The sequence below is a fragment of the Gilliamella sp. B2838 genome (assembly GCF_026536185.1).
Taxonomy (GTDB): domain Bacteria; phylum Pseudomonadota; class Gammaproteobacteria; order Enterobacterales; family Orbaceae; genus Gilliamella.
Genome location: NZ_JAFNOO010000001.1, coordinates 230,687 through 288,357, shown reverse-complemented (window position 1 = coordinate 288,357; position 57,671 = coordinate 230,687). Strand labels below are relative to the sequence as shown.

59 protein-coding genes (2 of these 59 running past the window's edge) are annotated in these 57,671 nt (G+C 32.0%); 46 read left to right on the top strand and 13 right to left on the bottom strand.

The features are described from left to right. The 11 genes from J3U63_RS01330 to ggt form a co-directional block, all read left to right on the top strand. A protein-coding gene (locus J3U63_RS01330) for a TetR/AcrR family transcriptional regulator (RefSeq protein WP_267343767.1) crosses the window boundary here: on the top strand, positions 1-408 show its 3' portion. It extends 198 nt beyond the left edge of the window; only the last 408 of its 606 coding nucleotides appear in the window; its start codon lies beyond the left edge, outside the window; its stop codon occupies positions 406-408. 301 nt (positions 409-709) lie between these two features. Next, the gene (locus J3U63_RS01325; RefSeq protein WP_267370253.1) at positions 710-1,705 is read left to right on the top strand and encodes an MDR family oxidoreductase; all 996 of its coding nucleotides are present in this window, start codon (positions 710-712) and stop codon (positions 1,703-1,705) included. A gap of 209 nt (positions 1,706-1,914) precedes the next feature. After that, positions 1,915-2,145, top strand: coding sequence for a ChaB family protein (locus J3U63_RS01320; protein WP_267343769.1), 231 nt, complete (start codon positions 1,915-1,917; stop codon positions 2,143-2,145). A 123-nt stretch (positions 2,146-2,268) separates the two neighbouring features. Further along, entirely contained in the window at positions 2,269-2,559 is a 291-nt protein-coding gene (locus J3U63_RS01315) for a YciI family protein (RefSeq protein WP_267370251.1), read from the top strand. A gap of 620 nt (positions 2,560-3,179) precedes the next feature. Then, entirely contained in the window at positions 3,180-4,610 is a 1,431-nt protein-coding gene (locus J3U63_RS01310) for a 6-phospho-beta-glucosidase (protein ID WP_267370249.1), read from the top strand. Positions 4,611-4,633: 23 nt separating this feature from the next. Beyond that, positions 4,634-4,951, top strand: coding sequence for a PTS cellobiose transporter subunit IIB (locus J3U63_RS01305; RefSeq protein ID WP_267333184.1), 318 nt, complete (start codon positions 4,634-4,636; stop codon positions 4,949-4,951). Positions 4,952-5,098: 147 nt separating this feature from the next. Next, positions 5,099-7,114, top strand: a complete 2,016-nt coding sequence (locus J3U63_RS01300) for a BglG family transcription antiterminator (RefSeq protein WP_267370248.1) — start codon at positions 5,099-5,101, stop codon at positions 7,112-7,114. A gap of 4 nt (positions 7,115-7,118) precedes the next feature. Further along, positions 7,119-7,457, top strand: coding sequence for a PTS cellobiose transporter subunit IIA (locus J3U63_RS01295; protein ID WP_416379563.1), 339 nt, complete (start codon positions 7,119-7,121; stop codon positions 7,455-7,457). An 8-nt stretch (positions 7,458-7,465) separates the two neighbouring features. Continuing rightward, positions 7,466-7,951, top strand: a complete 486-nt coding sequence (locus J3U63_RS01290; protein ID WP_267333181.1) for a hypothetical protein — start codon at positions 7,466-7,468, stop codon at positions 7,949-7,951. 14 nt (positions 7,952-7,965) lie between these two features. Next, positions 7,966-9,300: a PTS cellobiose transporter subunit IIC gene (gene celB / locus J3U63_RS01285; protein ID WP_267333180.1), complete on the top strand. Its 1,335-nt coding sequence runs from the start codon at positions 7,966-7,968 to the stop codon at positions 9,298-9,300. Between the two features lie 339 nt (positions 9,301-9,639). Then, the gene (ggt, locus tag J3U63_RS01280; RefSeq protein ID WP_416381276.1) at positions 9,640-11,289 is read left to right on the top strand and encodes a gamma-glutamyltransferase; all 1,650 of its coding nucleotides are present in this window, start codon (positions 9,640-9,642) and stop codon (positions 11,287-11,289) included. 113 nt (positions 11,290-11,402) lie between these two features. Here the strand turns inward: ggt and rplI are convergent, their stop codons facing one another. From rplI to rpsF, 4 genes are read right to left on the bottom strand one after another with little or no spacing between them, the layout of a single operon-like run. Next, positions 11,403-11,852, bottom strand: a complete 450-nt coding sequence (rplI, locus tag J3U63_RS01275) for a 50S ribosomal protein L9 (protein WP_267348019.1) — start codon at positions 11,850-11,852, stop codon at positions 11,403-11,405. A gap of 21 nt (positions 11,853-11,873) precedes the next feature. Further along, positions 11,874-12,101, bottom strand: a complete 228-nt coding sequence (gene rpsR / locus J3U63_RS01270; protein WP_025314965.1) for a 30S ribosomal protein S18 — start codon at positions 12,099-12,101, stop codon at positions 11,874-11,876. Between the two features lie 4 nt (positions 12,102-12,105). After that, on the bottom strand, positions 12,106-12,414 hold the full coding sequence (gene priB, locus J3U63_RS01265; RefSeq protein WP_416379561.1) for a primosomal replication protein N: 309 nt from the start codon (positions 12,412-12,414) through the stop codon (positions 12,106-12,108). After that, a complete protein-coding gene (gene rpsF, locus J3U63_RS01260) occupies positions 12,401-12,784 on the bottom strand; it encodes a 30S ribosomal protein S6 (RefSeq protein WP_065634401.1) in 384 nt (127 codons plus the stop codon). Before rpsF ends, priB begins: the two co-directional genes overlap by 14 nt. A gap of 303 nt (positions 12,785-13,087) precedes the next feature. Here rpsF and hinT point away from each other — a divergent pair, with 303 nt between their 5' ends. The 15 genes from hinT to rfbD all read left to right on the top strand — a co-directional run bounded on the left by hinT (position 13,088) and on the right by rfbD (position 26,691). Beyond that, on the top strand, positions 13,088-13,435 hold the full coding sequence (gene hinT, locus J3U63_RS01255) for a purine nucleoside phosphoramidase (protein ID WP_065634402.1): 348 nt from the start codon (positions 13,088-13,090) through the stop codon (positions 13,433-13,435). Between the two features lie 7 nt (positions 13,436-13,442). Next, positions 13,443-14,078, top strand: a complete 636-nt coding sequence (locus J3U63_RS01250) for a hypothetical protein (RefSeq protein WP_267333178.1) — start codon at positions 13,443-13,445, stop codon at positions 14,076-14,078. After that, complete coding sequence (gene nagZ / locus J3U63_RS01245; RefSeq protein WP_267343775.1) at positions 14,078-15,121, top strand: beta-N-acetylhexosaminidase; 1,044 nt, start codon at positions 14,078-14,080, stop codon at positions 15,119-15,121. The genes J3U63_RS01250 and nagZ overlap by 1 nt, the downstream gene beginning before the upstream one ends. After that, positions 15,102-16,343 (top strand): sigma 54-interacting transcriptional regulator, encoded by a 1,242-nt coding sequence (locus J3U63_RS01240; protein WP_267370245.1) that lies wholly within the window; start codon positions 15,102-15,104, stop codon positions 16,341-16,343. The genes nagZ and J3U63_RS01240 overlap by 20 nt, the downstream gene beginning before the upstream one ends. 178 nt (positions 16,344-16,521) lie before the next feature. After that, a complete protein-coding gene (locus J3U63_RS01235) occupies positions 16,522-16,920 on the top strand; it encodes a sugar 3,4-ketoisomerase (RefSeq protein ID WP_267370244.1) in 399 nt (132 codons plus the stop codon). After that, positions 16,920-18,521, top strand: a complete 1,602-nt coding sequence (locus J3U63_RS01230) for an HAD-IIIC family phosphatase (RefSeq protein WP_267370243.1) — start codon at positions 16,920-16,922, stop codon at positions 18,519-18,521. The genes J3U63_RS01235 and J3U63_RS01230 overlap by 1 nt, the downstream gene beginning before the upstream one ends. 1 nt (position 18,522) lies before the next feature. Next, positions 18,523-18,750: an acyl carrier protein gene (locus J3U63_RS01225; RefSeq protein ID WP_267370241.1), complete on the top strand. Its 228-nt coding sequence runs from the start codon at positions 18,523-18,525 to the stop codon at positions 18,748-18,750. Beyond that, complete coding sequence (locus J3U63_RS01220) at positions 18,747-19,724, top strand: GNAT family N-acetyltransferase (RefSeq protein WP_267370240.1); 978 nt, start codon at positions 18,747-18,749, stop codon at positions 19,722-19,724. The genes J3U63_RS01225 and J3U63_RS01220 overlap by 4 nt, the downstream gene beginning before the upstream one ends. Positions 19,725-19,726: 2 nt before the next feature. Beyond that, on the top strand, positions 19,727-21,121 hold the full coding sequence (locus tag J3U63_RS01215) for a hypothetical protein (protein WP_267370239.1): 1,395 nt from the start codon (positions 19,727-19,729) through the stop codon (positions 21,119-21,121). Between the two features lies 1 nt (position 21,122). Next, positions 21,123-22,211: a DegT/DnrJ/EryC1/StrS family aminotransferase gene (locus J3U63_RS01210; RefSeq protein WP_267370238.1), complete on the top strand. Its 1,089-nt coding sequence runs from the start codon at positions 21,123-21,125 to the stop codon at positions 22,209-22,211. Beyond that, positions 22,198-23,169 carry a glycosyltransferase gene (locus tag J3U63_RS01205; protein WP_267370237.1) on the top strand — a complete coding sequence of 324 codons (972 nt, stop codon included), beginning with the start codon at positions 22,198-22,200 and terminating at the stop codon, positions 23,167-23,169. Before J3U63_RS01210 ends, J3U63_RS01205 begins: the two co-directional genes overlap by 14 nt. A gap of 169 nt (positions 23,170-23,338) precedes the next feature. Continuing rightward, positions 23,339-24,400 (top strand): dTDP-glucose 4,6-dehydratase, encoded by a 1,062-nt coding sequence (gene rfbB, locus J3U63_RS01200; protein ID WP_267370236.1) that lies wholly within the window; start codon positions 23,339-23,341, stop codon positions 24,398-24,400. Between the two features lie 15 nt (positions 24,401-24,415). Then, positions 24,416-25,285, top strand: a complete 870-nt coding sequence (gene rfbA, locus J3U63_RS01195; RefSeq protein WP_267370235.1) for a glucose-1-phosphate thymidylyltransferase RfbA — start codon at positions 24,416-24,418, stop codon at positions 25,283-25,285. A 2-nt stretch (positions 25,286-25,287) separates the two neighbouring features. After that, positions 25,288-25,821: a dTDP-4-dehydrorhamnose 3,5-epimerase gene (rfbC, locus tag J3U63_RS01190; RefSeq protein WP_267370234.1), complete on the top strand. Its 534-nt coding sequence runs from the start codon at positions 25,288-25,290 to the stop codon at positions 25,819-25,821. 3 nt (positions 25,822-25,824) lie between these two features. After that, the gene (gene rfbD, locus J3U63_RS01185; RefSeq protein ID WP_267370233.1) at positions 25,825-26,691 is read left to right on the top strand and encodes a dTDP-4-dehydrorhamnose reductase; all 867 of its coding nucleotides are present in this window, start codon (positions 25,825-25,827) and stop codon (positions 26,689-26,691) included. Here the strand turns inward: rfbD and J3U63_RS01180 are convergent. Then, a complete protein-coding gene (locus J3U63_RS01180) occupies positions 26,686-27,579 on the bottom strand; it encodes a glycosyltransferase (RefSeq protein WP_267370232.1) in 894 nt (297 codons plus the stop codon). The genes rfbD and J3U63_RS01180 overlap by 6 nt on opposite strands. Positions 27,580-27,830: 251 nt before the next feature. Between J3U63_RS01180 and msbA (J3U63_RS01175) the strand changes: the two genes are divergently transcribed. Both msbA (J3U63_RS01175) and msbA (J3U63_RS01170) read left to right on the top strand, forming a co-directional pair. Further along, positions 27,831-29,567 carry a lipid A export permease/ATP-binding protein MsbA gene (gene msbA, locus J3U63_RS01175; protein WP_267370231.1) on the top strand — a complete coding sequence of 579 codons (1,737 nt, stop codon included), beginning with the start codon at positions 27,831-27,833 and terminating at the stop codon, positions 29,565-29,567. A gap of 24 nt (positions 29,568-29,591) precedes the next feature. Beyond that, a complete protein-coding gene (msbA, locus tag J3U63_RS01170; protein ID WP_267370230.1) occupies positions 29,592-31,352 on the top strand; it encodes a lipid A ABC transporter ATP-binding protein/permease MsbA in 1,761 nt (586 codons plus the stop codon). 46 nt (positions 31,353-31,398) lie between these two features. On the opposite strand, the gene J3U63_RS01165 is transcribed toward msbA (J3U63_RS01170), so the two are convergent. Both J3U63_RS01165 and J3U63_RS01160 read right to left on the bottom strand, forming a co-directional pair. Beyond that, the gene (locus J3U63_RS01165) at positions 31,399-32,463 is read right to left on the bottom strand and encodes a glycosyltransferase family 2 protein (protein WP_267370228.1); all 1,065 of its coding nucleotides are present in this window, start codon (positions 32,461-32,463) and stop codon (positions 31,399-31,401) included. Positions 32,464-32,480: 17 nt separating this feature from the next. After that, a complete protein-coding gene (locus J3U63_RS01160; protein ID WP_267370227.1) occupies positions 32,481-33,458 on the bottom strand; it encodes a glycosyltransferase family 8 protein in 978 nt (325 codons plus the stop codon). A 194-nt stretch (positions 33,459-33,652) separates the two neighbouring features. Between J3U63_RS01160 and J3U63_RS01155 the strand changes: the two genes are divergently transcribed. Next, positions 33,653-34,621 carry a glycosyltransferase family 8 protein gene (locus tag J3U63_RS01155; RefSeq protein ID WP_267370226.1) on the top strand — a complete coding sequence of 323 codons (969 nt, stop codon included), beginning with the start codon at positions 33,653-33,655 and terminating at the stop codon, positions 34,619-34,621. Positions 34,622-34,693: 72 nt separating this feature from the next. Here J3U63_RS01155 and J3U63_RS01150 read toward each other — a convergent pair whose 3' ends face one another. Both J3U63_RS01150 and J3U63_RS01145 read right to left on the bottom strand, forming a co-directional pair. After that, positions 34,694-36,292: a phosphoethanolamine transferase gene (locus tag J3U63_RS01150; protein WP_267370224.1), complete on the bottom strand. Its 1,599-nt coding sequence runs from the start codon at positions 36,290-36,292 to the stop codon at positions 34,694-34,696. Positions 36,293-36,321: 29 nt separating this feature from the next. Next, positions 36,322-37,263, bottom strand: a complete 942-nt coding sequence (locus J3U63_RS01145; protein ID WP_267370223.1) for a glycosyltransferase family 8 protein — start codon at positions 37,261-37,263, stop codon at positions 36,322-36,324. 132 nt (positions 37,264-37,395) lie between these two features. Between J3U63_RS01145 and J3U63_RS01140 the strand changes: the two genes are divergently transcribed. The 4 genes from J3U63_RS01140 (at position 37,396) to tsaB (ending at position 42,301) form a co-directional block, all read left to right on the top strand. After that, the gene (locus tag J3U63_RS01140; RefSeq protein WP_267370221.1) at positions 37,396-38,373 is read left to right on the top strand and encodes a glycosyltransferase family 8 protein; all 978 of its coding nucleotides are present in this window, start codon (positions 37,396-37,398) and stop codon (positions 38,371-38,373) included. Positions 38,374-38,384: 11 nt separating this feature from the next. Next, the gene (locus J3U63_RS01135; RefSeq protein WP_267370220.1) at positions 38,385-39,362 is read left to right on the top strand and encodes a glycosyltransferase family 8 protein; all 978 of its coding nucleotides are present in this window, start codon (positions 38,385-38,387) and stop codon (positions 39,360-39,362) included. Positions 39,363-39,694: 332 nt separating this feature from the next. Then, a complete protein-coding gene (locus J3U63_RS01130; protein WP_267370218.1) occupies positions 39,695-41,605 on the top strand; it encodes an ATP-dependent DNA helicase in 1,911 nt (636 codons plus the stop codon). Between the two features lie 15 nt (positions 41,606-41,620). Then, positions 41,621-42,301: a tRNA (adenosine(37)-N6)-threonylcarbamoyltransferase complex dimerization subunit type 1 TsaB gene (tsaB, locus tag J3U63_RS01125; protein WP_267370216.1), complete on the top strand. Its 681-nt coding sequence runs from the start codon at positions 41,621-41,623 to the stop codon at positions 42,299-42,301. Between the two features lie 44 nt (positions 42,302-42,345). Here tsaB and J3U63_RS01120 read toward each other — a convergent pair whose 3' ends face one another. Next, on the bottom strand, positions 42,346-42,612 hold the full coding sequence (locus tag J3U63_RS01120) for a GrxA family glutaredoxin (protein ID WP_065634979.1): 267 nt from the start codon (positions 42,610-42,612) through the stop codon (positions 42,346-42,348). A gap of 485 nt (positions 42,613-43,097) precedes the next feature. On the opposite strand from J3U63_RS01120, the gene J3U63_RS01115 reads away from it, so the two are divergent. The 4 genes from J3U63_RS01115 to J3U63_RS01100 all read left to right on the top strand — a co-directional run bounded on the left by J3U63_RS01115 (position 43,098) and on the right by J3U63_RS01100 (position 46,011). Further along, the gene (locus J3U63_RS01115) at positions 43,098-43,775 is read left to right on the top strand and encodes a DUF2884 family protein (protein WP_267333158.1); all 678 of its coding nucleotides are present in this window, start codon (positions 43,098-43,100) and stop codon (positions 43,773-43,775) included. A gap of 80 nt (positions 43,776-43,855) precedes the next feature. Beyond that, positions 43,856-44,707, top strand: a complete 852-nt coding sequence (gene folD, locus J3U63_RS01110) for a bifunctional methylenetetrahydrofolate dehydrogenase/methenyltetrahydrofolate cyclohydrolase FolD (RefSeq protein WP_267333157.1) — start codon at positions 43,856-43,858, stop codon at positions 44,705-44,707. A gap of 67 nt (positions 44,708-44,774) precedes the next feature. Continuing rightward, complete coding sequence (gene ppiB / locus J3U63_RS01105; protein WP_065634976.1) at positions 44,775-45,266, top strand: peptidylprolyl isomerase B; 492 nt, start codon at positions 44,775-44,777, stop codon at positions 45,264-45,266. Continuing rightward, positions 45,259-46,011, top strand: coding sequence for a UDP-2,3-diacylglucosamine diphosphatase (locus J3U63_RS01100; RefSeq protein WP_267343796.1), 753 nt, complete (start codon positions 45,259-45,261; stop codon positions 46,009-46,011). Before ppiB ends, J3U63_RS01100 begins: the two co-directional genes overlap by 8 nt. Here the strand turns inward: J3U63_RS01100 and modC are convergent. Genes modC through modA form a run of 3 tightly spaced genes read right to left on the bottom strand, consistent with a single transcriptional unit; the run spans position 45,990 to position 48,130 of the window. Next, on the bottom strand, positions 45,990-46,670 hold the full coding sequence (modC, locus tag J3U63_RS01095; protein WP_267370215.1) for a molybdenum ABC transporter ATP-binding protein: 681 nt from the start codon (positions 46,668-46,670) through the stop codon (positions 45,990-45,992). The two genes, J3U63_RS01100 and modC, sit on opposite strands and share 22 nt — an antisense overlap. Positions 46,671-46,676: 6 nt before the next feature. Further along, positions 46,677-47,366 carry a molybdate ABC transporter permease subunit gene (gene modB, locus J3U63_RS01090; protein ID WP_267370214.1) on the bottom strand — a complete coding sequence of 230 codons (690 nt, stop codon included), beginning with the start codon at positions 47,364-47,366 and terminating at the stop codon, positions 46,677-46,679. Between the two features lie 8 nt (positions 47,367-47,374). Continuing rightward, on the bottom strand, positions 47,375-48,130 hold the full coding sequence (modA, locus tag J3U63_RS01085; RefSeq protein WP_416381275.1) for a molybdate ABC transporter substrate-binding protein: 756 nt from the start codon (positions 48,128-48,130) through the stop codon (positions 47,375-47,377). 380 nt (positions 48,131-48,510) lie between these two features. Here modA and J3U63_RS01080 point away from each other — a divergent pair, with 380 nt between their 5' ends. From J3U63_RS01080 to amtB, 9 genes are all read left to right on the top strand, one after another. Continuing rightward, positions 48,511-49,290, top strand: coding sequence for a TOBE domain-containing protein (locus tag J3U63_RS01080; RefSeq protein WP_267370212.1), 780 nt, complete (start codon positions 48,511-48,513; stop codon positions 49,288-49,290). A 12-nt stretch (positions 49,291-49,302) separates the two neighbouring features. Further along, a complete protein-coding gene (gene modF / locus J3U63_RS01075) occupies positions 49,303-50,763 on the top strand; it encodes a molybdate ABC transporter ATP-binding protein ModF (RefSeq protein WP_267370211.1) in 1,461 nt (486 codons plus the stop codon). A 394-nt stretch (positions 50,764-51,157) separates the two neighbouring features. Further along, positions 51,158-53,161: an excinuclease ABC subunit UvrB gene (gene uvrB, locus J3U63_RS01070; RefSeq protein ID WP_267333150.1), complete on the top strand. Its 2,004-nt coding sequence runs from the start codon at positions 51,158-51,160 to the stop codon at positions 53,159-53,161. 26 nt (positions 53,162-53,187) lie between these two features. Continuing rightward, positions 53,188-53,538: a RidA family protein gene (locus tag J3U63_RS01065; protein WP_267343801.1), complete on the top strand. Its 351-nt coding sequence runs from the start codon at positions 53,188-53,190 to the stop codon at positions 53,536-53,538. A 214-nt stretch (positions 53,539-53,752) separates the two neighbouring features. Then, positions 53,753-54,253, top strand: coding sequence for a 5-(carboxyamino)imidazole ribonucleotide mutase (purE, locus tag J3U63_RS01060; protein WP_267333148.1), 501 nt, complete (start codon positions 53,753-53,755; stop codon positions 54,251-54,253). Between the two features lies 1 nt (position 54,254). After that, on the top strand, positions 54,255-55,331 hold the full coding sequence (gene purK, locus J3U63_RS01055) for a 5-(carboxyamino)imidazole ribonucleotide synthase (RefSeq protein WP_267370210.1): 1,077 nt from the start codon (positions 54,255-54,257) through the stop codon (positions 55,329-55,331). A gap of 29 nt (positions 55,332-55,360) precedes the next feature. Then, the gene (gene dgt, locus J3U63_RS01050) at positions 55,361-56,848 is read left to right on the top strand and encodes a dGTPase (protein WP_267343803.1); all 1,488 of its coding nucleotides are present in this window, start codon (positions 55,361-55,363) and stop codon (positions 56,846-56,848) included. A 418-nt stretch (positions 56,849-57,266) separates the two neighbouring features. Continuing rightward, entirely contained in the window at positions 57,267-57,605 is a 339-nt protein-coding gene (gene glnK / locus J3U63_RS01045) for a P-II family nitrogen regulator (RefSeq protein WP_065634965.1), read from the top strand. An 18-nt stretch (positions 57,606-57,623) separates the two neighbouring features. Beyond that, positions 57,624-57,671, top strand: the beginning of a protein-coding gene (gene amtB, locus J3U63_RS01040) for an ammonium transporter AmtB (protein WP_065798592.1). The gene runs 1,233 nt beyond the window's last position; the window shows 48 of its 1,281 coding nt (coding positions 1-48); it begins with the start codon at positions 57,624-57,626; the stop codon falls past the right edge of the window.

Here is a 57,671-nt window from a genome sequence, read left to right as displayed (position 1 = left end):
TACAACAATTTTTTTATGTATAAATTAGATAAACATCTAACTAATAATGCAATTTCATCACCTTTAGCCAGAATACAAGCGTTTTATGAAGATGCGAAGCGAGGTATGGCAAAGTATGATTACAATCGAGGCTGTTTAATTGGTGAATTAATTCAAGAAGAATCGTTACTGCCAAAGGGGTATGCAACAGTTCTTGAACAAATTTTGCTAAATTGGCAAGCTAAACTTGAAAAATGTCTACTTCTTGCACAGCAATGTGGTGAACTAAAATCAAATAGTGACTGCAAGGCATTAGCTGAATTTTTCTGGATTGGTTGGGAAGGCGCGGTTACACGTAGCAAGTTAATTAAACGATCTGATCCGTTAGATTGTTTTATTCAACTGTTTCTCGATAAAATTGTCCACTAATACCGGCAAGATTATTTATAATAAGACAATAACAATTTGTAGACTATATTTATTTAGAAAATGATAGTATGACTAAATATTCCCCTTTTTTGAATCATCAAACATAATAAACCCGCTAAAACAAAAGCTATATGTAGAATAAAAGTATCTGATTGTCATCAGTTGCAATTAACTAGACGATCGGTCTATAATATTTAGACTATTTGTCTACAAACAGTAATTCAATAAGTTAACTTTATTACTAAGCTTTATTGTAGTGAATTACCCAATCCGATTTACAAAAATTTGATAAGGAATATGTATGTCATTTAACGCCATTATTTTAGAAAAAGATGAGATTAATGGGTTTTCACATTCATTAAAAACCATCACTAAACAACAGTTGTTGCAACAACAGGGTGATACTCTAGTTCAAATTCACTATTCAAGTATCAATTATAAAGATGCATTAGCGTTAACTCATAAAAGTCCTGTTGTTAGGCAATGGCCTATGGTGCCGGGTATTGATGGTGTGGGTACAGTTATTGAATCTAACAGTGATCGATATCATGCTGGTGATACTGTTATTTTAAATGGTTGGGGATGTGGTGAAACCCATTGGGGGTGTCTGGCGCAATATGCTTACTTAAAATCAGATTGGTTAATTCCATTACCCCAAAATATCACACCCTATCAATCGATGATTATTGGTACCGCTGGATATACCGCTGCATTGTGTGTAAAACGTATTGTTGATTTTGGGATAAAACCGCAAAGCGGAACTATACTTGTGACAGGTGCGAGTGGCGGAGTTGGCTCGGTTGCGGTAGCTTTATTAAGCAAATTGGGTTATCAAGTTACTGCATCAACAGGTAAATTAAATGACACAGAATATTTAAACAAACTTGGTGCAAGCAATATTATTGATAGTAAACAGTTGAAAGAGGCAGGTAAACCTCTACAAAAAGAACAGTGGTCAGCCGTTGTCGATGTGGTTGGTTCTTATACCTTAGCTAATGTATGCGCCCAAACTCAGTATGGTGGCATTGTAGCCTGTTGTGGTCTCGCTCAAGGCATGGATTTACCCGCAACGGTTGCTCCGTTTATTTTACGAGGCGTCACACTAGCAGGTGTAGATAGTGTGATGGCAAGCTATGATAAACGAATTGCTGCTTGGCAATTAATAGCAGAAAACATGGATGAAAAGCTGTATTCTCATATAGCTCAGACTATTACATTAAATGAATGCTTTGAAGTGGCAAATAAGATGATCGCAAGTAAAATTAAAGGTCGCTTTGTAGTTGATGTAAATAACTAAATCGATATTTAATAAAGTGGTGTAATTTTACACTGCTTTATTAATCCTGAAATTGATTTAGATAAAAATTAACCCAATTCATTGATTAATAATTCTTGTATTTCCTATAAAATCAGACTAAATTTAATCTTAACTGTTTTGAAAGTAGAGTTCGCAACAACCGTTTAGAATTATCCATATTGTATGATTAATTTATAGGGGAATGTGATATGCCTTATCAAACACGAGACGACCTACCTGAGTCTGTTCGACATGTTTTACCAGCACATGCTCAAGATATTTTTAAAGAAGCATTTAATAGTGCCATAAAAGAGTATCAAGATCCTAAAAAAAGACGAGATAATAGTTCACCTGAGCAAGTTGCTTTCCGTGTTGCCTGGTCGGCGGTTGAAAAGCTTTACCATAAAGATGAAAACGGCAAATGGGTCGCTAAATCGTAACGTTAATGCTGTACACTTGTTTTAACAAACCATAATGCTATATGATTGATGCTCAATTAAAAATAGTATAATCCAAGCCAACATGTATGGTTGGCTTATTTATATTCAAATTAAGAGATTAAAATGTTCATTTTTTCAATTACCTACCTCAAGCCGATTAGTGAAGTAGAAAAATACTTACCACAACATATCGATTATTTAGAACGTCATTATCAATCAGGACATTTTATTGCTTCAGGCCGAAAAGTGCCACGTATTGGGGATGTGATACTTTGTCGTGCTGAGAATAAAGAACAAGCGCTAACTATAATGCAAAAAGATCCATTTTATATTTATCAAATTGCGCAATATGAACTCATAGAATTTATACCTACAAAGTTTGCGAAGGAATTTGAAGTGTTTATCTCATTATAGTCAAAAAATTTTAATGAATATTAATAAAATTTTATTAAAAAAATAGTTAGTCTAAGTCTCATTATAAAATGAACCGATTATCAATCCATTCATCTTTTAATATCACTATTTCAAAAAAGTGATAAAAACGTTGAGCTTTTTTGTTTTTTTCAAGTCCTATATAAGTCTGTTATTTGTTAAATAAAATTATTTAAATTCATTTAAGTCTATTTATTATGGATTGATTAATTATTAATGAAAAAATAGAGAATAACTAATCAAATCAGTATGTCAGGGTGATCAATAATCACTTAATAAATTAGGATCGATCTGTCGAACGGGTATTAAATTAGTCGTTATACAACCTAATCATTAACTTATCATTAGCTTAATCTTTTTAAAAAAATGCGAGTTATTTAGTAAAAGATTATCTCACAAATTTGTACAAACACATTTTTTTATTAGGTAAATTTTTATTGTAGTTGCTCAATGTCTTCGCTTTATCTAAAGGTTAGATAAATTTTCCTTATCATGTTCTCATTTTTTATTTTTCCTGATCAATACGGAAAAAGTTGGTTAGTAATTCGACTTTTTTCCTTTTATACTGAATTCAATCTCTCATTTAATACAGGTATTTGATCATGAATAACAAAGGTTTACCAAAAGGTTTTTTATGGGGTGGTGCTGTTGCTGCACATCAATTAGAAGGCGCATGGCAAGCTGGTGGTAAGGGGCCTAGTGTTGCGGATGTGATGACAGTTGGATCGACTAAAAGTTATCGTAAAATCACCGAAGGTATAATTCCCGGTGAGTATTATCCTAATCATGAAGCTATCGACTTTTATCATCATTATAAAGATGATATTAAACTCTTCGCTGAAATGGGGTTTAAATGTTTTCGAACTTCGATTGCATGGACTCGCATTTTTCCTAAAGGTGATGAACTGGCACCCAATGAAGAAGGCCTAAAATTTTATGATGACCTATTTGATGAATGTTTAAAATACAATATTGAACCAGTTGTTACCCTCTCACATTTTGAATTACCTTATTATTTAGTTACTGAATATGGTGGTTTTCGTAATCGTAAATTAATTGATTTCTTTGTGCGCTTTGCAGAGGTCTGCTTTGATCGTTACAAAAATAAAGTCAAATATTGGATGACCTTTAATGAGATCAATAACCAAGCCAATTTTAATGAAGATTTTGCGCCTTTTACAAATTCAGGTATCTACTATAAAGCTGGCGATGATCGCGAACAAATTATGTATCAAGCGGCACACTATGAGTTGGTTGCTAGTGCAAAAGCGGTTCAAATTGGTCATGCTATCAATCCTGATTTCCAAATCGGTTGTATGATTGCATTCGTACCAATCTATCCGGAAACCTGTAAACCTGGTGATATCTTAATGGCGCAAAAAGTCATGGAACGTAAGTATTTCTTTACCGATGTTCATGTTCATGGTCAATATCCTAACCATATTATCAAATACTGGCAACGCAAAGGCTTTAAATTAGACGTGACAAGTCAAGATCTCGAAGTGTTAGTAAACGGCACTGTTGATTACATTGGTTTTAGTTATTACATGTCTAATGCGATTAGAAAAAAATCAGATAACTATGAATATAACGAAAAAACCGATTTAATTGGTAATCAATACGTTAAAAAATCTGATTGGGGTTGGCAGATCGATCCGGAAGGTTTGCGCTACACATTAAATTGGTTAACTGATATGTATCACTTACCGCTTTTCATCGTAGAAAATGGATTTGGTGCATATGATAAAGTTGAAGCTGATGGTAGTATTCATGACAGCTATCGTATTGAATATCTTCGAGAACATATTAAACAAATGAAGTTAGCGGTTGAAGAAGATGGCGTTAATTTGATGGGATATACCCCTTGGGGCTGTATTGATTTAGTGTCAGCGGGAACAGGTGAAATGGAAAAACGTTACGGCTTTATCTATGTCGATAAAGACAATAAAGGTAAAGGCACTTTAAAACGAAGTCGAAAAGAGTCATTTGCTTGGTATAAAAAAGTCATTGAGTCAAATGGTGAAAATTTATAACGGATAAGTTTATAGGAGACACTATGAAAAAAGCATTAATTATTTGTGCTGCTGGTATGTCATCATCGTTAATGGCAAAAAAAGTCACGGAATTTTTTGCAAAAGAAGATAAAGCTATTACCGTTGATGCAGTTTCAGCCACTGAAGGCACTAACATGATCAAAAACAGTGACTTCGGACTTTTTTTAATTAGTCCACAAACCATGATGATGTTCGATAAATTCAAAAAATTAGGTGATGAAGTAGGTAAACCCGTGGTTAGTATCCCTTTTCAAGCCTATATCCCTATCCAATCAGGGATTGAACAATTAGCAAAGTTGATTGAGGATAATATTAACTAAGTTGAATTTGTATATACAGGTTGGCGCTGTCTTTGCTATGCCTTAAATAACAGCGCCTTATTACCTTGGTCGGTGAGTTTTTCGCGTAGATAAATTTAACCACGATATTTTGTATAGCGGTTTTAGTTGCCACAGGTAAGAATGATAATGATAAAAAACAAACAACGTGACCTTATTGCTTTAATGGTCTGTTCTAAAAATATATTCAAAAGTAGTGCCATGCTCGCAAAAGCATTGTCGTTATCCGATAGAACGGTACGTACTTATCTTCATGATCTCAAATCACTCATTGAAGAAAATGGTGCCATTATTGTGAGTAAGCAAGGTTATGGGTACCAACTACAAGTAAAAGATAGAACCGTATTTAATCAATTTTTAATTAAACATCATTTATTGGATCCCAATCAAGAACAAGTTAATTGTCGAGAACTTTGCCAAAGAAAACATCATATCCTAAATCTTTTATTACTTGAAAGCCAAACAATAGATATAGAAACATTATCAGAACAGTTATTTATTAGTACATCGCAATTATGCAAAGACATGCAAGATATCAAGCTTCAACTGCAACCTTTTGAGCTCACTTTAAAAAAAAATCGCAGCTTGTTTTATGTTGATGGTGCAGAAAAAGCAAAGCGACATTTCATTATGAGCTATTTTTTTCATGAAGAAACACTCAATTTTTTACACCGTTTAAGTTATCTCAATAAATTTAGTGATGTAATAAGTTTTGATACTTTAACCATTATTATTTTAGATGAATGTCGTGAAGCAAAAATTAAACTATCTGATGTAATGATGCAAAATATTGTGTTGCATTTGGCGTTAAGTATAAAACGTTTACAATCAGGATTATTAATTCAAAATCTTGATTTGCCCAGCTCAGCTAATCACGCTTTGGAGTACCAAGTTGCTCAAAAAATTATTAATCGAATTGAAGTTGTAATTGGATTTTCTTTCCCTAAAGAAGAGCAGATGTACTTAACTTTACATTTGATGAGTAAATCCAATGTTATTGAGCAGAATTTAGATAGCCAATTAAGCTTAATGTTGAACAATTTGCTAGTCAAAATTCAACATGAAACAGGTTACCAATTTTTGAACGATGAGCAGTTAAAAAATGGATTAGTACAGCATTTAAAACCGATGTTAGTACGCTTAGAACAAAATATAACTTTAGAAAATCCATTACTTAAAGAAATCAAAACCTGTTCGACTGAACTGTTTGAATTGGTTAAACATTATTTTAGCCAACTTCCAAACTTAAAAAACTATTCTATTCAAGATGATGAGTGGGGTTATTTAGCCCTCCACTTTTTAGCATCAATCGAAAAACTAAAAAATGAACAAAAAGCGAAAGTTTTAATTATTTGTGCTACAGGCTTAGGCAGTGCTCAACTATTAAAAAATCGGGTTGAACGTGAATTTCAAGAACGAATTAAAATTGTCGACACACGAGGATATTATGAAATTGATCCCGAGATGTTAAATGAGGTGGATTTTATCATCTCTTCCGTCGATCTTTCATCAAAAGTGTTTAAAATTCCCGTTTTTCAGGTTTCTGTATTTTTTACTGAAGACGATGTGCAAAAAATTCGTTGTTATCTTGCTTCAAAAAAACATTTTAATTCTGTGAATCGTACCGCATTCAACAAAGTAATGCCCAGTGTTTCAGGTGAATTAACGCATATTGAGCAAGTTATTGATGATTTAAGTGCCGACTATTTTTATATCTGTCAACATCCTATATCAAAAGATGAATTGTTAGTTCGATTACTGGATCGATTATCGATAAATGAATCCTGCTGTTATACAAATAAAATGCTAAAACAGATAGATAAGCGTTCGTTATTAGGCGATATTTTTTTTAGTGATACCATTGCCGTCCCTCATCCGGCTGAACCTGTAGGCAAGCTGTCAAAAATAGGCATTGCTCTTATTCCTGAAGGGCTATTTTGGCAGCAAAATCACCCGAAAATACATTTTGTTTTTTTGATTTCACCGTCTATTTATCAAAATCCCAACTTAGCGATGATGACTAAAGCGATTGTCAATTTAATAGATAGCTTTGATATGCAAGCCAAATTACTCAAAACGCAAAATTTTAATCAATTTAGACAACTTTTTATTCAACTTATTGAAAAGGAGCATAGCCATGAATGATGAAATGAGTTCCGATGATCTTCAATTGATTGCTTTTAACATTATTTTACATAGTGGTAATGCCAAAACCAAAATTCATGATGCATTTAACGCTATGCGGCAAACTGATTTTAACTTAGCAAAACAACTCCTTGAACAAGCCAATGAACAGATTCTTCAAGCACACAAATCGCAAACTGGTTTACTGCAAAGTTATGCTAATGGCATCAAAATCAACATGGAAATTATTATGGTGCACGCACAAGATCATTTAATGACAACCATGACTATGCGAGAAATTGCCATTGAAATGGTCCATCTGTACGAACTCAATCATCAGCTTACCGAAAAATTACGAGGTTAAATCTAATCATGGACAAACAGTTAAAAATACATCAGAAAGCAAGTTTAACTAACCTTTATTTCAATCGCTTTTTAGCCGTTCGTTACAGCACCGCGTTATTCCTATTTTTAAATCTCTATTGGTTGGTATTTTTACTTGGTTCACTGTCATTTATGGCTATTTTACCAGCTATGATTTTTATTCTGGGCACATTAGCCAGCTTTGAACAAATTAAATTATATCGACAACATCAAAATAGATTACCGTTTGCCAAGTTATTTTATCAAACCATTTTTATCAGTTATTGCATGGTAACTATTACTGTTTATAGCTCTGTGTTTCATTTATTTTTTCCATTTTTAAAAGTAGCACCAACAACATTAACTACTATTTTTGTGCTCTTGTTGGGGTGTCTAACTATTTCGCTGTTAATGCTCTATAAATTGAAAAAGATTGAGCGTAACAAAGATAAACACTATCAAAGAATTCTAGCTTACCAAGCGATCATTAATTAGAAGAGGAAAACAAGATGAATACTGGATTTATGTTTTTACAAAAGTACTTGATGTCGCCTATGGCAAAAATATCACAATTTAAAATTGTACGAGCAGTGATGGCGGCAGGTATGGCATCAATTCCTTTTTGTATCGTAGGATCGATGTTTTTAGTCTTTAATACATTACCGATGACTTTTACTGGTTTAGAAAGTCTATTTGAGAATACGATTTTTCGAATAAGTGATCTTTATATGATTGCTAATACAGCAACCATGGGGATTTTAGCGATCTATTTTAATATTGTTGTTGGTTATGAACTAACTAAAATTGAACAAGAAGAGACGGGTTTAAAAGTTAGTCCACTCAATGGAGCCATGCTTTCCATATTTGCTTTTATGATGACTTTACCTGAGCTTGTTTTGAAAAATGGCTCTGTCGTTTTACTTAATGATACAACCGAATTGGTTTTTAATGGTTTACGCTTAAAACCTTTTATTTTTCGGTTAGGTACTTCGGGTATTTTTATTGCTATTGTCATGGCGATAGTTGCAACTCAACTTTATTTTGTTTGTGTTAGACGCAATTGGGTTGTCAAAATGCCCGAAACTGTTCCGTTAGGTGTTTCACGATCGTTCACTGCTTTAATTCCAACATTTGTCATCGCATTTACTATCATCATTCTTAATGGCATTTTAATTTACTTTGGTACCGATATTTTTGATATTATTGGTGTGCCATTTACTTTTGTGACCAATCTAACCAAAAGTTGGCTTGGTATCATGGTAATTCTATTTTTAATTCATGCACTTTGGGTTGTTGGTATTCATGGTGCTAGTATTATCGGTGCGTTTATAACGCCAATAATGTTAGCCAATATGGCTGAAAATGCTTCTGGTTCACATATTCCTTTTGCTGGTGAATTTAATAATTCATTAGTCATTTTAGGCGGATCTGGCTCAACGCTATTAATGACCTTTTTTATTGCTTTTTTTGCTAAATCTAGTCAATTAAAAATATTAGGTCGGGCTTCGGTTGTGCCTGCGATTTTCAATATTAATGAACCTGTTATCTTTGGTATGCCAATCGTTTATAACCCATATCTTGCCATACCATTTTTATTAGCGCCAATGGCTTGCGGTACGTTGGGTTATTTTGCTATAAGTAGTGGTTTTATGAATCCTATTATTGCGTTAGTGCCTTGGCCATCCCCAGCAGGATTAGGTGCTTTTATTGGTACAGGTGGAGATTATAAAGCCGCGATTGTTGCTATATTTTCGGCCATTTTGGCATTATTGATCTATTTACCTTTTGTAAAGTTATACGACAACAAACTTTTTAAAGGAGAACAACAAAAGGTAAATAGTTAAATACAGAACCTATATTCTGCCTTTGATTCTTGTTAGAGCGTTTAAATTTTTATTAAAATGATGACGCTCTTTCTATTTCTCTCTCAAATTCTCATATTTGACATATGCCTCAAATATTTTGGTTCACCTTAATTTGATATTGTTTAATATTTACTCAATTTTTTAAAATTATATGCTATATTGATAATTCCCTTTTATTCAATAGTATTATGATTTAATCATGTTTTGTTGGTACTTTGAGTAAAAGGGAAGGACGAAAATACAATATTGATGAGGAGGTACAAAATGTTAAATTGCAAAGGCCAGTTGATAAAGTATTGCTACCTTATCCTGTTTTTTATGTTTTGTCAGCCCATATATGCGGTTGAAAATGGTAAACAAAAATTTGAATCAGGCGCAATAGCGTCGCCTGATTATTATGGTGCGATTGCTGGGCAAGAAATGTTAACCAAAGGTGGTAATGCTGTTGATGCTGCTGTTGCTACCGCCTTTGCATTGGCTGTGACTTATCCTGAAGCAGGTAATATTGGTGGCGGTGGTTTTATGACGCTTTGGATGGAAGGAAAGCCCTATTTCATTGATTATCGAGAAACTGCCCCACAAAAAGCCGATAAAGATATGTTCCTTGATGAAAATAAGAATGTTATTACTGACTTAAGTTTGTATTCTCATAAAGCTTCGGGCGTACCTGGAACGGTTGCAGGCATGTGGGCAATCCATCAGCGATTTGGTAAATTAACCTGGAAAGAGGTATTAGCACCTGCAATTCGTTTTGCCAATGATGGGTTTACTGTCAATAAACAGTTGATTGAACGTTATCAAGAAGTTGAAGCATCAGCCCCTACTAATGGTCACTTTAAACAATACTTTGGTTCAATGCAAGAAGGTAAAGTGTTCAAACAACCTGAACTTGGCAAAGTACTTGAAAGTATTGCTGAGCAGGGAAGTGATGGCTTTTATAAAGGAAAAACGGCAAAATTAATTGCACAGCAAATGATACAAAATGATGGCTTAATTAGTGAAAGTGATTTAGCTAATTATCAAGCTAAATGGCGAGATCCACTTGTTGCAAATTGGCATGATATGCAGATTGTGACAGCGCCTCCACCAAGTTCAGGTGGTGTGGGCTTAATTCAATTACTTTTAATGAAACAAGATTTAGCAAATGATTTTGAAAATGTTTCCGTTAATTCTCCACAATATATCCATTTATTAGCTGAAATAGAAAAGCGAGTATTTGCCGATCGCGCTGAATATATGGGTGATCCCGATTTTGTTACTGTGCCCGTTGCGAAATTGATTGATGCTAAATATGTGGCAGAAAGAGCTAAACAAGTGAATCCAACAGCAATTTCTATCACCGAACAAGTTAAACCTGGTTTAACTAGTGAACCTGAAAAACTGCAAACAACGCATTTTTCAGTGGTAGATAAATGGGGTAATGCGGCTTCTAATACTTATACGCTTAATGGCTGGTTTGGATCAACGGTTGTGATTGAAGGCACAGGCATTATTTTAAATAATGAAATGGATGATTTTAGCAGTAAGCCAGGTGTTGCCAACCAATTTGGTGTAGTGGGTAAAGATGCTAACGCTATTGAACCTAACAAACGACCCTTATCGTCGATGACGCCAAGTATATTGATTAAAAATAATGATGTGGTTATGGTCATTGGTACGCCTGGTGGTTCAAGGATTTTTACTTCAATCTTCCAAGTGATAACAAATGTATTTGATAATCACATGTCATTGAAAGCCGCTATGGATGCACCACGTTATCATCATCAATTATTACCTAAAAATGTGATTTTTACCGAACCTTATCAAAAGAAAGTCCCTGAGGATTTTAAACACAAACTAGAACAAATGGGCTATCGTTTTGAGCAACAGGATTTTAATGGTGATATTCAAGCGATTAAGGTAACTGATAAACAACCAGAGGCTGTTTCAGATAGTCGTGGAAGAGGAACATCCCTCGTCATTAACTAAAATAGTTGATTTAATGTAATAAATTGCTATTTAGTTAAATTTGCTTTGTAATGGTAATCGAGAAAATAAAAAAACCCGTACATAATTGACGGGTTTTTATCATTGTAGAATGATTATTCAGGAATAATATCAACAATAAGTTTAGCAAAAGCTTCACTATGAACTTGGAAGAATACTTCGTGTTCACCAGTGGTACGCAATACACCATTTGGTAAGCGAACTTCGCTTTTTGATACATTAATACCACGAGCTTTAACTGCATCAGCGATATCACGAGTACCAATTGAACCGAACAATCTACCTTCATCACCTGCTTTAGATTTGATAGTAACTTTACCTAGAGCATTGATTTCAGCAACGCGTTGTTCTGCGGCTTTTAATGTTTCAGCAAGTTTAGCTTCTAATTCAGCACGACGTGCTTCAAAGAATTCAATATTCTTTTTAGTTGCAGGTACGGCTTTACCTTGTGGAATCAAAAAGTTACGTGCATAACCTGCTTTAACATTAACTTGATCACCTAAGCTGCCTAAATTAGCAACTTTATCGAGTAGAATAATTTGCATTATATGTTCCTCTGTTGCTAATTACTGATGGTTGTCAGTATATGGTAATAATGCCAAGTAACGAGCGCGTTTAATAGCGCGAGCTAATTGACGTTGATATTTTGCGCTAGTACCAGTAATACGGCTTGGTACAATTTTACCACTTTCTGTGATATAGCTTTTTAATAAAGAAACATCTTTATAATCAATTTCTTTAACGCCTTCTGCAGTAAAACGGCAGAATTTGCGACGACGGAAATAACGTGCCATTTGGCTATTCTCCTAATAGTTTAATTTGGTCAGCATGTAAAACTATTTGACTGGTTTTATCTCGTTTAGTATGTGTGCTGATAAAGCCACTTACTAATACTTTGCTGCCTTTTTTAATACTGTAACTTAACTCTTGTTGCCCGCTGACGATAACTGGTATTGTACACCATGCTTGTCTTGGGAGTTCTGCTTCGATTTGTTCAGAAACGTGTTCTAAATAAAACTGACAGTGCGAAATCCCACTCGGACTCATTCTTCGTATCGGTGTTTTAGTAACAATACCCGATAACTCTAAACGATTATTCTTCGGAATCATCATCCATGTTTACATCGCTAAAATCTTCTTCAGCGTTACGACGCTCGTCTTTAGCTTTTAACATAGGTGAAGTTTCAGTTACAGCGTGTTTTGTACGCATAATTAAACTGCGAATTACTGCATCATTAAAACGGAAGTTATCTTCAAGTTCATTTACTGCTTCTTGAGTAGCTTCTACATTCATTAACACATAGTGTGCTTTATGCAGTTTTTCGATAGGATAGGCTAATTGGCGACGACCCCAATCTTCTAAACGATGGATTTTTCCACCATCAGTGGTTAATGTACCAGTATAACGTTCAATCATACCAGGTACTTGTTCACTTTGATCTGGGTGAACCATAAATACAATTTCGTAATGACGCATTATCGCTCCCTACGGATTAATCAGCTTTCTGTCGGGGCAACCGCAACCCATTGAAAGCAAGGAACATGAAAAATAGGCGGTTGAAATCGACGGGGCATTATATATCAACACAATATAATTGACAAATGGTTGCATTAGATTTTTTACTTGCAAAGTATGGATAATTTTAAGTGTCATGGCAAATTTGATATTACACCTGTAAAATGTAACGATTTGTATACATTTTTCTCTTCAAAATATGCTATGCTTGCAATAATGAAGTTATGAAATCATAAATATTGATAAATGAAAAGGAGAAACACGATGGCTGAGGAAACCATTTTTAGTAAAATTATTCGGCATGAAATTCCAGCAGATATTGTTTTTCAAGATGAAAAAGTCACTGCATTTCGAGACATTTCTCCTCAAGCACCCACCCATATTTTAATTATACCTAATAAATTGATCCCAACGATTAACGATATTACCGAACAAGACGAATTAGTATTAGGTCATATGATGACTGTCGCTGCTAAAATAGCAAAACAAGAAGGCATAGATGAAAGTGGTTACCGCTTAATTATGAATTGTAATAAAGACGGCGGTCAAGAAGTGTTTCATATTCATATGCATTTACTTGGTGGTAAGAATTTAGGTCATTTAATAGGTTAATTATTATATGAAACAGATCAAGCATGTTGTCATTATTGGTGCATTAAGTTTTATCTTAGCTGGTTGTCAGATTTTTAGTCAAACTAAACCTATTGAAATAAAACCACCGGTTGAAGACTCGCAAGTAAATAATACTGATGTGATTGAGACGCCGCCATCAATTGTGAAATCAACTGATTGGAATAGTATATTGTCACCGTTTGTGCATAAAATATTGCAATCCTCATCTTCAATTGATGGTAATAAAGTTTTGCTGATTAGTGATATTCAGAATCGTAGTGGTGATTATTTAGCAAAAAATCAGATTGATGAAACATTGCACAGCTTAATGAATAAACAAAATCTTTTTGTTATTGCTGATAAGCAATCTATCATCCAAGCAAAACAAGCGTTGGGTATTTCTGCTGATGATAAACTGGTTTCACGTAGTAAAATGATTGGCTTAGCGAAATCTATCAATGCGGGTTATGTGTTATTTACAACGATTAATAAACTGCCGACAGACAACAATGATGCTAATCTTTCTATGGAGTTACTGTCAACGCAAACTGGTGAAATCTTAACTCGCGTAACATCAAAAGATTTCCCTCAACAACACAATTCGTCATCATCGGTTTCTTCAACCCAAGAGGAAACTAAATAATGGGGCCGTTGTTAATTGATGTTGAAGGTATATCATTAAGTGAAGATGATAAAAAACTTCTGCAAAATCCATTAGTTGCTGGAGTGATCTTATTTGGCCGTAATTATCAAGATCCAGCACAATTGAGTGATTTAATTAATCAGATTCGAGCTGTCTCATCAGAGCGTTTATTAATATCTGTTGATCATGAAGGTGGGCGAGTTCAACGTTTTAAACAGGGCTTTACTATTATTCCTCCTGCGCAATCTTTTGCCGCTCTAAATGCGTTACCTCAAGCTAAATCCTTGGCATTTGATGCCGGTTGGATGCTTGCTACAGAGCTTATGGCTTTCGATATCGACCTTAGCTATGCACCAGTATTAGATTTAGGTCATGATTGCTTAGCAATTGGAACACGCTCATTTCATGAAGATGTCAATATCGCTTATCAAATTGCTTCTGCAATGATTGATGGAATGCACAGTGCTGGTATGAAAACAACTGGCAAGCACTTTCCGGGGCATGGTCATGTGATTGCTGATTCACACAAAGAAACACCAATTGATCACCGTGACAAATCATCAATAGAGCAAGATATGCAGATTTTTGCCAAACTTATTGCCGATAACAAACTTGATGCAATTATGCCAGCACATGTAATTTATCCAGCTTTTGATGATAAACCTGCCAGTGGTTCTCCTTATTGGCTCAAAACAGTCCTTCGCCAGCAACTGCATTTTAATGGTGTGATTTTTTCTGATGATTTATCGATGGAAGGTGCGTCCATCTTGGGTAACCATGCGCAGCGTGCTCAAGCAGCATTATTGGCCGGTTGTGATTTACTTTTAGCCTGTAATAATCGTCAAGGAACATTGTCTATTTTAGAGCAATTAGACGTTTTAAATAAAACACAGCCTTTAACTACAAGTAAAGCCAAACTGTTACTGGCTGACAGCAAAATTACTAATAAAGATTTGAAGACAAGCCATGATTGGCAACGTCGTCATGTAAATTTAATGAGACTAAACGAGAAGTGGGCAGATTATGCAAGCCGCCATCATTGAAATTAATCATAACCAGCAACTCATTGCATATAATGACAAGGCAATAGAGCTATTTGGTTCAACGTCGTTAATATTAAATCAACCATTTGATTATCAGATTATTTTTAATCTTAAACATCTCGATGAATTAGAACAACAAGACGACTTAATTATTGTTTTAAATTCTCAGTACTTTTTATTGCAAAAAGTCTGTGAATCATTCAAAATTACTTTTGTTTTACAACCGGTTGACTATTTAAAAAGACGACTATCAAAAATCAATGTTGTTGGCAGCCATGCTTTTGATATTTTCGCGGTCAAAAGTCAAGCTATGCAAAAGTTGATTGCTCAGGCTAAAGCATTTTCGATGCAAGGAGAGCCATTACTAATTACAGGTGAAACTGGTACTGGTAAAGATTTGTTAGCTAGTGCATGTCACCAATATAGTCCTAGGGGTGATAAAATTTTTTTAGGTTTAAATTGTGCGGCAATGCCTGATGATGTTGTTGAAAGTGAACTTTATGGGCATGCAGTAGGCGCTTATCCTGGCGTACTTGAAAGTAAAAAAGGTTTTTTTGAACAAGCAAATGGTGGTTCTGTATTACTTGATGGCATTGATGAGATGTCATTTCAAATGCAAACCAAATTATTACGTTTTATTAATGATGGGTATTTTCGAAGAGTAGGTGACGATAACGAAGTTTACGTTGATGTTAGAATTATCTGTGCGACTAAAGTTGATTTAGCTGAGTTGGTGGAACAAGGAAAGTTTAGGAAAGATCTTTATTATCGATTGAATGTATTGTCTTTAAATTTTCCTTCACTACAAGAACGCAAGGATGACATTGCACCACTGACTTATATTTTCGTTGATGAATTTGCGAATAAGAAAGGTATTACCCCGCCAAAAGTGAGTCAGGATGTTATTCCTTATTTAACGCAATACTTTTGGCCAGGTAATGTCAGACAGCTTAAAAATATACTTTATTCTGCACTATCTCAATTGACATCATCACAATTAACAGTAAAAGATATTGTTCTACCTACGATAACTTCGACCCAAGTTTCTCGGATCAATAATATCGAAAACAAAACACTAGATGAAATGACCAAACAATTTGAAAGAGAGGTCTTAAAAAGCTTATATGTCGAATTCCCAAGCTCAAGAAAATTGGCCAAACGATTAGGCGTATCACATACTGCGATTGCCAATAAGCTTAGGGATTATGGGGTGGGGCGGTGATGTTAAAAATTTTTCGTTTGTAAATGTTTTTTATTAAATTCTCATATTTTTGGTAATTATAAAAATAATTAAGTTTATTGTTATCTATCTTATTAGATTAATTCGTGGTGGAGAAGCTTAGTGTAAAGATTTTAATGTTTAATTAAAGAATTTTTACACAGTTTTAGGGAGGGTGTTTGTGGAAAATTATAAGATTCTAAATTTACAAAGTATATCTGATGATAGAGGATCTTTAGTTGTATTGGAAAACCTAAAACAGGTTCCTTTTGAAATTAAAAGAATTTTTTATGTTTATAATGCACAAAGTGATGTTCCTCGAGGAGCTCATGCAAATAAAAAATCACAGTTCGTTTTTATTGCAATTAACGGTTCGATTAAAATTAAGATTAAAGAAAAATCTGGTGTAGATAAAATATTTAATTTAAATAATCCTAATACTGCATTATGGATTGATAAATTAGTATGGAAAGAAATGTACGATTTTTCAGATAGTGCTGTTTTATTAGTTCTATCTAATGAATTATATGATCCTGACGAATATATTAATGATTTTGCAAAGTTAAGAGGTAATCACTGATGAAAAATCAAATACAACTACAAAAATTTATATTTGAAGATAATCCTTCGCGATTAGAACTATTAAATCTCCATAAGAAAAATCAAATAATTTCATGGCATTACTCCATTTCAGTCTACCGTAATCATTCTTTTGAATTAATTGAAAATACCATTTATCCTTATCTAGATTTTAGTGGAACCAATGTAAAGTTTGAATACAGTGATTATGATGATTCATTAAGTTTTTTTAATATGAATTTTGGATCAGATTTATTAATTCTATGGATTGATTTCACTCGTTATAGAATTGAAAATGTAGATTCATTTATTGAAGAAAGAATGGATTTTTTGAAGAAAAAATATAAAAAACCTATCTTATTTATACCATTTGGGCATCGCTTTCAATTAAATGATAAACAGGTTGTGATTTACAATTTAGATAAAATTGAGGATAAATTAGGTGAGAAATATATTGATCTTAGATTAGAAAAATTTTCTGGCACTAAATTGAGTTCATTAACATGCCTTGAAGTCTCGAAAGAACTAGGGTTGAATTATATCCCAAGCCTTTTAAAACCTAATCTTAAAGGAATTATAGTTGATTTAGATAACACCTTATATAAAGGTGTTTTAGGTGAAGATGGAATTAATGGTGTAATTTTAACGGTTGGACACCAAAATTTACAAAACTCTTTAAAAAAATTAAAGGAACAAGGTTTTTTCATATGTATTGCATCTAAAAATAATGAACAGGATGTTATAGATTTATTTAATAATAGAGAAGATTTTCCTCTATCCTTAGATGATTTTACTAAAATTTATGCCAACTGGGGTAGTAAATCTGAGTCAATTGGATTAATAGCTAAATATTTAAATGTTAATACCAATAGCTTACTATTTATAGATGATAATACAGGCGAATTGCATAGTGCAGTTAGTGTATATCCTAATATACATATCTTACTCGCTAATAACGATGCAAACATAACTAACAACGTGCTAAATAATTATCCTGGGCTTTTAAAATTGAATGTCAAAACTGAAGACTCACTTAGACAAAAAGATACGCAATTCAATGAGGCTAGAAATAAAATCATTAATTCATTGTCAAAGAAAGAGTATTTTGCTGATTTAAAAATGGAGTTAGAATATTGTCTCGATAACATTCAACAATCAGATAGAATTTCAGAGTTAGCAAATAAAACAAATCAATTTATTTTTAATTATAAAAGATATTCTTTTAATGAAATTGAAAATTTGGTAAAAGATGACAGATCAGTTGTTATTTCAATAAGCCTACGCGATCGATTATCTGATAGCGGTATTATAGGTGGGGTAATTATTTCTGAAAAAAATAAGATAGGTATTTTAGAAGAGTGTTTCATAAGTTGTAGAGCTTTAGGTCGGGGAATAGATAATATTATTGTTTTAGGTGCTGTAAAAATTGGTTTAGATTTTTTAGATTTAGATTGTTTTGAAGCTAAATGCATTGAAGGTGAGCGAAATACACCTGCACTAAATTTTTTCAATGAATATCTATCAAACTATAAAACGCCTAATAAATTTGATTATCAATTGCCTGATGAATTAGTCAAAATCATTGTTAAGAAAGGTAAATAAAATGGAAGAAAAAGTTATTGAAATAGTATCTAAAATCACAAAAATCAATGTTGACGATTTATTAAACAATAAGGATTCAGATAAATTGTGGGATTCGATATCACATGTTGAAATTGTTTTAATGCTTGAAAATGAATTTGGTGTTTCTTTTGATGAGAATGACATAGCTCAAATGATTACATTAAATAGAATTCTAAATTGTTTATTAGGAAAAATGAATCAAAGATGAAACATTCCATAAATATAGATGGTTATAGTTATAAGCTTAGGCCTGTCACGATTGATGATGCAGAATTTATTGTGTCGGTCAGATTAGAAGATAAAGAACGTAATAAATATATCAATCCAATCTCAGAAGATGTTAATGCCCAAATAAAATGGTTGAATTCTTATTTTGAGAAGGTAGGCGATTATTACTTTGTTATTGAGAATAAATTGACTTCAAATAAAGAAGGTCTCATAGCGATTTATAATGTAAAAGCTAATAAAGCTGAGTGGGGAAGATGGGTTATCCGTAAAGGTTCTTTAGCAGCAATAGAAAGTGTTTATTTGATTTACGAAGTAGCATTCAATCATCTAAATTTAGATGAATTATATTGTAGAACTATCATGGATAATGTATCTGTTGTCTCTTTTCATGATACTTTGTCAGAAAATAAAAGAGAGGCAACAATTAAAGTGAAGTTAAATAATTTGCTCTATGATTGTGTAGAACATTTTGTCACACATGATTTCTTTGTTAAGGAATTAAAAAATATATTAACTAAGAAGATATTTTTAATTTTTCAAAGAAATTTTAAACAATATATCCATGGTTTCAAATTTCATCATATTGGAGTTGCCACAACAGATATCAATAAAGAGTTTGAAACTTATAGAATGTTAGGTTATTCAAAAGAAAGTGAAGTTTTTGAGGATGAATTACAAGGCATTAGAGGTTTGTTCATTGTGGCTGATGGACAACCAAGATTAGAATTATTAGAGAATCTTGATAATAGTACAACTTTGGACTATTGGATTAATAATAAAAATAAAATGTATCATTTTGCATATTATGTTCAAAATATTGAAAAGGCATTAGAAATATTTAAAAATAATAGATTTAAAGTAATTTCTCCATTAAAGAAATCGTTTTATTTTCATAAAAGAATCTGTTTTTTAATGTTACCAAATACTTACATAATTGAGTTAATTGAGGTATAAACATGACTAATGTCGTAAAACGAAAAGTTGTGTTTTATTTTCCCTGGAGAGAGGTTTCTGGTGGCCCCTACTATTTAACTAGATTAGCTGATAAGCTAGCTGAAAATTCGAGTTTTGAAGTTTATTATACCGATTATGAAAAAGGGTTATCGGATAAACTGCTTAAAAACCCTTTAGTGAAAAAAATTGAAGTTGGTGAACATGATTTTGGTATTCATATGGATAATGAGCCTGTTTTGTTGATTACTCCAATTTATTGGGCATGTTGGTTACCTTCAATGCATCCAGATAGTAAAATTTTATTTTTCAATTGGCATAATAGTTGTATCTCTGTTTTAAAAAAAGTATGGGATATAAATAATAAACTAATAACTGACTTTTTAAGGATTGTCAAATCTACAAATTCCGTTTTTTTTGCTGATTATTCACATCGTATGGCACAAAATACAAAAAATATAATTTTTGATGAATGCTATGTTCCAGTTGTAATGAAACGAAAAAGCAAATTTGCTAGTTCTAAATTAGTAAAAATTGGGGAAATTAATATTGCAGTTTTAGGACGGCTATGTTTGGATAAAATATATTCAATTATTGATTTGTTGAATCATTTCAATAGGTTAGATTTTTTCTCTAAAAAACATATTTATATTATAGGCTCAGGGGAAGATAAAGAAAAAATTCATCCCAATGATTTTCCTAATTTAATTATTCATTTTATGGGAACAGTAACATCTAACAAGTTAGATGAATTTTTATCGACTAAAGTAGATGTTTTATTTGCAATGGGAACATCAATTCTAGAAGGGGCCGCAATAAAATTGCCTTCTGTAATTATTCCTCATAATGTTGTACCGTTTACCTGTAATAAATATGTCTATCTACAAGATACAATTAAATATTGTCTAGGATGGTTTGATACTCAAATAGAAGAATTAAATTTAAATACAAGATCATTAAAGGAAATTATCGAAGATATTTATATTCGCAATCAGAAAAAAAAGTTAGGTGAGGATGCATATAAATATTTTATAAAAAATCATACTATTGAATCTGTAATTGGTAATTTAACAGATGCCATGAAAAGGACTTCTTTTACTTATAGAGATTTCAAAATTTTTAATAATAAAATCAATAATATGTACAGAAAATGTAAAAGATGGAAGGTAATGGGAGTTTCAATTGTTACTCTATTTAAAAATCGTGATAACGATATTAGAATAAATATTTTCAATATCATTCCTCTTTTATATTATAAGCAATCAAAGGAAAGAAAAACAAAAATCTTATATTTTTGGAAAATACCTTTATTAACTTTCACTAATAAAAAAAATGGGTCTGTAGTAAAAGTAAATGTGACATTTATTTTAAAAATAATTAAATGGATAAAAGGTAGATAATATGATTAAATTTCTTGATTTAACTAGCATTAATAAAATTTATGAAAAAGAGATTAAAGATAGATTTCAACATATTTTTGATAAAGGATGGTATTTGCAAGGAGAAGAAAATAATATTTTTAATGAAGCTTTTGCTGCGTACTGTGGTACAAAATATGCAGTTGGTGTTGCAAATGGTTTAGATGCGCTTAATTTAATTATTAAAGCATATGGTTTCGGGCAAGAAGATGAAATCATAGTTCCTGCCAACACTTATATTGCATCTGTACTTGCTATTTCAGAGAATGGGTGTAAACCTGTTTTGGTTGAACCAGATCTTAATACTTACAATATTAATCCCTACTTAATTGAACAAGCTATAACGTCTAAAACAAAAGCTATCATGGTTGTTCATTTATATGGACAAGCGGTTGAGATGGAAGCTATATGGAAGTTAGCTGATAAGTATAATTTAAAAATAATAGAAGATTCAGCTCAAGCTCATGGTGCTATTTATAAAGGACGTAGAGTAGGTAATTTAGGGGATGCTAGTGGTTTTTCGTTTTATCCTGGAAAAAATCTGGGTTGTTTAGGCGATGGGGGGGCAGTAACTACGAATGATGAAGAATTATATTTAAAGATCAAAGCAATTGCAAATTATGGTTCTATCAAAAAATATGTTAATCTTTATAAAGGTGTTAACTCCAGATTAGATGAATTACAAGCTGCAGTAGTGAATGTAAAATTACCTTATTTGGATGAAGATAATAATAAACGCCGTAGAATAGCAAATTATTATATCAAAAATATCAGTAATCCATTAATTGTTTTACCTAAATCACTACATGAAGATATGCATGTATGGCATCTTTTTGTTATAAGAACTGAGAATAGAGATAAATTACAAAATTATCTACTATCAAATGGAATACAAACCCTTATTCACTATCCAATTCCTATACATAAACAAGAAGCCTATAGAGAATGGAATAATTTAAGTTATCCTATAACCGAGAAAATACATTATGAGGTTCTATCTTTGCCGATAAGTCCTGTAATGACACAAAAAGAAATTGAGAAGGTTGTTGAGGTAATAAATGCATATCAATAAATTACCTTTAGTTTCTGTTGTAATTTCATCCTATAATCATGAAAACTACGTTCAAGAAACTATAAAATCAATTATTTCTCAAATTTATGAAAATATTGAATTGATCATAATAGATGATGGCTCAACCGATTCCACTTATGAAAAAATTCTTGAAATGGAGAGCTTATGTAAAAAACGATTTGTTAATGTTTTTTTCCAAAAGCAGGAGAATCAGGGAGTAGGTTCTACTTGTAATAAGTTAATAAATTTATCATCAGGTGATTATATTTACCATATAGCTTCCGATGATTTAGCTAAACCAGATGCAATTAATGATGAAGTTTTATTTTTAAAAGAAAATAATGAGTATGCTTTAGTTGTAGGAAATAATGAGATTATTGATAATAATGGTAATGTTGCTTATTGGGATGAATTAAGAAATATTACTTATAATGAAGATATTGCTTGTTATAAAACATTTGCTGATTTTCTGAGAATAAAACAATTAAAAAATAATTTTGGAACATACCTGTATTTGTATAATGGTAATCATATACCTAATGGTTATTTAGTTAGGAAATCTATTTATGCTAAAACAGGTTTATATAATAAAAACGCACCATTAGAAGATTGGTTTATGAATCTTCAAATTGCCAAATATGCTAAAATTAAATATTTAGATAAAATACTTTTTTCCTATAGATGGCATCAAAATAACACCATTAAACAAACTAAAAAAATTCAATCTATGTATGATTTGACTTTTAAATATGAAAATAATTTATTGGGTCGGACGGATTTTAATAATGTAAATAAAGATGTGGTTAATTGTTTTTTATATGGTAAATTGAAAAAACGATTTGTCATAATTTCTAATATTTTTGAAATACGTAAATATAAAAAATATGGCATGAAAATGTCAGTATTACATTTTTTAAATTTCGATTTTATTTTTAATAAAAAATTTATTCATTATTGAATAAATATACTTATTTGTATTTGAATATACTTTTAATTGATTAAGCTTTTGAAGTTGAGTTATTTTAAATCCCATTTCGAAAGTTATATGAATAATTTATTTCAATTCCTTATCTAATTATTATTGGATAATTTCGATTATTTTATTTTAAAATTAGGAAAATTTACCGATGAGGTTAATTGTTACTGGAGGGGCAGGCTTTATTGGCTCCGCTGTAGTTCGACATATTATTTATGAAACAAACGATGAAGTTTTAGTCATAGATAAATTGACGTATGCTGGAAATTTGAAGTCATTAAATGAAGTTTCCAATAATAATCGTTTTCATTTCAAACAAATTGATATTTGTGATCGAAAATCTCTTGATTTATTGATGAAAGATTTTCAACCAGATATTATTATGCATCTAGCTGCTGAAAGTCATGTCGATCGATCTATTGATAATCCTTCAGCATTTATAGAAACTAATATAATTGGAACTTACACACTTTTGGAAGCAGCATTAGCATATTGGAAAATTCTAGAGAAAGATAAAAAGAATAACTTTCGCTTTCATCATATCTCAACTGATGAAGTATACGGCGATCTTCTTGGTACTGACGATTTATTTACCGAGAAAACACCTTATTCTCCTAGTAGCCCATATTCAGCATCAAAAGCATCAAGTGATCATCTTGTGCGAGCTTGGAATCGTACATTTGGTTTACCTGCGGTCATTACCAATTGTTCAAATAATTATGGTCCTTATCATTTTCCTGAAAAATTGATACCACTAATGATTCTTAATGCTCTAGATGGCAAACCGTTACCTGTGTATGGTAATGGTCAACAAATACGTGATTGGTTATATGTTGAAGATCATGCTAAAGCACTTTATCTAGTTGCGACTCAAGCTAAAGTTGGTCAAACTTACAATATTGGTGGACATAACGAACGTAAAAATATTGATGTTGTTAATATTATATGTGAATTACTTGAAGAGTTAGTTCCCAATAAACCAAAAAATATTAAGCATTATAAAGATTTGATTACTTACGTCATCGATAGACCCGGACATGATCAACGTTATGCTATTGATGCATCTAAGATCTATCAAGATTTAGGATGGAAACCACAAGAGACATTTGAAACTGGAATGCGTAAAACTGTAGAGTGGTATTTACAAAACAAACAATGGTGTGATCATATCAAAGATGGCTCATATGCTCGATCGCGACAAGGTGTTATTTAACAATAGGTGAATTTTATGAAAGGCATTGTACTTGCAGGCGGTTCTGGAACTCGCCTTTATCCAATTACTCGTGGTATCTCAAAACAGTTATTACCTGTTTATGATAAACCGATGATCTATTATCCTCTGTCTGTCCTCATGCTTGCAGGTATTCGCGATATCCTGATTATTACTACACCAGATGATTTACCTATGTTTAAACGCTTATTAGGTGATGGTTTTCGTTTTGGTATTAATTTAAGTTATGTACAGCAACCTAAACCTGAAGGTTTAGCTCAAGCTTTTTTAATTGGTGAAGAGTTTATTCAAAAACAGCGTTGTTCATTAGTTTTAGGTGATAATTTATTTTTTGGTGAAAGTTTTGGAAGAAAATTAGAAAGAGTAGCTTCCCAAAAAGAAGGTGCTACAATTTTCGGGTATCAAGTTGTGGATCCTGAAAGATTTGGTGTCGTTGACTTTGATGAAAATTTTAAAGCATTATCAATTGAAGAAAAACCAATAAAACCAAAATCTAATTGGGCTGTAACGGGGCTTTATTTTTATGATGAAAATGTTGTTGATATGGCAAAACAAGTTAAGCCTTCGCAAAGAGGTGAGTTAGAAATAACCACACTTAATCAGATGTATCTTGATGCAGGTTTATTGAATGTTGAAATTTTGGGGCGTGGTTTTGCTTGGTTAGATACAGGAACTCATGATAGTCTGCTTGAAGCATCATCATTTGTACAAATTATTGAAAAACGACAAGGTTTAAAAGTTGCATGCCTTGAAGAAATTGCATATAGGAATGGTTGGTTAAGTGCAGAACAAGTAAGGTGTGAAGCAATTAGTTCAAGTAAAACATTATATGGTCAATATTTATATCAATTAGTTGAAAAGATTTAGTTATGCAGATTTTCGAAACAAAAATTCACGGACTTAAAGTTATACATCCTAAAGTAATGAATGATAATCGAGGGTACTTTTTTGAAGTTTTTCAAAAAGAACGTTATCAAAGATTATTGGGTATAGATTATGAATTTGTTCAAGATAATTACTCTCGTTCATTTAAAAATGTTCTTAGAGGCTTGCATTTTCAACAAGATAATCCACAAGGTAAATTATTGCGAGTTGTGCAAGGACAAGTGTTTGATGTAGCAGTTGACATTCGTAAAGATTCTTCAACGTTTGGGCAATGGATAGGAATAATTTTATCTGCAGAGAATAATAAACAATTTTGGATTCCACCAGGGTTTGCTCACGGTTTTTTAGTTTTATCTGATGTTGCTGATGTGGAATACAAATGTACTAATTATTATGATCCTAAATCGGAGAAATGTTTATTGTGGAATGACACTACCATTAATATCAATTGGCCAATTACCAATCCAATACTATCTGATAAGGATGGACGTGGTAAAACATTTATGGAGTTGTTGTAGCAAATGAAAGTTTTGTTAACAGGTTCAAATGGTCAATTAGGTCAATGTATAATAACGGTATTTCCTTCAAATTATGAGCTAATTGAAACTGATAAACAACAGCTTGATATAACTGATAGTTTTGCAATAGAAAAAATTATTAACAAACACAAGCCTAATGCTATTATTAATTCAGCAGCTTATACAGCTGTTGATAAAGCAGAGGAAGAGCAAGATTTAGCTAATAAAATTAATGTCCTTGGATCGCAAAATTTAGCTGTTATAGCAAATAAATATAATATAAAACTTATTCATGTATCCACTGATTATGTTTTTGATGGTAAAAAAAATATTCCATATAATGAGAATGATATAACTAATCCTATCAATGTCTATGGTAAAACAAAACGTGATGGTGAAATTGCAGTTCTAGATAATAATCCATCCTCTATTATAATTAGGACCTCTTGGGTTTTTAGTGAATATGGTCATAACTTTGTTAAAACTATGCTAAAGCTATTTAAAACAAGAACAGAGTTGTCTGTAATTGATGATCAAAAAGGCAATCCAACTTATGGAGGAGACATAGCATTAACTATTTTTAATATGCTTGAAAATAATAGCCCTAGTGGAATTTATCATTATTGTGGCGACGAAACAGTTAGCTGGTATGATTTTGCTAAACGTATTTTTGATGTTAAGAAAAGATTAAATCTATCAACTAAACATTCAGATATTAAGATTATGCCAATTTTAACTAAAGATTATCCGACAAGGGCACTTAGGCCTCAGTATTCCGTGCTTTGTATGGAAAAAATAAAGTTATTAGGCATTAAAAGTTCTAATTGGAACAAGGCGCTTATGCACGTTATTCCTAAAATAAATTTATAATAAACGTCTTGCTTTGATAGGTTTATAACATCTTGGGTGTTTTTTGGCTATTAGGCATCGCGATAATTTTAGGAAAACATTAAGTGAGTATTCTTTTCGAACAAATTTTCTTAGTATATATAACAATACTTTTATACTAGTTTTATTTTCATAAAGTAATTTATTCAATATTTTTGAATAGTCCATTTCAAGTTTTCGAGTTGGACTAATTTGGGCTTGATTATGTAGATTGAAATTCAAAGAATGATTAATTTTGCCAATACACAATCCTTTAAAATTTGTGTTATTTAATTTTTTTAAATCAATGAAAAAACATGTATCTATAGCATATAGAGCATAACTCTCATTAAATATTTGAGTTTTAGTTTGGAATAGATAATTTATTAATTTATGTGATATTGTTAATCCAGAAGCAATAGATTCGATTTCACCCATCTCAAATGTAGCTTTATCTAATAATTTTTCAGATTGGGCATAAATTGGATAGCAGAGCGATTTTTCTTTTGTTCTCCAGTTGGCGGAATATATAAAAGGGATAATTATATCGAAAGTATTATTTAATAATATATTTTGGAAAAAGTCTGAAGCTAAAATTGAGTCTTGATCTAAAATTGAAAAAAAATCAAAATTCTCTTTAATAATAAAAAAATTATAGATTTTACTTAAAGCAATATTATTAGTATTTTCATAAATTGAAATTTGAACATTTTGTTTATTAAAAATAGATTCAAATTCTTTACATTCATTGATTTCAAGTTGTTTGGGTCCATTATTCCAAATAATTATATTTAGGTTAATATTTTTTTTTTGAGTATTCAATAGCGATTGGATAGTTTCAGAACTCTTTATATCTGAATTATACAAAATTATTACGGCTGTGATGTTCATTTTTTGCAAAATTATTATAAATTTTCTTAATATTATATCTTTTTATTAATAATAAAGATAGGACGTTATCCTTTAAATATAATATATAACTTATTATTCAAGCTAACTTAAATTTTAATTTATTAATGGTAATACCAAGGGACTAATTTATCTTTGTCATTCAAATGTAGTTCTGTACAATGTAATAAAGCTAACGAGGCAACTTCTATTTATAGTATAATAAATATTAATTTAAAATTTACTTTTTCATTATGTCTAAAAAATATAATTCTCTAAATACTCTTATACAACTTTGGCCTTATATTAAACCCTTTAAAAAAGCATTAATTGTAGCTGTTTTGGGGCTCTTATTGAATGCTGCAACTGACGCCACATTAATATCACTTACTAAACCATTGCTTGATCATGGTTTAATGGATAAAAATTATTCTCTTTTGATTGCAATAGCGATTGCAATTATCGGTTTAATTTTATTGCGAGGGCTGTCCAATTATGCGTCAACTTATTGTCTTTCTTGGTTATCGGGTAAAGTGGTAACTAAATTTAGGCAGATGATATTTGATCATTTAATTAAAAGTCCTACCAGTTTTCATGATAAGCAATCCGTTGGTGATCTTGTTTCCATTATAACTTTTAATACTCAAATGTTATCAAAAGCTTCTTCCGATGCACTGATTATTCTTATTCGAGAGATAGCTTATGCAATAGGATTATGTATTGTTATGCTATATGGTAGTTGGAAATTGGCTTCAGTACTTATTATTTTAGTTCCATTAGTTATCTTGATAGCTCAATATATAGCTAAAAAGTTCAGACAAACCATTGCCTCCATGCAACAAGGAATGGGACAAATTACCACAGCAACTGATGAAATGCTGAAGGGACATAAAGAGGTTTTAATCTTTAATGCTCAAAAATATGAAAAACGTAACTTTAATTATATTACAGATGGTGTTCGGCGTGGTATGCTCAAAATAGAGTTAGTCTCGAGATTGTCAACTCCTATTATTCAATTAGTTGCTACTTTAGGATTAGGTTTTATACTTTATTTAGTTGCTAGTCAACATCTTGATATTACGCCAGGTTCATTTACTGTCGTTTTTTCTGCGATGGTGGCGGTTATGCGGCCATTAAGGGAATTAACAAGCTTGCATGTTGAATTACAAAAAGGTGCAATTGCTTGTGAATCACTATTTGATCTTTTGCATTCGCCTTTAGAAGAGGATCGCGGTAGTATTGTTGCCGATAAAATTAAAGGAAATATTGAGTTCAAAAATGTAACCTATACCTATCCCACAAGGAATGCACCAGCACTGAATAATCTTTCGTTAAAGATTGAAGCCGGTCAAACCATAGCTCTTGTTGGTCGTTCAGGAGCAGGTAAATCGACTATTGCAAGCTTACTTCCACGTTTTTATGATGTATCTATAGGTGAAATTCTAATAGATTCTATAAATATTCAACAATATACATTAAGATCATTACGCAACCAAATTGGTTATGTTTCTCAAAATGTACATTTATTTAATGGAACGATTGCTGAAAATATTGCTTATGGTGAAAAACACCTTTACAGTAAAGAAGATATAATTAGAGCAGCAAGACTAGCTAATGCAATTGAATTTATTGATAAATTGGATAAGGGAATTGATACCGAGATCGGTGATAACGGTATCTTGTTATCTGGTGGGCAACGACAACGAATTGCTATAGCACGTGTTTTATTACGAAATAATCCAATTTTAATTTTTGATGAAGCAACTTCAGCATTAGATAATGAATCTGAAAGATTGGTTCAAGATGCTATAGATATTCTACAAAAAAATAGAACATCAATTATTATTGCTCATCGTTTATCTACTATTGAAAAAGCAGATCGAATATTAGTTATCGATGATGGTAAGGTTGTAGAAGATGGAAACCATCAATCATTAATGTCCGCAAACGGAATTTATGCTCAAATGCATAAAATGCAATTTAATTCTTAGAATAAACAAAAGATAATATTGAATATGACACAACAAAATATAAATGAAATAGATAAAGATTCATCAACATTAAGAACTTTCTTAAAGTTATGGCCATTTATTGCAGAACATAAATTTATCTTATTTTTATCTGTTATTTTGCTGATTGCTAGTGCTTTTGCTGATACTTCATTAATTGCATTATTACGACCATTACTTGATCGCGGTTTTTCTATGAATGATCAAGAATTTTTATTTATGGCACCTTTTTATATTTTTGCTTTAGTTTTGTTGAGAGGGATTGCTAATTATGGTTATTCCATTTTTCTATCATTAGTTTCTGGTAAAATTGTGATGAAAATTCGGCAAAAATTATTTAGCCATTTTGTTGATGCACCAGTTAGTTATTTTGATCAAAATTCAACAGGTAGATTGTTGTCAAGAATTACTTATGATACTGACCAAGTCGCAGCGTCTTCATCAGATGCTTTAATTACAATAATTCGTGAATCAGCCTTTATTTGTGGGTTGTTTTATACAATGTTTTATAATAGTTGGCAGTTATCACTATCTTTGATTATCATTACCCCCATTGTAATTGCTTTAATCACTTATATCTCTGTTAGATTTCGGCGATTAGCCAAAAATATGCAAAATTCGATGGGTAATGTCACTATGTCTGTTGAGCAAATGCTAAAAGGGCATAGAGAAATTATAATATTTGGTGCACAGGACGAAGAATCGAAAAATTTTGAAAAAGTAAGTAATAAATTTAGACGTGATGGAATGCGTTTAGTTTCAATATCAGCATTATCAACACCTATTGTGCAGTTAGTAATCTCATTTGCTATTGCATTTGTTTTATTAACTGCGAGTAATCCAGATTTGAATATCACTCCAGGTGAGTTCACCGTCGTTTTTTCCTCATTGGTTGCTTTAATGCAACCAATAAAAAGCTTAACTAGTGTTAATGCTGGATTCCAAAAAGGTATGGCTGCGTGTCAAACGTTGTTTGCAATATTAGAGCAACCTGTAGAAAATGATCGCGGGACTTTAGATGTTGAAAGAGTAGAAGGTAATATAGTTTTTGAAAACGTATCATTCGGTTATGAAACAAGAAATGAATTGGCTTTAAATGATATTAGTTTTACTGTCCCTGCTGGTAAAACTGTTGCTTTAGTGGGGCGTTCAGGATCAGGAAAAACTACAATAGCCAGTTTATTAACCCGTTTTTATGATGTATCTCAAGGAAATATTTTAATTGATGATATTAATATACAAAACTATACTCTTTACTCTTTAAGAAATCAGATTGGATTAGTGTCTCAAAACGTTCATTTATTTAACGATACAATTGCTAATAATATTGCTTATGGACGGCTAGGAATATATTCTCAAGAACAAATAGAAGAAGCAGCTAAGAAAGCCTATGCTTATGATTTTATCATGGACCTTGAAAATGGCTTTGACACAAAGGTTGGTGAAAGTGGTGTTTTATTGTCAGGTGGTCAACGTCAACGTATTGCAATAGCAAGAGCATTATTACGCGATACGCCTATTTTAATTCTTGATGAAGCAACATCAGCTTTAGATTCTGAATCAGAACGTGCGATCCAAAAAGCTTTAGATGAACTGCAAAAAGGAAGGACAGCTATTGTAATTGCCCATCGATTATCAACTATTGAAAATGCAGATGAGATATTGGTTATGAATGATGGTAAAATTATTGAAAAAGGCACTCATTCAGAGTTATTGAGCCTTAATGGTACATATACAAGGTTGCATAAAAGTAATTTCAACGAGTAATGTACGTCTTTTTTGATCTTATTGTGTTGGTTTGAACTCGCTTTTATTAAAATTTATCCAATGAACAATATTGTTTGTAGTTGTTTTTAATATCCGAACAGGGATGCTGTTTGGATATAGCACATTTCAATAATGCTATTTTTGTTGATATTGAACAATCGTGCTGTTTTAAAAATTTTGAGATAAAACAAATATTACCGATGATGTTAGACTTGTTGTTGATATAAATGCGTATGAGAAGTTTCAATAAACCTAATTCCTTAATCAAGTTATCTTTTTCGTCTTTGTTAATAAATTTCTCTGATTTTAATACTGTTTCTAAATAAGTAGCATTCATAACTAATATATAATTACGTGTAGCAATAGCAGATAAAGGTAACGTAGTAATTTTTTGTATACATTTATGTAAAACGCTTCTGAGAGTATTAGTATAAAGATTGTCTACACCTAGATTTGACAGTGAACAATGACCTATACGATGAAAATATGCCATCTTATTCTTTAGATAATGAGAAATTTTTGCTTTTGTTATAATCGAAAGAGAAAATAAATGATCTTCATGATTTCTTTCTATAAATTTTTCTGTAACTAATTGTCTTTTAAAAATATAACGCCATACAACGCCAGAGTAATTTTTTCTTTCTAAAAGATAATTTAACAAGCTAATACCTGATTCAAATGTTTTTGTTTCTATGCCTGTTATATGTTCTAACTTTAATATATTTTTATCTGTAAAAGCTGTGTAATCAAAATAAAATAACTCCAACTGTGGATTTGTTTTTAGTGATAATTCGAAATATTTCAGTAAATCGGGATTTAGGATGTCATCAGAGTCAATAAATAAGATATATTCACCTGTGGCTAATTCAATCCCTTTATTTCGAGCTGCACTTACCCCTTGATTTGTTTGTTTATATATTTTGATAAACTCATAGCATGATGCATATTTTTCAAGAATTGAGATTGTATTGTCAATAGAACCATCATCTATACAGATAACCTCTTTAGATACATAAGATTGGCTAATTAAAGAATCTAAGCAATCTTTAATGTAATTTTCAACATTATAACAAGGTATAATTATAGAAAGACAAATGGTTTTATTAATCATAAGATTCGGTCAGATAATTACTTTTTAAGAAATAATTTATATTTTAAATAGATAATATAATAATAAACAGATCTAAAATAGTATTTCTGTTTAAATAGATATTTAGCATAGTTTCTTATTGATGAACTATCGCCACTTAAAGGTAATGGCTCATCTTTCCAGGGAGAGAGAGCTAAATAGTCGTTAAAAATTTCAGAAAGATAGACTTTATACCAAGGTTTATTTTGTGAAATATAGTGTAATATAACAGTATAGGGCCTTATCTGTTTTTCCTGATGGGCATCGATAGAAATTTTTATTTTAGTATTAAACTTTATTGGTAATAATAGTGTCTTATTTTCCAGTAAAATATTTAAAACATCTTGATCGGCAAACTTATAAATATTTCCATCATTTATCATAGTTAGTGCTTTTTCAGAAATATTTTCTTCACACCATTTCTTGGTATTTATTAACAAAACTCCAGCATTAAAGTATTTTGTTGAATCAATATTATACATTTTGCTAATAGTTTGCTGCATATCTTTAGTATCACTAATTACGCCTGCAATATAATTGTCAATATTGTATTCAGTTATTTTATTTAATGATTGTAAACAAATTATGTCACTATCAAGATAAATTAATTGATCCGTTACTGAAACGAGAAGTTTTGGCATAATAAAACGAATACAAGTTGATACCGTTGGAATATGCAAAACTAATGTTTTGGGATTGATAATAAAATTATTATTTAAGTAATAAAGTGTAATTGATACATTATCAAATATTAACTCTTTAAATTTTAATATATTTGCATCAGAAACATTATCAATAAAAAGGTGAAAATTAAGATTATAATTTGGAGTATTTTTAATTACAGATGATATTGCAACTCCCGCTGGTAGTGCATAATTATTGTCAAAACCTAAGGCAATGTTAAGAGTAGGAAACAGTGGATTATGATTCGTACTTATAGGTTCAATTTGATCAATAAAGTTATTTACATTATACATTTAAATTCGTTCTAATTTTAGTTATTTTTACAATATATTTCGTTAATTATATATTCGATTTTTAACAAAATATAGGTGAAAATTTTATATAAATAAAATTTTGGATGTTTTGAAAACATTTAAAAGGTTAAATAAATTTACACATTTAAAGTATTTAATTAAAATAAAAAAAATTTTTTAAAGTGAAAGCATAAATGTTTAATTCCAATAAATATATAAGTAAAGTTGAAGAGTTTTCTCAAAAAAGTACCAAAGATAATAATTTAATGCACATTGCATTGGCTTTTGATGATAATTATGCAATGCCAGCAGGAATTACAATAACTTCAATCATTCAAAATAATAATAACTTAAATTTTTGTTTCCATCTTTTTGTGGATACTATTTCTTCAATGCAACTACAAAAATTTAATGAGTTAGTAAGTGACAAATGTACTATTAAGATATATTACTTAAATAATAACTTTCAGGTTAATTCAGAAACATTACTTTTGGGTTATTTATCTTTTATGTCATGTGTTCGATTTATTATTCCTGATATATTAGAAAAAGAAACGGATAAATTCTTATATATTGATAGCGATATTTTATGTTTAAAGCCTATAAATACTTTATATAATACTGAAATTACGAGTTATATTGCTGCAGTAATTCCCGATGATGACGTAATGAGAAATGTTATCAAAGATTTATATCCTATTAATTCAGAAAAATATTTTAATGCTGGAGTTTTACTCATTAACACAAAAGAATGGGTTAAGAACGAAATCTCTGCTAAATGTATGCAAACAATAAATGACGGAAATATCTATCGTTTTGCTGATCAGGATGTTTTGAATATATTATTAGAAGGTAAAACGTTATTATTACCTATTAAATTCAATACCAAAGTTCAAATAACAATTTCTTGCCGTGAAGAAAAATCTATTCCACCTTATACAGTATTATTACATTATGTTACAGGGTATAAACCTTGGTACCAAACATTTGATTCTAATTTATTCAAAAAGTATTTTAATTTATCTCCATGGCGTCATACAAGACGTCCTTTGGCGTTAAAAAGATCATGGCTACGCCATTTTGCTAAATATAATTTTAAGAAGGGTAAAATAGCAACGGCTTTGAAATTTTACTATCTTTATTTGACTAAAAAAAATTTTTAATCTAATTGACTTACAGAAAGTTGAAAACCAATTACTAATTTTACTATCTAATAAATTCATTATAAAACAATACTAGGGTTGGTATTGTTTTATAATGTCGTTATATTCGTAAGATTTCCCATCTACTGATAATATTAGATCTTTGTTAATAAAGGATGGATCAATATTTACAGAATAACCAAGTAAATTACTTAATAAATAAACAAGATTAGATGTATTTATCATTTTGTTTTCATTTCGGTAACTTTCGGTTTCCTGACAAGGATAATTATCATAAGATGAATATATCATTAGTGGGATTTCAAATTGGTTACTAAATTCTTTGGATTTTCTCAATAATCCATGTCCCAAGTTAACTATTTCGCCATGATCGGGTGTATAAATTAAAATAAAATCATCTAATTTTTCTTTTAAAATGGTATAAATTTCTTTTATGACTCGATCTGTATGGTGAATTGTTCGATCATAATCATCGCCATCAGGTAAACTTATCTTATCAACTTCATCATACCCAAGTTTGTAAGGTTTATGACTACCAGCTAAGTGAATGACAATGAAATTTTTTTCATTATTTTGAAAATTGGTTTCAATTAATTGTTTAGGTAACTCTAGATCGTCTTTTAAATCTTCTATAAATATATTACTTAATTTGGCAATAATTGAATATTTACTACTATGGGGTCCTGATTCACCATTTTTTGATATCCATGATGTTTTATAGCTTTGATTGTTCGCCATTTCTATTATATTTTTTTCTTCTAGTAATGGTTGCTCGTCATTTGGTTTGGCGAATGAGAATAACATAGGGATTGAATCTCGAGTGATAGAAGCAGGAGAATGAACTTCTGGTACTATGCAGCTATTTGATTGAGTAAAAATATTGTGCATTTCTGGTGTTGTATTTTTATTATATCCATAAATGCTATGTCGCCCTTTATAGGCTGATTCACCTAAAATGAAAATAATATTTTTATATTTGTTAAATGTATTTTCATTATGTAAATTTACGATTGAATGATTAAAGTTTTCGTGCTCAATGACGTTTGTATATTTTTCGCTAAAACCCAAATAATCAATGACTAAAATAATCGAATTACCAATTACTACTGGGTATTTTACACGTACAGATTTATTTATTGAAAAAAAAGGATCGACCTGAAATTCAACAACATGTCGCTTATCTGATAAATAGTAGTATAGAGTGTTTTTAAACAAGAAAAAGCAACAGACACAAATTATTGACCAATATAATATTCTATTTTTTAAAGATATTTTTATTTTATTAAAAATAAAATAGGTATAAGTGAATGAAAAAATAAAAGCGGGTAGTATGATTGCAAAAAATTCATGTTGAATCATTAAGTAGCTTTGATTTGTATCATTTTCCAAAGCCGTTTTCAAAAGTGATTCACTGATATGGCCATATCGAAAATTAAAAAATAGTTCAATGCCTAAAATAAAATTGAATAACCCAAATATTATTAATCTTATTAACTTAACTTTTGGGGAAATGAATAAAAACAGAAAATAAATTAGAAACGTATAACTAAAATTTTTTAATTTATCGACATTTATTATGTAATATGCGATAAAAATAATTGCAAAGTACATAAAAATAAAAACATTCTGCTTTGTTAGAATTTTGATATTTAAACTCTTTATTTGGGGCATGAAATATAACCTTTAAGATCTTTCTTAATTTAATGACGATTTAATTTTCTATATAAATACATTAAGTAACTTTTTATTCCCTTAACTATCGCCCCTTTTCGAAACAATTGTTTGGCATAAACTCTATAATCAACCGCTCTCATTTTATTTTTGTAAGATTTTAAGACATCATTACTCCATGGCGTGAAATGTTTATAGAATTGATATACATTTTGTGACAAACCTTCATGCTCGATGTACCACATTTTTCTAGGGCCCGTGAAATGAATAAAGTAAGGTAATGTCTCTTTATTATCGAAAAAAGTCTCTTTTTGTTTATCAGTCATCCAAGTAAATAAATAATTCCATTTAGCGTCAATTATTTTTATGTGATCTTGTAACACAATATTTAAGGCATCTTGATCGGCATATTTTAAATCTTTATTTTTATACAATATCTCATTTGTTTTATCTTCGACATTAAATTTCATCCAATTTTCAATGTTAATGTAAAGTACGCCAGCATTAAAATAACTATTAGAATTTATATTTAATCGAATTGCATTAGGATCTTGTTTTTCCTGCATTGAGTCTAAACTTGCGGCACAAATAATATTGTTAATATTAATTTTATTAATAGCAGAGATATTTGAAAAACATAATACATCAGCATCAAGATATAGTAATTTATCGACTTTACCTGACAACAACCTAGGGACTATGAGACGAATGAAAGTTGAATTTGAGATGTGGCTTGTTGAAAATTTATGCTGATATTGATTCATTTCATCTTTTTTTATTTCATAAATAGTAATTAGAGAAGATGTTTTTTTTAGTTTTTCGATATCTTCATTTTTTACATCATATAAAAAAACATGAAATTGAAGTTTTTCAGTTAAATTATTTAAAATAATGGATTTTATTGAAACTGATACATGTTCCAAGTAGTTAGAATCTGTACAATAAGCAATGTTGATAATTTCTTTGTCCATATTGGATTTTACTTTATATAGTTCACTTCATTCAGTTATTAAATTATAAAATTAATTATATATTCATAGTTTAGATTAAGGTATGTTACAATATTTTTAGTTATTTCTCCATAACCTAAAAAACAGTATAAGATGAAAGAAAATTTTTTTGTCAGTAAAATGACAACATTATTCAACAATACCCTCGAATCTTTACCCACTTTGCACATCGCTTTTTGTTTTGATGATAACTATGCTATGCCGGCTGGCATTGCAATGTCATCAGTGATAGTAAATAACCCCGATAAAAATCTAGTTTTCCACTTATTTGGTAATCATGTTTCAAATGAAAAAATTCTAAAATTTAATGAATTAAAAAAAACAAATGTTTCTATCATTTATTACGAAATTAGTGATGATTTTTCAATTAATCCCGACACATTGGTTTTACATGTGTCAGCATCGACTTGTTTGCGCTTTGTTGTTCCTCAAATTTTGAACAAAGTGACTTCTCGAGTGTTATATTTAGATTGTGATGTGCTTTGCACTGATAATCTTAATGAATTAATCAATACAGATTTAAATAATAAATATGCAGCTGTGGTGCCTGATGTAGATAAGACTCAAGAAAAACAGAGCACTGCATGTAATATTACTTATGGCGAATATTTTAATGCGGGTATGATTTATATCAATACAGATATGTGGGTAGAAAACAACTTAACCGATAAAGCATTTACTATGATAAATAGCGGTAAAGTCTATAAGTTTGCTGATCAGGATGTATTGAACATTTTAATGAAAGGTAAAACAGTATTTTTACCTCGACGATTTAATAATATAACTGCACTCACTGTTGGTGGAAAAGAGGATGATTTAGTTGAACAACGTTCTGTTATTATTCATTATGTTACCGGAAATAAACCTTGGTATCGATTGTATCTAACGCCACTTTATCAACAGTATCTGTTATTATCACCTTGGGCAAATGATAAACTATTACTAGCCAATGAGAATGCACCGTCGACAACAAGGCGTTATGCCAAAATGCTTGCTAAGGAGCATAAATATTTTTCAGCTTTTAAATATTATTTATTGTATTTAAAACATAAAGCTTTTAAAAAACACTAAAGGTTTATTTTGTGATTGATGTTGATAAATTTATTACTACAAAAAATGAATTATTATCTAACTTTATTAACAATGAAGATGTATTACATATTCTTTTATGTTTTGATGATAATTATGCCTTACCTGCTGGTGTAAATATTATTTCAGTTATCGAAAATAATAAAAAATATCAGCTTCATTTTCATTTGTTTACACACAGTATTTCAGATGAAAATAGAAAAAAATTTGCTTCAATAAACTCTAATAACGTTAATATAACTGAATATGTTATCAATGATCATTTTCAAGTTGATCATAAAAATACAGAGCAATTTCCAATTTCTGCATGTGTTCGATTAATTGCCCCTATGATTTTGAAACATGTCACTGACAGATTACTTTATATTGATAGTGATACACTTTGTCTTAAGTCTTTGGAATTTATCAATGAAACTAATTTAGATTCGGCAATTATTGCTTCTGTTGCCGATGTCGCTTATATGCAAGAGTCTCAATGCGTTAAATATAATATTGCCTTTGGTTCTTATTTTAATTCAGGTGTTATGTTAATTAATATTCCGTTATGGTGTCAGGAAAATATTACCTCTAAAACATTACAATTATTAAATAGTGGTAAAAAATACCAATTTCCAGACCAAGATGTATTAAATATTGCTATAGGTGAACGAAGAGTGATATTAGAAAATAGATTTAATAATCTATTAGCATTATCAATTAATGGAAATGAAGATGCTATGGTTATGGTGCCAGACAATACGGTAATAATTCATTACATTACTAAAAATAAACCTTGGCATGAACCTTATCGATCTAAATTATTTGATTATTATTTAGAAAAATCACCATGGAAAAATGCCTCTTTAATCCCCTATAACAATAAAAAGACCTCATCAATTCGGGCATACTCTCGGTTGATGTTCAAGCAAAAAAAATATTTGGCGGGAATTAAACATTATCTTATTTATTTAAAAACAAAATTAAAAAAATAATATGCTATTTTTTTATTGGTTTTAACGGTAAATCAGGATTACAGTTTTAAAAGTTGATTTTTTTATGGTTATTCGATGAGTGAGTAATAGTTATATATTTTATTATATTAAAATAGCGTATCTATTACCGACCATGGTTAGATATATCTTTTTTCGGTGGTTACTGGTATAGTATACAACTTATTTTAGTCGTTAGTTGTTCAATTCAGTTACAATAAATCCATCATAATTTTGATGATGAAATCATTTTATTCTGACGTTATTCCTGAAATATTTTTCTTAATTTTATTGATGTGTTGAACTTATCTTATTCATTAGTAGGTGCATGTTAAGTGGTTGATGATTTTGCCGAGAATGGTTTACTGGCGAAAGCAATAGATGGTTTTGTGGCAAGAGAGCCGCAGCGCAATATGGCCAATAAAGTCTCGGAATCAATAAAAAAACAACGCTCTCTTGTAGTTGAAGCTGGCACAGGAACCGGTAAAACTTTTGCTTATCTTGTTCCCGCTCTTCGTAGTGATAAAAAAGTTATTTTATCTACTGGTTCAAAAAATCTTCAAGAACAGTTATATAGCAAAGATTTGCCAATTATCAAAAAGGCATTAAATTTTACAGGTAAAATAGCATTGCTTAAAGGTCGAGCTAATTATCTTTGTTTGGAACGTTTATATCATCAATATGCTGCCGCGGGGGACCTTGATAAAACGTTAAGGGTTGACTTAGTCCGTGTTAAAAATTGGTCGATTAAAACTAAAGATGGTGATATTAGCAAATGTACAACTGTAACTGAAGACAATCTCATTTGGCCATTATTAACCAGCACTAATGATAATTGCTTAGGAAGTGATTGTGAACATTATAATGATTGTTATGTTGTTAAAGCCCGTAAACGAGCATTAAATGCTGATGTAGTGGTGGTTAACCATCATCTCTTTTTGGCTGATGTTGTTGTAAAAGACACGGGATTTGGCGAATTGATTCCTAAAGCCGATGTTATGATTTTTGATGAAGCTCATCAATTGCCGGATCTGGCTTGTCACTATTTTGGCCAACAATTGACTAGTCGTCAACTTTTTGATCTTGCGAAAGAAATTAACCTCACTTATCGCACTGAAGTAAAAGATATGTCGCAACTACAACAATGTGCAGATAAATTACAAAAATGTACTCAAGATTTACGTCTAGCAATTAATCAGCAATCGCCAAAAGGTAATTTGCGTTATTTATTTCATCAAGAAGACGTTAAAAAAGAATTATCTTATCTCATTGATGCGTTAACTTTTTGTCATGAAGTATTGCAACTAGCTGTTGGACGTTCTTCAACCTTAGATAACTGTTTTGAAAGAGTCGGTCAATACAGCATGTTATTAAAGCGATTACAGCAAACCGATGTAACAGGATTCAGTTATTGGTATGAAAGTAGTTATAACTATTTTGTTTTTGCTTTAACGCCATTATCGGTGGCGGATAAATTTACAGAACTATTAGCAGAACGTAAAGGCAGTTGGATTTTTACTTCAGCAACGCTTTCTGTCAATAATCAATTAGATTATTTTACTAAACGTTTAGGTTTAACCGATGCCGATTCACTTATTTTAGAAAGTCCTTTTGATTATATACATCAAACGGTTTTATGTGTACCTCGTTATATTCCATCGCCAAATGAACAAGGGAATGCTGAAAAATTAGTTGATATCTTATTGCCAGTCATAGAAGCAAACAAAGGGCGTTGCTTCTTTTTATGTACTTCATATGCAATGATGCATGCTTTAGCTAAACAGTTTCGAGAATTGACAAAACTCCCCGTTTTAGTACAGGGTGAAACCAGTAAAATCAAATTGTTAGATCAGTTTATCCACAGTGGTAATGCACTATTAATTGCAACAAGTAGTTTTTGGGAAGGAATTGATGTTAGGGGAGATACTTTGTCTTGTGTTATTATTGACAAACTCCCTTTTACATCACCTGATGATCCGTTAATTAAAGCCCGTATGGAAGATTGTCAAATGCAAGGTGGTGATGCCTTCAACGAAGTGCAGTTACCTGAAGCGGTGATTACTTTAAAACAGGGCGTAGGGCGATTAATTCGTCATCATAATGATCGCGGTGCAATTATAATCTGTGATAATCGTTTAGTTATGCGACCTTATGGTGCAACATTTATTAACAGCTTACCACCATCACCAAGAACACGTGATATAAACAAAGTTAAAGAATTTTTATTAAAAAAAGTTAACGGATAAAAAATTGGAAAAAACATGAGTACTATTTTAGCCATTGATACCTCAACAGAAGCTTGTTCAGTAGCTTTACTTTATTGTAATGAAATTACGCACGATTTTAAAATATCGGCCCGCGATCATACTAAACAAATTTTACCGATGATTGATAATATTCTTAAACAATCTAACTGTTCCCTGTCACAAATTGATGCAATCGCATTTGGACAAGGACCGGGTAGTTTTACGGGTGTACGTATTGGTATTGGTGTTGCTCAAGGGTTAGCATTAGGCATTGATAAACCCATGATAGGGGTATCAACGTTAATGACTTTAGCTCAAGGTGCTTATCGAACCAATCATGCAACGCACGTTTTAGCCGCCATTGATGCTAGAATGAGTGAGGTGTATTTAGGGCAATACCGTTATGAGCATAATCAATGGCAAGCTATGATTCCAGAATGCGTAATTGCACCTAAATGTGTTTTTGACAAAGTAGAAAATCTTAGTAGCGATACCTATAGTGCGGGAACCGGCTGGCAAACCTATCCTGATATGATAAACACTATCAAGCAAAGTGATATACTATTACCCCATGCTCAAGATTTGGTTGTTTTAGCTCAACAAAAATGGCAAAACAATGAATGGGTCTCGGTAGAGGATGTTGAACCGACCTATTTGCGCAATGAAGTCACTTGGAAAAAGCTTCCCGGTCGATAAAATAAAAGCCACAAACTGTGGCTTTTATTTTAGTAGATTACTTTTTATTCTTTAAAAAGTCCCAAATGTTCTTTTGCATAAGCTTCAAAATCTGTACAACCACCAATTGGTTTTTCATCAATGAAAATTTGTGGAACGGTTTCGACAGGTTTACCCACGCTTTTAGACAGATCTTCTTTAGTAATGCCTTCTTCGTTTATATCAACATAACGATAAGAAAAATCATCACGTTCTTGTGATAACTTTTCAGCTAATTCTTTAGCTCTTGAACAATATGGACAGCCCTGACGGCCAAAAATTACAGTATACATTTTTCACCTCTAATCATTTATTTAAGTTTATTTCACTATACTGAATTTTGATAGAAAAAAAAGCACTTAAACATAGTTAATTAAATAGATTATATCTATTGATAATAAATTTTGAAAGTAAATAGAACCTCAAATTTAATAATTAACATCAGATTGATTATTTATATGTCAATTTGAGCGTTATTGCGTTTAACGTGAATTTTATACTTTAGATGAAATAAGTTGCACTTAAATAAAACATCAACGCCACAAAATTAAAAATTATTCATGTAGTCGACAGTCATTTTGATTTTAGGCGAGATTTTTTAACATAAAAATAGATTAATATTTGTCTGTTTTGATCGGTTTCATTTTGCGAAAACTATCTATTAAAAATGATATTTCAAGTAGCTTAATATAAAATGGCATCTGGTTTATGCGTTTGTGTTCAATCTGTATCAAACGTAAAGTTTTTATTCAGTAAACTTATTAAATAGTGGGTATATATGTTAAAAAAATTATTGTTAATTCTATTAATATTCCCAGTTATCGCCGTAGCTAAACAAAAACAATGCGCTGTTAAACCCAGCTATGATATTACTATAACTGAAAAAAATGTGCGAATTTTCAATAAAAATAGTGATCTAACTATTTTATCTAATGGAAATGTCGAGCTCAATCAAAGCCCCGTTTTGCTAAATGCACAACAACAAAAACAGACGTTAATGTTTCAAAAGAATATTAGGCAACAGCTACCACAACTTGAACAGCAGGCTTTAACTATGTTGTCTAGCGTTAAATTTAGTTTTGAAAATGCGATTAAAAATAAGCTTGGCAATGATAGTAAGTTACAAAGTGAATTAAATAAATTATACAAAAGATTAGTAAAATTGTTACACCAGTCGATTATTACGGAAAATGGTAGAACAGAATTTCACTATCAAAATTTTAATAATTTGAAAAAAGATGGCGAAGAGATAGGCCAACGAATTTTTTATAATGTTGTGGGGGGGAGTCTAGTCAATTTTAACTTCTTTCAAAATTATGCCACAATCAATGAAATTTCAAAAAATGAATGGAAAGCACAAAAGCCAAAACTTAAGGCTTTTGATGCCCATATTTGTTCAGTTATTACTGATATAAATAATCAATATCAGCAAATATTAAGCGAACTCGAGCATTGATAAATAAGTCAATAGACATTGATACAAACTTTTGCGAAAATAGCCTATCTTAAACGATAGAATGAAAGACATAGAGATTTATGACAGCACGTATAATTGATGGCAAACAGTTAGCTCAGCAAATTAGAAATGACATTGCAAATAAAGTAAAAGAACGCGTCGCTAAAGGATTATCTATTCCTGGACTTGCTGTTATCCAAGTTGGTTCGGATCCGGCTTCAAAAATTTATGTGCAAAATAAACAAAAAGCATGTGATGAAGTTGGTTTTGCATCATTTGCTTATGATTTTCCTCAATCAACGACCGAAGCTTTGTTAACACTGATTGACGAGCTCAATGAGCGTAAAGATGTTCATGGTATCTTAGTGCAACTTCCGTTACCTGATAATATCGATAAAACTAAAGTCCTTGAACGGATCCATCCAAGTAAAGATGTTGACGGTTTTCACCCATATAATATCGGACATTTACTACAAAGAGACCCAATTTTACGTCCTTGTACGCCTTATGGCGTCGTGAAAATGTTACAATCAACAGGCGTCAATTTATCTGGGCTGAATGCTACGGTTGTAGGCGCGTCGAGTATTGTTGGGCGGCCAATGGCATTAGAACTGTTATTATTAGGTTGTACAACGACTATTACCCATAGCCGTACTATAGATTTAGCTAAACATGTAAGCAATGCTGATATTGTTGTTGCCGGTGTTGGAATAGCTAATTATGTAAAAGGTGAGTGGATAAAACCAGGTGCAATAGTGATTGATGTTGGTATTAATCGATTACCAAATGGTAAGCTTGCTGGTGATGTAGAGTTTGAAACTGCCGTTGAGCGAGCTGGATGGATAACGCCAGTTCCAGGCGGTGTTGGCCCTATGACTGTCGCTATGCTTATGAGTAACACCCTTGAAGCATGTGAAAAATTTAGTCATTGATTTGATAGATTCGATGAATTTTGGATTGGTAGATGTACATTAAAAAAATGGAAATAAGGAACATTTTATGATTATATTTCACACTTCTTTAGGTGATATTAAAATTAAAACCTTCGATAATGAAGCGCCAGAAACGGTTAAAAATTTTGTTGAATATTGCAAAGAGGGTTTTTACAACAACACTGTATTTCATCGTGTGATTAATAATTTTATGATTCAAGGTGGTGGTTTTGAACCCGGTATGAAACAGAAAAAAACCAAAGCACCTATTAAAAATGAAGCTGATAATGGTCTGAAAAATGATCGGGGTACTTTAGCGATGGCTCGCACCTCTGATCCTCATTCAGCGACTGCACAGTTTTTTATTAATGTAGTGGATAATGATTATTTGAATTATCGATCACCTGATGTAAATGGTTATGGTTATTGTGTATTTGCGCAGGTTGTTGATGGTATGGATGTGGTAGATAAAATTAAAGCAGTCAAAACAGGTCGAAGTGGCATGCATTCCGATGTGCCTGTTGAAGATGTGATTATCAAGAGTGTAACGGTTGAATAATCCTACTCGTTATTTTATTGCAGATATTCATCTTACTGATAATGAACCTGCTCACGATCATTTTGATATAACAGCAGGTTTTTTATCTTTCTTAGACAGTTTACCCGATCACTGTGAACTTTATATTTTAGGTGATCTTTTTGACTATTGGATTGGAGACGATGTCAATTCAATCTTACATAGTAAAATTGCCGATGCGCTAAATGAACTTTCTAACCGACATATAAAAAAATATTTTGTACATGGTAATCGTGATTTTTTATTAGGTAAAAAATATGCTAATGCCTGTGATATGACAATATTGCCAGAGATTAATTGTTTACCTAATCAAGATAGCAATATTATATTTTTGCATGGTGATGTGTTATGTCTTGATGATCCACAATATCAAAAATTCCGTAAAGTAATGCATAAAAAATGGTTACAAACCCTTTTTTTATTATTGCCACTTCGTATTCGTTTAAAAATAGCAGGTAAACTACGTCAAGAAAGCAGTGCACATAATCAAATCAAGTCAGAAAATATTATGGATGTTAATCAAGATGCCGTTGAAAATATGATGAGCAATTATAATGCTAACATAATGGTACATGGTCATACGCATAAACCGGCAACTCATCATTTTTTTATTAACAATCAGCCAGTAACTCGTCTGGTCCTTGGGGCTTGGCATGACGGTATATCTTTTATTAAGCAAGAAGCGAACAGTAATATTTTAAAACTTTATAACCACTCTTTTAAATAATCAGTTTGTAAAATGCTATCTTTTTCGCCAAAATCTCTTAATTTACCTTGTTCTAAGATTAATACATAGTTGGCGATACGCTTAACTTCATTTATGTTATGGGTGACGTAAATGACGGGTATTTTTATTTCATTAATTAACTGGTCGATATAACTTAACAGCTCTTTTTTTCTCGGCATATCTAGGGCTGATAATGGTTCATCCATTAATAATAATTGTGGGTTAGTTAATAACGCTCGTCCAATAGCAACACGTTGTTTTTCTCCGCCAGATAGCATGGCAGGATAACGATTTAATAAATGACCAATATTAAGTACTTCAATCATTTCATCTAATTTTTGCAAATGGAGTTTGTTCATGCCATATGTCAGGTTTTTCAACACGTTATAGTGAGGAAACAACAAAGCATCTTGAAAGACGGTTGCAATGTTTCGTTTTTCAGGCGGAATAAAAATATTTTGAGTGGTGGCAACCAACGTCACTTGGTTAAGCGAGATATTGCCATGGTCAGGTTTAATCAGTCCATTAATAAGATTTATTAAAGTTGATTTTCCCGAGCCTGATACGCCTAAAATTGCTGTCACTCCTTGGCAAGGTATTGAGTGTTTAAATTCAAATGCAAAGGAAGATAGTTGTTTTTTTACATCTATTTCTAACATAACTCATTATCCAAATAATTTCTTCTTGTGCCAACGATTGAGCATTTCGGATAAAAATAGTGCCGCCAAAGACAACACAATGGATATTATACATAACCTCAATGCAGCATGTTCGCCATTAGGCATTTGTAACAGCGTATACATAGCAAGCGGTAGTGTTCGCGTTTCACCTTGGATATTAGAAACAAAAGTAATAGTTGCACCAAATTCACCTAAACATCTTGCAAAACCTAATACAATCCCCATTAAAATACCAGGAAATGCTAATGGTAGTGTAATAGTTATGAATACTTTTAATGGACTTGCACCTAATGTTCGAGCAACACATTCTAAACGTAAATCGATGGATTCAATTGCTAGACGAATGGAGCGAACCATCAATGGAAATGCCACAACTGCCGATGCTAATGCGGCACCTTGCCAATTAAAACTAAAGCTTATCTGTAAATAATAACTTAACCACTCCCCTATAAAGCCATGTCGTCCCATGGTTATTAGCAGCAAATAACCTAAAACGACAGGGGGTAAAACTAGAGGCAAATGCACAATACTATCAAAAAGTGATTTACCTAAAAATTGGCATCTAGCTAAAATCCATGCAGTCAAAATACCAATTGGTAAACTGAATAAAATTGCAGCCCCCGCGATTTTTAAGCTCAGTAGCAGTGTTTGCCATTCATATTCGGTCAATATCATGATTTTTATTATTTTGTTACAAAACCATATTTTTCAAATATGCGTTTAGCTTCAGGTGATTTTAAATATTGATAAAACTCTTTCGCTTCGGGTTTTAACAATGCTATTGGGTACTCAATAGGATCAAATGAGTTAGTAGGAAAAACACCAATGATTTTGACTTTATCACTAATTTTTGCATCTGTGCTATATACAATGCCTAATGCAGCTTCGTTACGTTCAACCAGCATTAACGCATCACGTACATTACTTGCTGGTGCAAATTGTGGAGCTAATTTATCAAATACACCTAAATAAGTTAAGGATTCTTTGGCATACAATCCAGCCGGAACATGATCAGGATCGCCAATCGCTAATCTTTCTGTTTTAGGTAAAATTGCATTCCAGTCAGTGCTACTATTAATATCGATTTTTTCTAATTTTGACTGTTTTGGTGCGATTAATACTAAAGAATTTTTAAGTAAATCTTCTTTGTTTTTAACTAAATTATGTTCTATTAAATAAGTCATCCATTTTTGATCTGCTGACATAAAAATATCAGCGGGCGCACCTTGTTCGATCTGTTTGGCTAATACCGATGACGAAGCGAACGAAAATATAATTTCCTGATTTTTGTGATTTGTTTTATATTCAGCTGCAATATCTTGCATCGCATTGGTTAATGATGCCGCTGCAAATAGGGTTACTTTTTCAATAGCTAAAGTGGAAAATGTGGTTAATAAGGTTGTTATCATTAAAAAAATGTTAATACGTGTTTTCATCATATCCCTCACGCTAAAAATAACTTATGTAATTTTGTAAATTGATGATGATGCGTAAAGCGGTAACTGAGATTTAACATAAAAATCGATAATTAAAACCGCTATCATATCGCTCACTCATCAGATGCATCATATTATAATAAACTTTCCGTTATATAAAATAAAATATATCGATAAATTGATAAACCTTTTTCAGATTTAATCATAAGTTAATGATTGTAAATTGGATTGTTCAAAATAACTTAATTATATAATTGATCTAAAAGATCGTTGAAAAAGAACATAATTCACTTGATGTAAGTTTTTTGAAGGTCGTTGAAAAAACGTCTACAATAATTGAAATTATCTGAATAAGATGTTTTTCAGTTTATCAAGGTGGTGTCATGAGCTTTTCTCCAGAAATTTTATTAACTATAAATTCAAATCAGCAATTATTTACTGATCCAAGGCGTATAGCATTACTTAAAGCCATTGACCAAACCGGTTCTTTAAGCCAAGCCGCCAAATCAATTGGCATAAGCTACAAAACAGCTTGGGATGCAATGAGCGAAATTAATCGTTTAGCGCCTACGCCATTTTTGATAACGATAACTGGAGGTAAAAATGGTGGGGGAACCAAACTCAGTGCTTATGCCGTCAGATTTATTCAACTTTATGATCTTTTGACTCACATACAGCATAACGCGTTTAATATTTTAAGTGATGATAACGTTCCCCTGGATGATATTTTAAAAGCTACGGCAAAATTATCATTACAAACCAGTGCACGTAATCAATTATATGGCAGTGTTAAACGGATTGAGACCAATAACATTGCCGGTTTTATTACGGTTTTGCTTGGCGATAATCAAACGGAATTAAAAGCTTATATAACTCACAAAAGTCTCGAAAGGTTAAAGTTAACTATGGACAAGACTGTGCTACTGTTAATTAAAGCTCCCTTGATTGAATTAAATGATTCGCTTGAAAATTGTTTATCAGTAACAGTTGAGAAAGTCACAACAGATGGTGAGTGGACTGAAATTGCCTTTTGTTTAGCATCAGGTATGATGCTTTATGCAAGTAAATTAACGAATACAGTTAAAGATTATGCATTAGTTGCAGGCAAAAAGCTGACAATATCAATTGATCCTCAGCATATTATTGTTGCTACATTAGTTTAATTTGAGGTATTTATGTTACATATTGAACACGCACACTATAAAATTAATGATCATAAAGTTTTTGTTATCGAATCATTAACCATCAATCAGGGGCATAGTGTTGCTTTTGTTGGACGTAATGGCAGCGGTAAATCAGTTTTAGCTAAAGCATTAGCCGGTGAACAACCGTTGCTATCGGGTAATGTGATTAATGAGTTTGAATCAATAGCGTATATTTCTTTTGAACAATTACAAAAGTTGGTCGATGAAGAATGGAAGCGCAATAATACTGATATGCTTAGTGAAGGCGAAAATGATACAGGATTAACGACATCGCAAATCATACAGGAATTTAAAACAGATGAAGAGCGATGTTTACAGTTGGCTAAACAATTTGGTATTAGTCAGCTGCTGACTAGAAAATTTAAATACTTGTCAACAGGTGAAACACGAAAAACGCTAATTTGCAAAGCGTTAATGTCAAATCCCGATTTATTAATTTTAGATGAACCTTTTGATGGTTTAGATGTTTTATCGCGTGAAAATTTAGCTGATAAGCTTGGTGAATTGTCTAAACAGGGGGTAACAATCGTATTAGTATTAAATCGTTTTAATGAAATTCCCATTTTTATTGAAGATATTGGTCTGCTTGTTGACTGTCAGCTCTTGAAATTTGGTAGCAAAGCAACAATATTAAATGACGAAACAGTTAAACAGCTAGCTGATCTAGAAAGCTTACCCAATGTACCTTTACCTGATGCAGATGTGCCTTCCGCTGCATTATCCAACGAAATTGATCGTGTGGTTTTAAATAATGGCTATGTCCATTACGATGATAAAGCTATTATCGATGGGTTAACTTGGCGGGTAAAAGCGGGTGAAAACTGGCAAATAGTTGGACCTAATGGTGCAGGTAAATCAACGCTATTAAGTTTAATTACCGGTGATCATCCTCAAGGATACAGTAATGATCTAACATTATTTGGTCGTAAACGAGGTTCAGGTGAAACTATTTGGGACATTAAAAAGCATATTGGCTATGTTAGTAGTAGTTTACACCTTGATTATCGTGTCAGTTCCAGCGTTAAAACAGTACTCGTTTCGGGTTTTTTTGACTCAATTGGTGTCTATCAAGCCACAAGCGATAAACAAGCAAAGCTAGCCGATGAATGGCTTAAATTGTTAGGATTATACACACAAGCTGATAAGCCTTTTCAATCTCTATCGTGGGGGCAGCAACGATTAGTGCTAATAGCTCGTGCTTTAGTTAAACATCCAACCTTGCTGATTTTAGATGAACCATTGCAAGGATTAGATCATCTTAACCGAGAATTAGTCAAAGGTTGGATAGATCGATTAATCAAGGAAGGAAACACGCAATTATTGTTTGTGTCGCATCATGCCGAAGATGCGCCAAAATGTATCACTCATCGTTTAACTTTTGTTCCTAATTTCGATCTCAGCTATCAATACCAAATTGAGACACTTAAGTAATCATTAGTTAATAGCTATTAAAATCAGTATTAAAAATAGAAATAATCAATAAAAAAAACGTATTTTAATCATGAAATTTTTACTTGATTATTGAAAAAAGTTTATAACGGTTATACTTAGAGAGTTATCCCCGATGCCTGTGGATAACTCTGTGAATAGTTTATTGAAAAACGCTCAAACTTCAATAACCATCAGGTTTTAGCTTGGTTTGGTTACAAGTTAAGCATGAATTTGTATTTTATTATTAATCAATTAGTTATCTTAAATCAAGTTATCTTTTTAAGGTGTGTTTGGTGAGTTTTTAAGTTAACTGAACAAAAAATATAAGATTTTAAAAGGTCAAGTCTTTTTGGGGATAATTTTTATTAATAGGTAAAATATTAGGTCACAAGTAATGAAAAAATTTAAATTATGTTCTGAATTTAAACCTGCTGGCGATCAACCTGAAGCCATTAGACGAATAAGTCAAAATCTTGATGACGGTATTGCCCATCAAACATTATTAGGTGTAACGGGGTCGGGTAAAACCTTTACTATGGCAAATGTTATTGCTCAGCATAATCGTCCAACAATTATTTTGGCGCCAAATAAAACGTTAGCCGCCCAATTATATGGTGAAATGAAAGCGTTTTTTCCTGAAAACGCGGTTGAGTATTTTGTCTCTTATTATGATTATTATCAGCCTGAATCTTATGTGCCATCAACCGATACTTTTATCGAGAAGGATGCGTCGATCAATGAACATATTGAACAGATGCGCCTTTCGGCCACTAAATCACTATTGGAGCGACGCGATGTTGTGATTGTTGCATCGGTATCAGCAATTTATGGTTTGGGAGCGCCCGAGACCTATATGGCGATGATTTTGCACCTGACTAAAGGCACCATTACCGATCAACGCTCAATCTTAACCAGATTGGCTGAACTACAATATACTCGCAATGAAATGGGTTTTAGTCGTGGTACGTTTAGAGTAAGAGGTGATGTGATTGATATTTTTCCTGCCGATTCAGACGAGTTAGCTGTACGAGTTGAACTGTTTGATGATGAAGTAGAACGCATTACTATGTTTGATCCTTTAACAGGCAGTAGTGTTAATGATGTCTCGCGGATTACTATTTATCCAAAAACCCATTATGTTACACCAAGAAACATTATGGAAAACGCTATTGCTGAAATTAAGCAAGAACTTAAAGAACGGCAAAAAGTATTGTTAGAGAATAATCGCCTGTTAGAAGAGCAGCGCTTAACTCAGCGAACACTATTTGATATTGAAATGATGACTGAACTTGGGTACTGTTCAGGTATCGAAAACTATTCCCGCTTTTTATCTCAGCGTAAACCCGGTGATCCGCCTGCAACCTTATTTGATTACTTACCTGCTGATGGTTTACTGTTTATTGATGAATCACACGTTGCAATACCCCAAATTGGTGCAATGTATAATGGCGACCGTTCACGTAAATTAAATTTAGTTGAGTATGGATTTCGTTTACCGTCAGCACTGGATAACCGTCCATTGAAATTCACGGAATTTGAAAACATTATGCCACAAACTATTTATGTTTCGGCAACGCCAGCTAAATACGAGATTGAAAAATCAGGTGGTGAAATTATTGAACAAGTAGTGAGACCGACTGGTTTATTAGATCCGATTATTGAAGTTCGCCCTGTCGCGACTCAAGTTGATGATCTTTTATCCGAAATTAAAATTCGAATGGAAAACGAAGAGCGGGTATTAGTAACAACACTAACCAAACGTATGGCTGAAAACTTAACAGATTATTTATCCGAGCATAATGTGAATGTGAAATATTTACATTCCGATATCAATACGGTTGAACGGATGGAAATTATTCGTGATTTACGCTTAGGTAAAGTTGATGTATTGGTTGGTATAAACTTATTACGTGAAGGATTAGATATTCCTGAGGTGTCGTTAATTGCTATTTTGGATGCGGACCGAGAAGGCTTTTTGCGTTCAGAAAGTTCACTCATTCAGACAGTTGGACGTGCAGCCCGAAATGTAAATGGTAAAGCCATATTGTATGCTGATAAAATCACGCCAGCTATGCAAAAAACCATTGATGAAACAGCTCGTCGTCGTAAAAAACAGGAAGATTTCAATCAAGCTCATGGTATAACACCAAAATCAGTACGCAAAGAGATTAAAGATATTTTAGATGCAGGATTAAGTACAAAAAAATCAACGGCTAAAGTACAAGCATTTGAACCGGGTAAACCTTATCATTATGTTTCTATAAAAGAAGTTCAAGCAAGGGTGAAAGAACTTGAAGCCATGATGTACGAAGCTGCTCAAAATCTCGAGTTTGAAAAAGCCGGTGTATTACGTGATGAAATAAAAAAATTACGTGCTGATTTTATTAAAGTCTCTTAAAAAACTCATCAAAAAAGGAAAACATGATGACAATTATTCGACTCGATCCACAAGACCGTTGGTCTGAAGCGGTTATTCACAATAATGTAATTTATTACACGAGTGTGCCAAGCAATTTAGTTAATAATGCCTATGAACAAACCAAAAGTGCTTTGGCTGAAATAGACAAAATTTTAGCTAGAGCAAATAGTGATAAAACCCGTATTTTAGATGCAACTCTATTTTTGGTAAACAAAAGCGATTTTGCTGCTATGAATAAAGCGTGGGACGAATGGGTTGCTCACGGCGATGCTCCCGTGCGCTGCACAGTCCATACCGGATTAATGAAAAGTGAGTATTTAGTCGAAATAAAAATCGTTGCAGCAGTGAAGGTTTAATGTTGTAAAATAAACAACTCAATAATAGTTGGTGAATAATTACTTGATTATTCTAGATAGACTAAAATGGTAATATTATTAGCTTATTTTAGTAATAATATTATCACTACTAGTTAGTTTTTCTTGTCATCTTACATATTGATTATTATCCCATTTGCTAAATTTTAGTGTATACTTTGAAAACTTTAAATTTCATCTATTGATATAATTTGCTATGCATACTCAAGCTAAAATTGCCATTGTAATGGGATCGAAAAGTGATTGGAGCACAATGCAACATGCTGCCGATATACTCGATACACTTACAGTTAGTTATCATGTTGAAATAGTTTCAGCCCATCGAACGCCTGATAAATTGTTTCAATTTGCTCAAGATGCTAAACGTCGAGGTTTTGATGTCATCATTGCTGGTGCTGGTGGTGCTGCTCATTTACCCGGTATGCTAGCGGCGAAAACACTGGTACCCGTATTAGGCGTACCCGTACAAAGTGCCACACTAAATGGTATTGACAGCTTATATTCCATTGTACAAATGCCTAAAGGTATTCCGGTTGGTACCTTAGCGATTGGTAAGGCTGGGGCTGCTAATGCTGCATTATTAGCTGTGCAAATTCTGGCTTTACATGATAAAGACATCTATCAACGATTATCAACTTGGCGTTTAAGTCAAACTGATGAAGTTTTAAATAACCCCGATCCAAGAGTCGATGCATAATATGATAACTAAATCAGTTTGTGTTTTAGGTAATGGTCAATTAGGCCGAATGTTAAAGCAAGCTGGCGAGCCATTAGGTATCCATGTTTTTCCTGTTGGTTTAGATGTCGATCCAGCAACGATTCCTTATCAAAATTCAGTCATTACTGCTGAAATTGAACGTTGGCCTGATACGCCTTTTACTCATATTTTAGCTCAGCATGGGCATTTTATTAATCGGGATGTGTTTCCGATTATTGCCGATCGTTTGAGTCAAAAACAACTATTAGATGAACTTAATTTACCCACAGCTAAATGGTTTTTATTGAAAAATAGACAAGATTGGCCAACGCTCTTTCAACAGTTAGGTCAATTGTTAATTGTTAAACGTCGTACTGGTGGTTATGATGGTCGAGGTCAATGGCGTATAGCGATTGATGACGATATTGACGTACCTGAAGATATCTATGAACAAGCGATTGTAGAACAGGCAATTGCATTCGATAACGAATTATCATTGATTGGTGCTCGCAATGCGAAAGGTGAAACCGTTTTTTACCCATTGACGCATAATTTACATCAAGATGGTATTTTAAGAATGAGTATTGCTTTACCCGATAAAATGTCTGTATTACAAGCCAAAGCTGAAAAAATGTTATCTGCTATCATGCAAAAGCTCAATTATGTCGGTGTAATGGCAATGGAGTGTTTTGTTGTCGGTGAAAATCTATTAATCAATGAATTAGCACCAAGAGTCCATAACAGTGGTCACTGGACCCAAAATGGCGCTTCAATAAGCCAATTTGAGCTTCATTTACGGGCAATCTTGGGATTACCAATACCAAAGCCGAATGTTTTTGCGCCTTCTGTCATGGTTAATCTGATTGGAACTGAGTTAAATTATGATTGGTTATCAATTGATTTAGTCCATTTACATTGGTACGAAAAAGAAGTGAGAACTGGTCGTAAAGTGGGTCACTTAAATTTAACTCACCATCAAATATCAACATTGATCGATTCATTAGATAAATTGTTACCTATGTTGCCTGTTGAATATCATCCAGCTATTTGTTGGGCAAAACAGCAATTTGAGTCGTGATAGCTTCGTTGAACGAAAAGGGTAGCGCCATGGTCAACTTTAGCAAAAAAATTAATTACCAACGTTATGCTAGTAAACAATATGACAGTTTAACAGATGAATATTCAGTTTTACGCTGTTTCGAAAGTGATCGTGGACGAATTATCAATTCTGCAGCTATAAGGCGCTTACAGCAAAAGACTCAAGTGTTCCCCCTTGAACGTAATTCAGTTGTCAGAAGCCGTTTGACGCATTCAATGGAAGTTCAACAAGTTGGGCGCTATATTGTTAAAGAAATTGTTAATCGTTTAATAAAAGCAGGACAATTAAAGGCGTTTGGTCTGGATAAATCGATTATGTCGATTGAAAGTTTAGTTGAAATGGCGTGCTTAATGCATGATATAGGTAATCCCCCTTTTGGTCATTTTGGTGAATCGGCAATTAATCAGTGGTTTACTTTACGACTAGGTCTTGATAAACCTTGCAGCTACAGTATTCTTGAAATAAACAAACAAGATGATGAGTTACTTGCTGAATTAAAACAAAAAATCCGCCAAGATTTGTCCAATTTTGAAGGGAATGCGCAAGCTATTCGTTTAGTTCATACGATTTTACGTCTTAATTTAACTTATTCTCAAATCGCCTCAATTGTTAAATATTCAAAACCCGCTTATTGGAATCATGCTGTACCGACTGAATTTGCTTATTTAATGAAAAAACCCGGTTTTTACTTATCGGAAGAGCCCTTTATCAATGAATTATATCAACAACTTGATATAAAACCTTTTCATCGTTACCCGCTAACCTACATTATGGAAGCGGCTGATGATATCTCATATTGCATAGCCGATCTTGAAGATGCCGTTGAAAAGAAAATCTTTACTGTACAACAACTTTATCAATATTTAAAACAAGCGTGGGGACCAGTTAAAACAGGTGATTTATTTGATGAAGTGATCAATCGGCCTTTTGATAATTTTAAGCAAATTGAGTCTACCGCTATTGGTATCGATGAGTTTTTTATGTATTTGCGAGTCAATACTATCAATAAACTTGTTCCCCATGCCGCAGAACGTTTTATTGAAAATATTGAAGCCATTTATCATGGCTCATTTAATCATGCATTGCTTGAAGATCACGACGCTGAATACAAACTCCTCAATATTTTTAAAACTGTTGGTTTTGAACATGTCTTCAATCATGAATCAGTTGAAAATCTTGAACTACAAGGTCATCGAATTATTACCGGTTTGCTCGATATTTATAGCCCATTACTTGCGATGCCGGTTGAGGATTTTATTAAATTATCGACGACAGGCAACCACAAAAAATACCCAATAGAAACCCGACTATATCATAAACTATCCCATAAACATTGTGATGCTTACCAACAAGTTATTAGCAAACTTGATAAAAATCAGCCGGCTTTTGATTGTTGGGAATTTTATTACCGTTGTCGTTTAATTCAAGATTACATTAGTGGCATGACAGATCATTTTGCTTACGATGAATATCGTAAATTGATGGTCACATTCTAATTTAGTTAATTGATCAAAGTATTAGCACCAAAAAAAAGCATAAGCACTACAATAGTGCATTAATTTTCAAACGCTATCGATAATCACAGTATTAGTATCAACATATCCAAACACCTCTAATTATATTGCTCACCCTCTTTAATAAACAAAATGGTTGAAATGAGAGTTGGTGTCGTTAATGTTTTGGCCAGAGAGTGAGTATTGATGACACTTTATTATTTGATTTTGCTCATTGAGTTAACTTGTTTTCGGTTTGATTTAACATTTTTATTCCTATCAATTGACATTAACACTATGAATTACATCGTTATTCTTATTAATAAATATAGTCAAAAACTACAAATTGAAATTTCTGGCATAAGCTTTGCATAAGTTTTGCATAAGTTCGGTTATCCACCCTATTAATGAGGAGCAATTGATGAAATTAGTGACTGTTGTTATTAAACCTTTCAAATTAGAAGAAGTGAGAGAATCATTATCCAATATTGGCATTACGGGATTAACCGTAACTGAAGTTAAAGGATTCGGGCGTCAAAAAGGGCATGCCGAACTTTATCGTGGTGCTGAATATAATGTCAACTTCTTACCTAAAGTAAAAATTGATTTAGCAATCAGTGACGAACAGCTTGATGAAGTGATTAATACTATTACTAAAGCGGCTTATACCGGCAAAATAGGCGATGGCAAAATCTTTGTGACGCCACTTGAACATGTGGTTAGGATTCGTACCGGTGAAACGGATGAGTCAGCATTATAATTATAAAAGGATATCATTATGTTGAAAAAATTTATTTTACCTTTGGGCTTAGCGCTTTCAAGCTCA

Coding starts and splice junctions, on each gene's coding strand:
- J3U63_RS01325 (WP_267370253.1), top strand. CDS start 710: ATGTCATTTAACGCCATTATTTTAGAAAAAGATGAGATTAATGGGTTT.
- J3U63_RS01320 (WP_267343769.1), top strand. CDS start 1,915: ATGCCTTATCAAACACGAGACGACCTACCTGAGTCTGTTCGACATGTT.
- J3U63_RS01315 (WP_267370251.1), top strand. CDS start 2,269: ATGTTCATTTTTTCAATTACCTACCTCAAGCCGATTAGTGAAGTAGAA.
- J3U63_RS01310 (WP_267370249.1), top strand. CDS start 3,180: ATGAATAACAAAGGTTTACCAAAAGGTTTTTTATGGGGTGGTGCTGTT.
- J3U63_RS01305 (WP_267333184.1), top strand. CDS start 4,634: ATGAAAAAAGCATTAATTATTTGTGCTGCTGGTATGTCATCATCGTTA.
- J3U63_RS01300 (WP_267370248.1), top strand. CDS start 5,099: ATGATAAAAAACAAACAACGTGACCTTATTGCTTTAATGGTCTGTTCT.
- J3U63_RS01295 (WP_416379563.1), top strand. CDS start 7,119: ATGAGTTCCGATGATCTTCAATTGATTGCTTTTAACATTATTTTACAT.
- J3U63_RS01290 (WP_267333181.1), top strand. CDS start 7,466: ATGGACAAACAGTTAAAAATACATCAGAAAGCAAGTTTAACTAACCTT.
- celB (WP_267333180.1), top strand. CDS start 7,966: ATGAATACTGGATTTATGTTTTTACAAAAGTACTTGATGTCGCCTATG.
- ggt (WP_416381276.1), top strand. CDS start 9,640: ATGTTTTGTCAGCCCATATATGCGGTTGAAAATGGTAAACAAAAATTT.
- rplI (WP_267348019.1), bottom strand. CDS start 11,852: ATGCAAATTATTCTACTCGATAAAGTTGCTAATTTAGGCAGCTTAGGT.
- rpsR (WP_025314965.1), bottom strand. CDS start 12,101: ATGGCACGTTATTTCCGTCGTCGCAAATTCTGCCGTTTTACTGCAGAA.
- rpsF (WP_065634401.1), bottom strand. CDS start 12,784: ATGCGTCATTACGAAATTGTATTTATGGTTCACCCAGATCAAAGTGAA.
- hinT (WP_065634402.1), top strand. CDS start 13,088: ATGGCTGAGGAAACCATTTTTAGTAAAATTATTCGGCATGAAATTCCA.
- J3U63_RS01250 (WP_267333178.1), top strand. CDS start 13,443: ATGAAACAGATCAAGCATGTTGTCATTATTGGTGCATTAAGTTTTATC.
- nagZ (WP_267343775.1), top strand. CDS start 14,078: ATGGGGCCGTTGTTAATTGATGTTGAAGGTATATCATTAAGTGAAGAT.
- J3U63_RS01240 (WP_267370245.1), top strand. CDS start 15,102: ATGCAAGCCGCCATCATTGAAATTAATCATAACCAGCAACTCATTGCA.
- J3U63_RS01230 (WP_267370243.1), top strand. CDS start 16,920: ATGAAAAATCAAATACAACTACAAAAATTTATATTTGAAGATAATCCT.
- J3U63_RS01225 (WP_267370241.1), top strand. CDS start 18,523: ATGGAAGAAAAAGTTATTGAAATAGTATCTAAAATCACAAAAATCAAT.
- J3U63_RS01220 (WP_267370240.1), top strand. CDS start 18,747: ATGAAACATTCCATAAATATAGATGGTTATAGTTATAAGCTTAGGCCT.
- J3U63_RS01215 (WP_267370239.1), top strand. CDS start 19,727: ATGACTAATGTCGTAAAACGAAAAGTTGTGTTTTATTTTCCCTGGAGA.
- J3U63_RS01210 (WP_267370238.1), top strand. CDS start 21,123: ATGATTAAATTTCTTGATTTAACTAGCATTAATAAAATTTATGAAAAA.
- J3U63_RS01205 (WP_267370237.1), top strand. CDS start 22,198: ATGCATATCAATAAATTACCTTTAGTTTCTGTTGTAATTTCATCCTAT.
- rfbB (WP_267370236.1), top strand. CDS start 23,339: ATGAGGTTAATTGTTACTGGAGGGGCAGGCTTTATTGGCTCCGCTGTA.
- rfbA (WP_267370235.1), top strand. CDS start 24,416: ATGAAAGGCATTGTACTTGCAGGCGGTTCTGGAACTCGCCTTTATCCA.
- rfbC (WP_267370234.1), top strand. CDS start 25,288: ATGCAGATTTTCGAAACAAAAATTCACGGACTTAAAGTTATACATCCT.
- rfbD (WP_267370233.1), top strand. CDS start 25,825: ATGAAAGTTTTGTTAACAGGTTCAAATGGTCAATTAGGTCAATGTATA.
- J3U63_RS01180 (WP_267370232.1), bottom strand. CDS start 27,579: ATGAACATCACAGCCGTAATAATTTTGTATAATTCAGATATAAAGAGT.
- msbA (WP_267370231.1), top strand. CDS start 27,831: ATGTCTAAAAAATATAATTCTCTAAATACTCTTATACAACTTTGGCCT.
- msbA (WP_267370230.1), top strand. CDS start 29,592: ATGACACAACAAAATATAAATGAAATAGATAAAGATTCATCAACATTA.
- J3U63_RS01165 (WP_267370228.1), bottom strand. CDS start 32,463: ATGATTAATAAAACCATTTGTCTTTCTATAATTATACCTTGTTATAAT.
- J3U63_RS01160 (WP_267370227.1), bottom strand. CDS start 33,458: ATGTATAATGTAAATAACTTTATTGATCAAATTGAACCTATAAGTACG.
- J3U63_RS01155 (WP_267370226.1), top strand. CDS start 33,653: ATGTTTAATTCCAATAAATATATAAGTAAAGTTGAAGAGTTTTCTCAA.
- J3U63_RS01150 (WP_267370224.1), bottom strand. CDS start 36,292: ATGCCCCAAATAAAGAGTTTAAATATCAAAATTCTAACAAAGCAGAAT.
- J3U63_RS01145 (WP_267370223.1), bottom strand. CDS start 37,263: ATGGACAAAGAAATTATCAACATTGCTTATTGTACAGATTCTAACTAC.
- J3U63_RS01140 (WP_267370221.1), top strand. CDS start 37,396: ATGAAAGAAAATTTTTTTGTCAGTAAAATGACAACATTATTCAACAAT.
- tsaB (WP_267370216.1), top strand. CDS start 41,621: ATGAGTACTATTTTAGCCATTGATACCTCAACAGAAGCTTGTTCAGTA.
- J3U63_RS01120 (WP_065634979.1), bottom strand. CDS start 42,612: ATGTATACTGTAATTTTTGGCCGTCAGGGCTGTCCATATTGTTCAAGA.
- J3U63_RS01115 (WP_267333158.1), top strand. CDS start 43,098: ATGTTAAAAAAATTATTGTTAATTCTATTAATATTCCCAGTTATCGCC.
- folD (WP_267333157.1), top strand. CDS start 43,856: ATGACAGCACGTATAATTGATGGCAAACAGTTAGCTCAGCAAATTAGA.
- ppiB (WP_065634976.1), top strand. CDS start 44,775: ATGATTATATTTCACACTTCTTTAGGTGATATTAAAATTAAAACCTTC.
- modC (WP_267370215.1), bottom strand. CDS start 46,670: ATGTTAGAAATAGATGTAAAAAAACAACTATCTTCCTTTGCATTTGAA.
- modB (WP_267370214.1), bottom strand. CDS start 47,366: ATGATATTGACCGAATATGAATGGCAAACACTGCTACTGAGCTTAAAA.
- modA (WP_416381275.1), bottom strand. CDS start 48,130: ATGATGAAAACACGTATTAACATTTTTTTAATGATAACAACCTTATTA.
- J3U63_RS01080 (WP_267370212.1), top strand. CDS start 48,511: ATGAGCTTTTCTCCAGAAATTTTATTAACTATAAATTCAAATCAGCAA.
- modF (WP_267370211.1), top strand. CDS start 49,303: ATGTTACATATTGAACACGCACACTATAAAATTAATGATCATAAAGTT.
- uvrB (WP_267333150.1), top strand. CDS start 51,158: ATGAAAAAATTTAAATTATGTTCTGAATTTAAACCTGCTGGCGATCAA.
- J3U63_RS01065 (WP_267343801.1), top strand. CDS start 53,188: ATGACAATTATTCGACTCGATCCACAAGACCGTTGGTCTGAAGCGGTT.
- purE (WP_267333148.1), top strand. CDS start 53,753: ATGCATACTCAAGCTAAAATTGCCATTGTAATGGGATCGAAAAGTGAT.
- purK (WP_267370210.1), top strand. CDS start 54,255: ATGATAACTAAATCAGTTTGTGTTTTAGGTAATGGTCAATTAGGCCGA.
- dgt (WP_267343803.1), top strand. CDS start 55,361: ATGGTCAACTTTAGCAAAAAAATTAATTACCAACGTTATGCTAGTAAA.
- glnK (WP_065634965.1), top strand. CDS start 57,267: ATGAAATTAGTGACTGTTGTTATTAAACCTTTCAAATTAGAAGAAGTG.